Source organism: Domibacillus antri (assembly GCF_001936625.1).
Taxonomy (GTDB): Bacteria; Bacillota; Bacilli; order Bacillales; family Domibacillaceae; genus Domibacillus; species Domibacillus antri.
Genome location: NZ_MSDU01000015.1, coordinates 1 through 57,671 on the forward strand (window position 1 = coordinate 1; position 57,671 = coordinate 57,671).

A 57,671-nucleotide genomic window follows, 5' to 3' on the forward strand; every position below is an offset into this window, starting at 1 on the left:
CCCCCCACCTCCCCCCCCCCGCTTTATCTTTACTCATCTCTTCCTATCTTCACCAAACTCTTCGTTTCGTGACCAAACTCTTCGGTTCGTGACCAAACTCTTCGTTTCGTGACCAAAAAGCCCCGCAGCTGTTCTGCGGGGCCATCCGCAAGTTATCAGCGGCTGAATGTTGTGCGCATGTTCTCTACTTCATGATGTTTTTCGTCAAAAAAGCGCACGGCAGTCTGATGTTTGTCGACTTCCACAATGGCGTATGTTTTTTCACGGCGTCCGCGCGGAAGTGAGATGCTGCCCGGGTTCAAGTAAATCACGCCGTCCTGCTGTTCGACGCCCGCTGTGTGCGAGTGGCCGAAGAAAACAAAGTCGGCGCTGTGTTCTTTCGCTTTGTATGATAGATTCAAAAGGGTCATCTTCACGTCGTAACGATGTCCATGTGTCACAAATACACGGCAGTCTTCAACGCTTTCCAGCACGTCATTCGGAAATTGATCTTCCATATCACAGTTTCCGCGCACAATTGTGTAGCCTTCGACGGCAGGATTGTCTGCTTTTAGTTCCGAGTCGCCGCAGTGAATCATCGCATCTACTTTATGTTCATAACGCCGTTTTAAGTCTGTTAAAATACTGTCCCATCCATGGTTATCGCTGACAACAAGCAGTTTCATTTTGGTTCACCTGCCAGTTCGGGCAGCACCGCCCGTAATTTTTGAAGGGCAGCTGCCCGATGGCTGATGGCATTTTTTTCACCAGCGTTAAGCTGCGCCATCGTCACTTCAAAACCATCCGGAATAAATAATGGATCGTATCCGAATCCATTTGTCCCTTGCTCTTCGTGTGCAATGCGTCCTTCGCAGCTCCCTTCAACAATGACCGGTTCCTGCCTGTCCGGAAATGCAACAGCGAGAACACATGTAAAGCGGGCACTGCGTTTTTCATCAGGCAGCCCCGTCATCTCATCAAGGACTTTCCGGTTGTTTGCTTTGTCATCTTTATCCAGTCCTGCGTAACGGGCCGAATACACTCCTGGTCTTCCACCCAGTGCGTCAATGACGAGTCCAGAATCGTCGGCAATGGCCGGGCGTCCCGTTAAGCGGGCAGCCGATTCTGCTTTTAACAGTGCGTTTTCCGCAAACGTTTCGCCTGTTTCTTCGACATCGGGCAGCTCCGGGTAGTCGATTAATGTTTTGACGACAATGCCGTGCGGTTCAAACATTTGCACAAATTCTTTTGCTTTCCCTGCATTTTTTGTGGCAACAATGACTTCGTTCACAGCTCGGCCTTCCTTTCATTAATCAAATCCGCCGCAACACCGAGAACGTCTGACTGAATTTCAAACAGGTTTTTTAATCCCGATTGCGCGGCTTCGAGCAGCTGCTGCAGTTCATTCATTGAAAATGTCGCTTCCTCGCCTGTGCCCTGCACTTCGACAAATTGTCCGGACCCAGTCATCACGACATTCATATCGACTTCCGCAGCGCTGTCCTCCTCGTAATTTAAGTCTACCACGACACCGTGCTCCTTGACGATTCCGACACTTGTCGCTGCTAAAAAATCTGTAATAGGATAATCAGATAAATCTTTTTCAATGGCGAGGTTATGAAGAGCCAGCGTCATGGCAACAAACGCGCCCGTTATCGCGGCTGTTCTTGTGCCGCCATCCGCCTGTATGACATCGCAGTCCACCCAGATCGTCCGTTCACCGATGACGTCAAGATCCACCACCGCGCGCAGTGCCCGGCCAATCAGCCTCTGTATTTCCATGGTCCGTCCGGTTACTTTCCCTTTCGTCGATTCCCGCATATTACGCTGGCCTGTCGCACGCGGAATCATGGCGTATTCCGCCGTCACCCAGCCTTTCCCGCTCCCCCTCATAAATGGAGGCACACGTTCTTCAATACTCGCTGTGCAAATCACTTTCGTCTTGCCGATTGAAATTAAAACGGACCCCTCAGGATGTGTTAAAAAATCCGTTTCAATCTTGACCGGACGCATTTCTGTTTCCGTTCGTCCATCTATGCGCATTATCGTTTCCCTCCATTATTTACTGTACCCGCTGTCCATTTTGCGGAATTTGTGTACGTCTGTCAAATGTTCATTCTGCAGAAACGGCGATTTCTTCATTGACAAATAAAGGGGCCGTTATCGAAGCAGGCACCTGTTCACCCGTTTCAAGCTTTATGTTTTCATGTCCATCCACTTGAATAGAAATGCTTTCGATGCCCGCCGATTCCGCCAGAGTAAAGGCAAGCGGCTTCAATACTCGGCTTGAAATGAACGGTTCGCCGTTCTCTTCTAAAATGGCATCGTTAAAGTAGAGAACAGCCCGTCCGTTTTGAACGGATGGCGCATCAACCAATTTCGTACCAGGCATAAATTCAGACGAAAGACCGCTCCCGGCTTCCGGGCCTTTTGACATTTCGGACACCGCGGCAGAAATGAGATCGGTCGTGTCCGCTGAAATACGCCGTGTCACCGGCACATAATACGGACCATCTTCATTTTGCGCTGTAAAATACACGGTAAGCGGCTTTGTCGCTCCCAATTCCGCATAATCCGCGTCCATGTTAATACCGTCTTCCCGCTTCATGCCGGACGCTGCAATAGGCATTCCTGCTACAGGCATTGTCTCCAGCCTTTCTCCGTCCATGTCAATCAGCACGCGGTCCGCCTTTCCAAAACCGGTCACCGTCCATGTGATGGCCGCTGCGATATTCGCTTCATCTTCAGGCGCATATTTTTCAAATGAACCGGATAGGCTGACAACTGCTGTTTTATCTTGAATGGTCACATCTTCGACAACGGTCCCTTCCGGAAGCGGCGCCCGAAACCCATCTGTGAATTCACCTGCAGCCAAATATTGAAGAGCTGCCTTCTCCTCATTCTCAGTTTTTTCAACCGGCACCATCTGCGGAACAACAAGATCATTTTCATCCATTACATAAAGTTCCGCCATGATCGTTTCATCGGCCGATGCCGGGCTGTCCACTTCTTCTGTATAAACAACCCGTTTCGGCAGCGCGTCTGTTTCACTGTCGTTTCCAAATGAATAACTGCAGCCTGACATGACCATAACCGCGGCAGCAACAAATGTTTTTTTATATACACGCACACAGATCGCCCTCCTGAATATGCAATGGTACATGTATATGAACAGCTTTTTTTTACAGAACAAAAAAGCCGGCATTATGCCAGCTGAATGGTTTTGATTTGAATGGATGTATCACCGAGCCAATCGGATGCAATGCTGTAAAATGTTTTTGTGTCCCCTGTTGTGAAAAAGCGGTGTTCCGGCTTTTCATCTTCCGCCAGCATTTCATTAAACTCAAGAATCGCACTGACGCCGCGTGCCGTTTCATCACCGGAACTGATCACCGCTACATCCGGTCCCATAAATTCCGCAATCATCGGCTCAAGCAGCGGATAATGCGTGCACCCTAAAATAACGGTATCCGCTGGCGTTTCTTTAAGCGGCTTCAATGTCGCTGCGACAATATCGTTCGCACGCTCACTTTTATATTCGCCGCTTTCAACCAGCGGCACGAAATCCGGACAGGCGAGCGGATAAATTTCCGCGGTGGAATCCGTTGCTTTTATTGCTCTTTCATAAGCACCGCTTTTAATCGTGCCAACCGTGCCAAGCACTGCAATATGACGATTTTTCGTCTGCTTAATTGCTGCGCGTGCGCCGGGCTGGATGACACCGACAACCGGAACCGGCATCTCCCGTCTGATTTCCTCCAGAACTGCCGCTGTAGCGGTGTTACAAGCGATAACAAGCATTTTCATATCATACCGTTCCAAAAATCTCGTCATTTCCCACGTGAACTTCCTTACTTCTCCCGGAAGACGGGGACCATACGGACAGCGAGCGGTATCTCCCACATAATAAATCGTTTCCTTCGGGAGCTGGCGCATCATTTCTTTTGCCACTGTTAATCCGCCGACACCCGAATCAATTACACCAATTGGTCTGTTCAAAGAACCCGCCTCATTCCACTTTCATTTCAACGTACATTTTTTCGAGGAGACGATTCAATCCGTCCACTTCTTCTTCTGAAAAATTATTTAATACACTATCTACGTACTGACGGCGTCTCTGTATCACTTCTTCGATAATGCGTTCTCCCTCCGGCAGCAAATGAATGCGGACGATGCGGCGGTCTTCCGTGTCACGGATACGTTCAAGCAAATTCGCTTTCTCCATCCGGTCTACCAGGTCCGTCGTCGTGCTGCACGCAAGAAACATGCGTGAAGAAAGCTCTCCGATCGTCGTGTCCCCTTTTTCAAACAATGAGTGCAGGGCTATAAACTGGGGCGGTGTTATATGATAATCGTTTAATATTTCGCGTCCTTTTTGTTTAATAATGCCGTCAATATGACGTAAATTCCGTTCAATTTCAGCGACAGCTTCTCCCGGGTTGCTTCGTGTGAGAGACATATGCTTTACACCCTTTCATCAAAAAACAGTTTCATGTTTCTCGTATATTTTCCCTGTTTTCAGACTAAAATGCAAGAGAACGAAAAGTACTAAAAAAACAGTGCTGGTGTATCAGCACTGTTCATAAAGAGAGTTCCCCTAGGCGCAGCAGTTCAACTATTGCCTGTGCACGCCCTTTTACACCAAGCTTTTGAATACCGTTTGATATGTGATTGCGCACAGTCTTTTCGCTAATACCAAGCAATACAGCAATATCATGTGTCGATTTTCCAACAATGAGCCAGTTAAACACCTCTTTTTCCCGTTTCGTTAAAATGGATGCTGCCACACACAATGTCACCCTTTCAAAGAGCAGCCAGTATTGGATAGCCACGCTACCATATCATATGCGTGGTACATCCGATTGGTCGCGGCTATTTCCCCTCATTGTCTGTTTCATTTCCTCGCTGAATGGAACAGGACGGCCTGTTGATCTTGCTATTTGAACAATGGACCCTCGTCCTGTGAAGACTATTTCATCTTTTTCATTGTCGGCTTTATAATGAATATCACATGAAGACGTGCCATATTTCGCTATTTTCACATAAATGCGCAATGACTCCCCGTAAAATACTTGCTGCACATAATCACACTGCAAATCAGCAACAACGAAAACGTATTCATCTTTTTCCCATTCTTTACTCAAGCCGCATTCTTGTAAAAAATGAATTCGTGCTTCTTCAAAATATTTAAAGGTCACTGTGTTATTTAAATGGCCGAGCATATCAATTTCAGAAAAACGAATTGTTACAGGCCAATAATAAGAAAATTCAGCCGACCATTTCTCCATGTTCTCAATATAATGGGGCTTTCGCATCCATCACACCTCCTCCAATGAATGATTATTCATTTTTCTTTTTTAAAAAACCTTCAGCAAAAAGCTGAAGGTTTCGTCATTAATCGACTGCGTGGTCACTTCCAAAGAAATTGCGGAATGACTGCATCGTCGCTTCGCGGTTCAATGCCGCAATCGAAGTTGTCAAAGGAATTCCTTTTGGACAAGATTGCACACAATTTTGCGAGTTGCCACAGTTTGCAAGACCGCCTTCACCCATAATGGTTTCAAGACGCTCGTCCCGGTTCATGGCACCTGTTGGATGCGCGTTGAACAAACGGACTTGAGAAAGCGGCTGCGGGCCGATAAAGTTTGATTTACTGTTTACGTTCGGGCAAGCCTCCAGGCAGACACCACACGTCATACATTTCGATAGCTCATATGCCCACTGACGTTTACGTTCAGGCATACGCGGTCCAGGACCCAGGTCATACGTACCATCGATTGGCACCCATGCTTTTACACGTTTTAAAGAGTCAAACATGCGGCTGCGGTCTACTTGCAAGTCACGCGTAACCGGGAATGTGCTCATTGGCGCAAGACGGATTGGCTGTTCAAGCTGATCCACAAGAGCCGTACATGACTGGCGTGGTTTGCCGTTAATATTCATTGAGCATGCACCGCATACTTCTTCAAGGCAGTTCATGTCCCATGTAATCGGCGTTGTTTTCTCGCCTTTTGCATTCACCGGATTACGACGAATTTCCATCAATGCGGAAATCACGTTCATATTCGGGCGGTACGCAATTTCAAATTCTTCATCGTACGGAGCAGAATCAGCCGTATCCTGACGTGTAATAATGAAGCGTATTGTTTTTTGCTCGCTCATTATTTCTCCTCCTTTTTCTTCGAATAATCACGTTTACGAGGCGGAATTAACGATACGTCAATGTCTTCATAATGGAAGGCAGGTGCTGTATTTTCACCTGTAAATGCCGCCATTGTTGTTTTCATGAACTCTTCATCGTTACGATCCGGGAATTCCGGCTTATAATGGGCACCGCGGCTTTCGTTCCGGTTCAATGCACCGATTGTAATCACGCGGGCCAGGTGCAGCATGTTTTTCAGCTGACGCGTAAACATTGCTCCCTGGTTGCTCCATTTGGCCGTGTCATTAATATCGATGTTTTTGAAACGCTCTAACAGTTCGACAATTTTCTCATCTGTTTGCTTCAGTTTATCATTATAACGGACAACGGTTACGTTCGCTGTCATCCACTCGCCAAGCTCTTTATGAAGAACGTATGCATTTTCTGTTCCTTTATTGAGTGACATAATGTCGTTCCATTTTGCTTCTTCCTGTTTCACATAGTTATCAAAAACAGAAGAAGAAATGGCATCTGCACTCTTCTCAAGCCCATTAATATAACGGACCGCATTTGGACCAGCCACCATTCCGCCATAAATAGCAGAAAGAAGTGAGTTTGCACCGAGACGGTTTGCGCCATGCTGTGAATAATCACACTCACCCGCTGCAAATAGACCCGGAATGTTCGTTTGCTGCTCGTAATCTACCCATAAGCCGCCCATTGAATAGTGGACCGCAGGGAAGATCTTCATCGGCACTTTTCGTGGATCATCACCCATGAATTTTTCATAGATTTCAATAATGCCGCCGAGTTTAATATCCAGTTCATGCGGATCTTTATGGGAAAGATCCAGATAAACCATGTTTTCACCGTTAATGCCAAGTTTTTGGTTTACGCACACATCAAAGATTTCACGCGTTGCGATGTCACGCGGCACAAGGTTTCCGTATGCAGGATATTTTTCTTCAAGGAAATACCACGGTTTTCCGTCTTTGTATGTCCAGACACGTCCGCCTTCACCACGTGCCGATTCACTCATAAGACGAAGCTTGTCGTCCCCTGGAATCGCTGTCGGGTGAATTTGAATGAATTCGCCGTTTGCGTAGTGTACGCCTTGCTGATACACGATTGAAGCGGCTGAACCTGTATTGATCACCGAGTTTGTTGACTTTCCGAAAATGATACCAGGTCCGCCGGTTGCCATAATAACCGCATCGCCTGGGAACGATTTGATTTCCATTGTAGACAAATCCTGACCGACGATCCCGCGGCAAATGCCTTCATCATCCACGATTGCACCAAGGAATTCCCATCCTTCATATTTTGTAACAAGACCTTCCACTTCAAAACGGCGCACCTGCTCATCAAGCGCGTACAAAAGTTGCTGGCCCGTTGTGGCACCCGCAAAAGCTGTACGGTGATGCTGCGTACCGCCAAATCGGCGGAAGTCAAGAAGTCCTTCCGGTGTACGGTTAAACATAACGCCCATCCGGTCAAGCAAATGAATGATGCCAGGCGCTGCTTCTGTCATCGCTTTTACAGGCGGCTGATTCGCTAAGAAATCTCCTCCGTACACTGTATCATCAAAGTGTTCCCAAGGAGAGTCTCCTTCTCCTTTTGTATTAACAGCGCCGTTAATGCCGCCTTGTGCACAAACGGAATGAGAACGCTTTACCGGAACAAGCGAAAATAGTTCAACAGGCGTACCTGTTTCCGCTGTTTTAATCGTAGCCATCAGTCCGGCCAGACCGCCGCCGACTACGATAACTTTACCTTTACTCATTGTGAGGTCCACTCCCTTTTCCAGTTCCGTACTCTATCTTTTCAGCAGAAACCGATTCATTGCCGGAATTATACGAATGCGAAAATCGCACGCAAACCGACGATTGATAAAGCGACAAATACGAATAGCGTTGCATATGTAACAATTTGCTGCGAACGCGGTGATACAGCAATACCCCAGCTAACGCAGAACGACCATAGTCCATTTGCAAAATGGAAAATAGCTGAGAGTACGCCAACTATGTAAAATACGAGCATGAATGGATTATCTAAAATATTCTCCATCATTTGAAAATTCACTTCTGCACCCAATGCAGCCTGGACTCTCGTTTCCCATACGTGCCATGCGATGAATACAAGTGTAATAACCCCTGAAACACGCTGAAGCATAAACATCCAGTTCCGGAAATAGCCATAACGTCCAACGTTATTTTTTGCTGTAAAAGCAATATACAGCCCGTAAATAGCATGGAACAGAAGCGGCAGGAAGATGATAAAAATTTCCAAAACATACACGAACGGCAAACTTGCCATAAATCCTGCAGCCTGGTTAAATTCTTCTTCCCCTTTCGTCGCAAAATGATTGACGACTAAGTGCTGTACCATAAACAGCCCGACCGGAATGACACCGAGCAATGAGTGCAGCCTGCGGTAAAAAAACTCTCGATTGTCAGCCATCATTTTCCCCCCCTTAATCTTGAAGCATCCGACAAATATTTTCATTATTCGCACACTGCTTCACATGTTTAAATTACGATGTGACAAGTACATTTTACTCTCATAAAGTACTAGCGTCAAGGAGAGGTGGGCACATTTTTGTCCGGCGTATGGTGCGTAATATACTTTTTTCAAGACTGCTAATTGTATATAATAATAGAATGAAAGTGAGGAGTTTATTTTGACGAAAGAAAATGAAGAGCAGGAACGGACTGCACAGGCAAAGCCGGCCGTTTCTGTTTTCGGATACGAGCTGATTCGCGATGTGCTTCTCGGGGAGATTTTAGGAAGTGATTCCGCCGATATTTTATACTGGGGAGGCAAATCACTGGCGCGCCGTTTTCCGTGCGGCAGTCCTGAGGAACTGTCCGTTTTTTTTGAAGAAGCCGGCTGGGGGCAGATTGAACTGTTGAAAGAAAATAAAAAGGAAATGACTTACCGCTTATCGGGCGGGATGACTGAACGGCGTTTTCATGTACAGACAGAACCAGCTTTTACACTTGAGAGCGGATTTATTGCCGAGCAGATTGCCTCGATCTATGATGTGGCGGCAGAAGCGGTTTGCCGTTTGCATCCGCGAAGCAGGCAAGTAGAGATTACTGTAAAATGGGAATGAAAACAGGCTGTCATGAGGGCAGCCTGTTTTCATTTATTATAGCGTGATTATGAATATACAAATGGCAGTACCGCCGCCCTCTACGATCATTCTGCTATTATTTTTCTTTTAAAGCATTTAATATGGCTTCCGCTGTTTTTGCCGGAATACCGGCGTCGGCAATCTCTTCTTTTGTTGCTTCTTTCAGTTTTTTCAGCGAGCCAAATGTTTTTAACAGCTGCTTTTTCCGCTGCGGCCCTACGCCTTCGATACCATCGAGTATCGATTGAAACGCCCCTTTTCCCCGTATTTGCCGGTGGAATGTGATGGCGAATCGATGCACTTCGTCTTGAATGCGCTGCAGCAAATAAAATGCCTGGCTATTATGTTTTAGCGGTACAATTTGAAGCGGGCTGCCGTATAAAAGCTGCGAAGTCCGGTGCTTGTCGTCTTTTGCAAGTCCCGCCACGGGAATATCAAGCCCGAGCTCATTCAGTAAAATGTCGCGCGCCGCTTCAATCTGTCCTTTGCCGCCATCAATAATAATTAAGTCAGGAATGGGCAGCTGTTCTTTTAGCACGCGTGTGTAGCGGCGGCGGATGACTTCCCTCATCGAACCGTAGTCATCCGGTCCTGCGACTGTTTTAATTTTATACTTTCTGTACTCTTTTTTCTCGGGCTTCCCATCTATAAAGACGATCATCGCCGAAACGGGCGAAGTCCCTTGAATGTTGGAGTTGTCAAACGCTTCAATCCGGAGAGGCACATGTATGTTCATCGCTTCCCCAAGCTGTTCCGCCGCTTTGATCGTGCGTTCTTCATCCCGGTCAATTAAGGCGAATTTTTCACGAAGAGCGGCTTTTGCATTATTTTCCGCCAATTTTATGAGCTCTTTTTTCTTTCCTCTTTGCGGCTTGATGACCGGTACACCAATAAGCTGCCCGGCTAAATGTTCATCCACTGCATCAGGCAGTAAGATTTCTTTTGGCTTGAAATGTTCCGGTGCCTCATAAAAACGGCCGAGAAATGTTAAAAATTCTTCTTCCGGCTCGCTGTAAACTGGAAACGTTGACACATCCCGTTCAATCAATCGTCCCTGGCGCATAAAGAAAACCTGTACACACATCCAGCCTTTATCGACGGTGTAGCCGAATACATCCCGGTCCGTAAAATCACCCATATTGATTTTTTGCTTTTCCATGAGCGTATCAATGTGTGAAATTTGATCCCGGTACTCTTTCGCCCGTTCAAATTCAAGCTTTTCCGCCGCTTCTGTCATTTTATCGGTAAGCGCTTTTTTGACCTCATGATGGCCGCCATTTAAAAAGCGGGTAATTTCCGCCGCCATCTGTTTATATGTCTCATTGGACACGTCTTTCACACACGGTGCAAGACATTGCCCCATATGATAGTAAAGACAGACGCGGTCCGGCAATGCCGAGCATTTTCGGAGAGGGTACAGCCGGTCAAGCAGCTTTTTCGTTTCATTGGCCGCATAGGCATTCGGATAAGGGCCGAAATACTTCCCTTTATCTTTTTTCACTTTTCGCGTAATGATCAAACGCGGATGACGTTCCGCCGTCAGCTTAATAAACGGATAGCTTTTATCATCCTTCAGCATAATGTTGTATTTCGGATCGTGTTTTTTTATTAAGTTCAGTTCCAAAATAAGCGCTTCTAAATCAGATGATGTAATAATGTATTCAAAGTCGGTAATTTCACTGACAAGGCGGGTCGTTTTCGCATCATGCGACCCGGTAAAATAAGAACGCACACGATTTTTCAATACTTTTGCTTTTCCGACATAAATAATCGTACCATGCCGGTCTTTCATTAAGTAACAGCCGGGTTCATCCGGTAAAAGAGATAATTTATGCTGGATTAATTCATTCATCGATGCCACCTCTTTTGTACAAAAAAAGCATCCCGGCAATGCGGGACGCTCCACTGTTATTATGCGTTGCGGTTTACAAGTTCCGCTAAAGCTTCTTTCGGTTGGAAGCCGATCACTTTATCAACAGGCTGTCCGTCTTTGAAAAGAATCAATGTCGGAATGCTCATAACGCCGTATTCGCCTGCTGTCTGTTGATTTTCATCAACGTCAAGTTTGACGATTTTCACCTTGTCGCTCATTTCTGCATCCAGTTCCTCAAGAACAGGAGCAATCATTTTGCAAGGTCCGCACCAAGGTGCCCAAAAGTCAGCAAGAACAAGTCCACTGCCCGTTTCCGCTGCGAAATTTTCATCTGTTGCTTTTACGATTGCCATGTATCATTACCTCCTAAATTTCTAAATCATATCGAAAGTATACCACCCTTTTCGGATGCAGGCTATTTATTTGCCTGCATCCAGGAATGAACAACAAAAAATCATGGAATTTTCGCCATTTTCGGGCACCAATTGTTAAATAAATGTATCTTTCCCTAATATTTCAGGAATTTGAAGAAGTTCAAACACAAATTGAACTTCTTCTTTCACGTTAGAAATCATTACGTGAACGCCTTTTTCTTTTAACGATTGCACGACGTTCAACAGTAAACCCATTCCTGATGAATCGACAAAAGGCACTTCTTCAAAATTTAGCGTCGCAGCTTTGTAATTTTCCAAAGCCGGCAGCAGTGTTTCTTCTACTATTTCCGTCGAATCAATATCGAGATCGCCGTTGAGCCTGACAATAATGGTGCCGCCTTCCGCTTCTTTCATTGAAAACTCGATCATACGAATCCCCCTCATTATTCAAATGAAATACGGCCATGTTTATTCAAATATGCGATAACGCGGCTTCTTGTTTCACTAAATTTGTATTGAACATTTCCAATTTTGATAGAAGTCCCGTCCATGGCTTTATTTATATAAATCTTTTGATCTCCCGGGACAGCTATAATGGTAGGGGTGCGGCTTTCAGCACCCGCTTCATTGATCTCCGCGCCGAAACGTCCAAACACCTCTCCTCCCCTTAAAGCACCGTTTATCGTTAATTTGCCGCCTGCGTATATTTTTGTATTCACACTGCCTTGACCTAATATCGTCACATTGCCGCTGCAATACAGACGGCTGCTTAATACATTCGGAACGGTAATATAGGAGTTGGGTTCAACCGGCATTTGGCTCAGTTCATGAAGCTCCTTCAGTTTTTCCGATAATTCCGTCATCCAGCCGATCGAGATGGCTTCGCTGGATAATGACAAGAAAAGCTGTGACAGCGATTTTGCTGTCTCTGCCCACACCTTATCTGATAAATAGTTTTCATTTCTTTTAACGGTTTCCACGTATTCTTTCACTAAAGCAGGAAATGGCTTAAACCGCTTTTCCAGCAAAATGTTCATGAGCGGCTGCAATCCGCCTCTGGAAAAATCGCTCGCTTTAAACCCTGGGGATAACATTAATTGCTTAATTAATTGAATGATCTTGGCCAAATCTTGATTGATGGGACCCAGTAAATGACCAAGCTCCGTCACGATCATGTTATTTTTTCCTGCCGATACGTCCGATCCGATAATGCTTCCATGGGTCAATACAGCTCCCGATGCGGTCAACGTTGCCATATTGACGGATTGGTGAACGATAATATTTCCTTCAGCATCTATGACCATCCGTTCAGAAACTTCACCCAGCACTTCCACATCACCCGCAAAATGAATATTACCGGAAGAAAGGTCGACATTGCCCGGATGAGTCAGCTTCTGCATAATCGACACCTTTGCGATCGACCGTCTTTTCTCAACATGAGGCCGTCCTGATTCAATCGCTATAATCTTATTATCGATGATGGCGATCCCTCGCCCGCTCTGAACCGATATTGGAATGGTTTGAGGGGCCGGGAGCGGTTCGTTTGTAACGGTTCGGCCCGGCTGTCCCGGAATAGGAGGGTGTACAATCGCAATGACCGTTCCGCTCTCCACATTTGGAATGGTTTTCATTTCCCGGTAGTCTACACGCCCATTTTCAGTTTCTCTCGGACCGATTTGTGTTTCTGTATTAATTTGAAACTCAATCCACCCATCTGTCCCCGGTATCGGTTCTATGCCGGATGCAATGGTAAAAACGCCTGGTTCTGCCGCATCCATGGCTTTTACAATTTCATTTTGATGAAAGCCATGCTTCACTCTCAGCTCTTCCAATTTATCCATAACCTCTTGATACGAAAGGGTATTATAGGTTTCTTTTTTTTCATCTATCATTAATTCAATATGCTGAGCCGGCTCCGTGTCAAGAAGTGATCTCGTGATTTTATACCCTGGTTCAATATGCAGCTCCACACGCAGTTTATGCGGATCCATCACAACTTTCCAGACCGTTTCTTTTTCTTCCGTTTCCAATTGCACTTCATAAAAATCAATGTCGGTCATAACAAAACTTTTTTCCGTGATTAATTGTTCGTTCCGGTACACCTTCACCCCATCCGGTATGGTGACAAGCGGGTAATGAGTAGGCGAACTTTGACAAAACAATTCCCCGTTTTTGACCCATACTTTCCCCGCCAGTTCATTTGATTTCGGCGCGGGCCGGGGCTTCGGCTTCAGGTCCACCAAGCTCTCAGAACCAGGATCAGGAATATGATGAAGAAATTCATCCATTAATTTAATTGGGTCTTTTTCTTCTTTATATGGCTGTTCTTGATTCGGATTTTGCTCAAGTTTTGTGATTTTAACAATGGCCTCTTTCGATTTCAGCTTAAAAAAACTCTTTGTTTCCTGTTGAAGGATTTCTATGTTGACCTCACTTTTTTTTGCTTCCAATAAAAGCAGCCCGACATCAATCGCTTCCTTTATATTTTTCCCTTTGGAAATAATACTTTGCATAGTTTTTCCCCCTTATTTCATCAATGGAGAATTCAAACTGGTAATTTCCGCTTTTTGATCACTGATCTTCAATAAGACCATGGTAATATCATCTCTTTGAGGGGCTCCTTCCGTAAACTTCTCGATCGATTCCATTACACATTTTTCAATGTCACCGACACATTTTTGCTTGTTTTCCATCAAAGTTTGGACAAGCCGCTCCAGTTTATATTGTTCCTTATTATGATTTTGCGCTTCAATGATGCCATCCGTATAAAAGAAAACCGTATCCTTATCGTGCAGCTGGATCGAATGGTTGTTATAGACTTGATTTGGCAGCCCCCCTACCATGATTCCTTTTATTTTTGGCAGCTCCTGCACCACTTGTTCTTTTCCTTTTATATACAAAGGCAAATTATGTCCTGCATTGGCGTAAGTAAGCGTAGACGTTTCCGGATCCCAGTCTGCACACAATAACGTCACAAACGACTTAAGCGTCCTCAAATCAGCATAAAGCGCCTGATTCATCGATGTTAACGTATCCGCCGGACTTTTTGTCGTTTCCGCCGCACTGCGGAAAGCGCCCCGCGTTAAGATCATCAGCATCGCAGCAGGAATCCCTTTCCCCATTACATCACCGATGACAATCCGAATTTTCCCGTTTACGAGCGGGTAAAAATCGTAGTAATCCCCGCCAATAAGCCGGGCGGGGACAGAGGAACCGGATACTTCTCCCCCATCAAAAACCGGTGTTTTCCCATTCAGAAGCTGCGATTGGATATTTCGCGCTAAATTGATTTCTCTCTTCAATGTTTTATCCATGATCGTTAATCCGTCGGAGTTTTTCTGATGTACATACGTCATCCCATCCTTATACATCAAATAACCTCCCCGTGAAACGCCTCTAAAATTTCATATAACCCGACTGTCTCAAATACGTCATTCGTCATTTCATCTATACCTTGAAGTTTCAGGGTAAAGTTTTTTTCTCTGGACAAATAAATAGCATTCATAATAGAGCCAATCCCTGTCGAATCAATAAACTCAAGTCCCGAGAAATCCAGAATGACGGTTTCCATGCCGTCCATTTCTTCTAAGTACGGTTCAATAATATTGGTTGTTGTAATATCTATAAGCCCTTTTACTTTAAGGATTGTCGTCACGTTTTGAACTTCTTTTTCAACGGTTAATAGCATTAAAAAGCCCCCCTTAAAGTTTGAATTTGCTAATATGTTCAAGCAATATTTTAGAAATGGTAGACAGCTCACTTGATTGTTCGTGAAGAGACTGCATTAAATCTGATAATGTAATGGTCGTATTCGTTACTGCGGCAGTGCGGTTCTCTGCAACACTCCTCATTTTTTCGACATTTTTTATGATAGCCGAATTTTCCTCTGACGGTTCTAACACATTTAATATATCATTTAAAAACTCTGTAATTTCATACAATTGTTCTCTTGATTTCATTGTTGCTTCTGTTGATAATTCGTACATTTTATCAACAGACTGCGCGGCTTCTGTTTCCAAAATCATAGAAAGCCGCTGTGTATTTTTTGCCTGTTCCTGCGTATCCGTAACAAGCTGATTCAACTTTTCAACCATTCGATTTGTGGTTTTTGATAATTTGTCCAGCTCGCTTCCGTCATTCACTTTGCTTTTTGCTGTTAAATCGCCTTTTTCCAGAAGCTTAATCTGGTCTATAATTTTTTGAATGTTTTCATAGATTCGATTGAAAAACCTTACAATTAGTAAAAATAAGGATATTAATGAAATCAAGCCAGTTATGATTAATACAGTCGAATGTTTATATACTGGGGAACTCATTTCGGCATAATCTAAAGCTATATAAATCACTTGATTTTTACCTATTGGCAAAAACATTTTATATACTTTTTCCCCATTGTTCTTTTGAATATACGTTACTATCTTTTTATTCTCTTCTGATTCTATTAATGTTTCGACGTCACGTTTCGTCTCATATTCAAAACTTCCATATATCACTTTCTTTAATGGTGGATACATTTTCTCAGCTAAACTTGGATCCTTATATACTCTATTATCTAGTACAGCAATCTCTTCCACAAAAGGATTATCTTCTTTTGAAGAACTTATCCATGCATTCGGTCCTACCTTCTCTGTAAATTTATATACATCATCCGCTTCTATATAAGGATTAATGATGTAATCAGTCCCTATCACATGATAATAGGCATATTTAAAAAATACAGGTTCCCCTTCATTTGAGGCAGATTGAGAAATAGGAATCACAAACATATTATCTGTAATATATGAATAATATCCATCATTTACTGGTGATTTGTCATTTAACATATCATCCATATTACTATATCCGTCTTCACTAAATTCTTTTAAACTAAATCCTATTTCATTTTCATCACTTGATTTTGTACCAACGATATCATTTTTATCCGCTGTTCTCGCAAATAAGGTAATTCCCGCTAATCCTAAATCATCTCTTATTTTTACTAATTCCTCATTCGTGATCTCGCTTATATTCTTACCCTCTAGTAGATCAGCAATATGTCTTGAATAAGATTCCATATTTAAATCGATTTGTTTTTCTATACTTACTGCAGCTAAATTCGTTGAAATTATTCCTTGCTCCACACTATTAGCAATTAAATTTGCTTCATTCCTTACACTCTTCTGTACCTGTTCTTGAATTAAATATATCTGAAATACACCAGAAATTAACGAAATGACTAAAAGAATTATAAAAGCTCTTATAATAAATTGTGTTCTTAATGTTCCCGATTTCATCCTTCTGTTCCTCCTAAAGATCACCTTCAGCTAGCATCCTTTTTAATTCTAGTTTATCTACCTTACCTTGATTCATTGGTAAATCTTTTATTTGATGAATTTCATCAGGTACTTTATATTTTGCTATCTCACTTTTACACAAATTATATAACTCTGTTTGTGCTATCAGTTTATCCCCTACTATAAATGCTACTACTTTTTCCCCGAAAGTTGGATGTGATACTCCTACAACACTTACTTTCTTCACGTCTTTATGTTTCAATAATACCTGCTCTACTTCTCCTGGTATTACTTGCTGACCACCCTTTTTTATCATATCTTTCTTTCTTCCAATTATTTGTATCTTTTTATTTCCTAACAGCTCTCCCAAATCTCCCGTATGATACCATCCCTCAACTAATACTTCCGTTGTCAAATCAGGTCTTTTATAATATCCTTTTAATACGGCTGGAGATTTAAATACTAATTCACGATCTTTCTCTATCCTTACCTCTATACCCTTTACTAAATCCCATCCTGTCTCATATAATTCCCTCATATCTTCTTTTATTAATAAAATTCCCTGTTCAGATATTCCATAACATCCTGTCAATTTACAATGATCCATTCCTTTCAATGATTCTATAAAGCCAGGTGTTATTGGTTCTCCAGATATCATTATCCTTTCTAGTCTTTCTAAAATTGATCTATCTTCTTTTTGCAAAAACATATTCAATGAATTATAAGCAGAAGGTGTCGCTACAATTTTATTGCATTGATTATTCTTTAAATAATGGATAATCTTAAATACGTCAAAACTTTCCGGAAATACAATCTTCAATCCATTTTTTAAACTTGTTAATGCCCAGGCTATTCCATAAGGTGAATTCAATGGAAATGTAGAAAATATTAAATCATTTTTAGATACTCCAAAGGAACCCTCAATCTGACTTATCCAATTTCTCCACGATTCCATATTTATCATAATTCCTTTTGGTACGCCGGTACTTCCAGATGAACAGCCAATAACATCTATTTTCTCTTCATCTTTTTCATACGCTTCTCCCTCACTCAAATAAACTGCCCAATCCTCATTTTTATCATACGAATATACAATCGTTTGTTTTCCACTTTCATCTGCCCAATTTTTCAACAGTTCTAAATGTGAAATATGATCATGTTGATTGACTGTAAACACTATATGAGGTTGGGTTAATTGCAATACAGACGTTAAATCATGTTTTCTAAATTGATGGCTTATTGGCACGACCGTCCCACCTAATTTATTTACTGCCAAAAACAAAGATACATAGGTAAATATAGATGGTATTATTAAAGCTGTCCTAGTTCCTTTTAAATCTCCGTAATTGCTTAATATTTTTGTATATTTTTCTACTTCCTTTTTTAATTCTCCATACGTGTAGCTATTCGTTAAGGTCGATAACGCTATTTTATTTTCATTTTTTTCCTCATCAAATACCCAATTGTAAAACATACTCATTCCACATTCCCCTTTATTAATGTGTCAATGTTATTCAAAGTATATAAACCCTACTTTTTCTCTAGTTTTTAATCCAATGATTCTCTTTAAACAACTAAATCATAAATGGCTCTATATTTATTCAATCTCTTGTAAGCGAAATATACATGCTTCCCACAGTTGCCAAGTCATCATTGCTTTTGATTTTATTTAGTTCGACACCAAATTTCGTATGAATTTCGAGAATTAAATTTACCATTTGAAGTGAATCAATACCCAAATCGTCTTTAAATGAGGAATGCTCCTGGACCTCGTTCAAAGGGATATTGGCCACCTCTGAAATGACTTTTCTTAAATGATCAAGCTTCAAGAACATCAGAACCTTTCTGCAGCCAATTTGCTGTTATTTCCCTTATTTCTCGCAATTTATTATTGCAACAATGTCCTTCTTCTTCATATTCTTTCAAAAAACTACCGTCAGGAAACTGGCTGAATAAGTTGTATAAATCATCATCACATACCATGACATCTTTTTTTCCGTGTATTAAAAAAATAGGGGTTTTATAAGGTAAGCCATCATAGGAAGGAAGCATATGCTTTTCCCCTTTTTCTAAAACAAACTCTGTCCGTCCAATAAAATAATCGGGCAAACGTATTTTTTCATTCAAAAATGCAGGGGAAACAGCGACTGCTTTGGTTACTTTTGAATGATAACTTCCATAAACAGCCCATGAAGCCCCAGAGCTTGTGCCAAATAAATAAAGCGGCAAATGTGAAAATTGAGAATGTGTATAATCGATTAATGAATCGATGAACATTTGCCAGCGTTCCGTTGTTCCCCTCAGCCCTTCACCCGTGTATGTTTGGCCTTGTCCTGGACCATCAAAACTGACCGTTATAAAATGATGTTTCAAAAAGTCCATTTCATACGTAAAAAGTTCTTCTTTTGCCGAATCTAGCGGGTTAATAATGATCACCACTCCGGTCGGGCTGTCAGGGATCCGAACTCTTCCAAAACATTTCTTTTTTTCAATTTCAAATTGAACATATTCTGTTTTATACGGTGATAATTCGTCCGCCTGATGAAAGGCATGTAAACTTTCTTGGAGCCATGATCTTTTTTCTTCATTTCTTTCCGGTATCAGCCAGTACATCAGCTGATAATAAAGACCAGCCATTTGAAAACTGCATTCAGCTTCTTCTTTGGAGTCCGCCCCTTTCGCGTCTGCAAGGGATTGTTTTGCAAGCTCCTGCCAGCCCTTCATCCATCTATCTTTCGTTAAAAAAGACTCGCGAATCCTATTCAAATGAGCCTCTTTCACACCATGTGCTTTCCATCTATCCCAAAACCCTTCTATTAAAGAAGCCGTTACAAGGGTCTTGTCCATTGTAGATAAACATTTTTGATTTTCATCCTGTCGCATTCAATTCACCTTCTTTCTTCTCACTTATATCAAACGTCAAAATGATTGTGGACCCTTTGGAAGACGTATACAATAAGACTCTTTTTGACATTTTCATCATAAGTGTAAAGCCTTGTCCCAATGATTTTTTTGTGGAAAATCCCGCTAACAAAGTAGTCCGGGGCAGATCCTCTAAAGAAAATCCCGGACCATTATCCTCGATTATAAATCTGATTTCATGATTCTTTTCATCTTTGATCAGCGTCATTTTTCCTTCTTCCGCATGCTTGATGGTATTCGTAATTGCTTCTGATAAAACCAGTATCCAAGTCATGATGTTCGTGCTTCCTATTTTTTCTGCTTCAAGGCTTTCTTTGGCTAAATTGCGGCAGGCTGGAATATCAGCCCGGCTTTTAATTGTTCCTTCGCAAAAAACGTTCCCCTGCCGGCAGGCTTTTGCCTCTTCTTCAGAAATAAGCAAAAACTTCTCCTGCGTAGCTGCATATATAACATCTCTGTAGATAACCCATTTCATATCCATCTGCTGATCAGTTTTTACTTTATTTTCCTGAATAGCCGCTTCATAAGAGTCAGCGAATAAATCTGTTTTATAGATCTCGTAGGCTTTCAATAACGCATTTTGTATATCCGGATTAACATCCATTTTCTTTACTTGAAGCGCAATATTGTATTTTAACTTATTCCACTTCAACATTTGTTCACTTAAATAAAGAAGGTAATCATATTGATTTTCTTGATTATAATCGGCGAAAGAAGGTTGTGAGAAAGAATGATAGAATAGTGCCGCTCCCTCATCAGAATGTAAGCCCACATATTGGCCTAATTTTTTTGCTAGGAACCCCCTGTTTGTCATATAAACAAGGTCTGAGTAAGGTAATTGTGGAGGAAGAGACGGAGCACCAAGTTTCATTTCCTTGGAAGAATCTTTAAAAACTTTGTCAATAAACCGTCTCAAAGCATACCATCCCCTTACAAAATGCCTAACGGAGGCATAATGGTCAGTTCATCTAGATACGCCCCAGACGGCTGATGAATAATGTGCAGGAGATGCTCCGCGACTGTTTTAACCGGAATCATATTCGATAACTCCGGTTTGGGGTCAATGCCATCCCAAAAGCTGCTGCTGACCGCTCCAGGCAGTACAGATGTCACCTGCACTCCCTTTTGCCGAAGTTCGATTTGCAGCACTTTCGTCAATCCGTGTACACCAAATTTCGATGCGGAATAGGCTCCTCCTCCGGCTAAAGCGGTTGTCCCGGCAATCGAGATTAAATTGACTATGTGTCCCTGCCGCTGCTGTGCCATATGCTGACCAAAATATTTACTCGTTAAATACGTTCCCCGTAAATTGACGGCAATCATTTCATCAAAATCTTCCGTAGAGGATTCAAGCACACTTGAGAATGTACCCACTCCAGCACTATTAATTAATACATCGATCGTGCCAAATTGAGCAGCCGCCCGTTCATAAAACGATTTGACCGATGCTTCACTCTTTACATCCAATGGCATTTCCAATATCGTTTCACTGACATTCAGCTGACTGCTTCGGCTGCCAAGTACTAAATTGGCTCCATGCTCATTTAACAGAGCGGCTGTTTCTTTTCCGATTCCTTTACTTGAACCGGTAATGGCAACTGTTTTTCCTTTTAATGATATACGAGTCATCATCCGCTCCTACTCCTTATCGGGTCCGTAATATTCGAAATAGTTTTTTTCCGTTTCATACAAACCAATTTTGTAGAGATTTTTAAGCTCGGGTGATAATAAATCCCAAATCACAACTGTGACATTTTCAGATGTCGGGTTGAGATCTTTAAATTCCTCTGTATCTAAATTAAGATGCTTATGGTCAAATTTTTGCATAATCTCTTTCTCGACAAGATTGTCTATTTCGGCAATATTGGCAATCATACCTGTAATGGGATCCGGTTTTCCGCTTACTGTTACTTCCAAGTAATAATTATGGCCATGTCCATAAGGGTTGTTGCATTTCCCGAAAATTGACATATTTTCATCGTCGCTCAGCAAAGGGCTGTGCAGCCGGTGCGCCGTGCAAAAGTGATATTTTCTCGTTAATCGAACCACCTCTTCATCCTCCTTTTCTGAATACAAAAAATCATTTTCATACAGCCGGATTTTATGAAGGCTGCAATGATCAATCTTTCCGTTCAACGATTTCCAAATATAGTCCACGATCACTTCTGTTGTTGGAATGTTGTCATGAAAGTACGTATTTTCTTTATTTAAAAACTTCCCGTCTAAATTATCATGAACAAATGATTTAACCACTTTATCAATATCGGTAATGTTAACAACGATGCCTGATTTTTTGTTCAGTTTTCCTTTCACCATAACTTCGAGCCGGTAATCGTGGCCATGACCGCTTATGTTGCTGCATAAACCGAAAACGGCTCTGTTCTTTTCCTCACTCCACTCGTCAATTCGATAAGAATGAACAGCAGAAAAATACATTTTTCTAGAAAGATAAAGCATTCGGGATCTCCTCTCTATTCACCTCGTAAAAGAGCCTGTTCAAATTCGCGGACCAGCGAGATATCTTCTTTAAATACACCTTTTTTAATCGTCGTCACGGTTGAACTGCCCGGTTTTTTGACGCCCCGTGCGCACATGCAAAGATGCTGTCCCTCAACAGTGACCATAACGCCGTCCGGCTGCAGTACATTCATCACGGCATTGGCAATTTGCTGGGTCATTCGTTCTTGGACCTGAGGCCTTTTTGAAGTAAGCTCCACCAGCCGCGCAAATTTACTTAATCCAACCACCCGGCCATTCGGGATGTAGGCAATATGAGCTTTTCCAAAAAAAGGAACGAGATGATGTTCGCAAAACGTATAGTACGTAATATCCTTGACAACGACCATGCCTTCATACTGTTCTTCAAATGTTGTCGTTAATGCCTGTTCAGGCGCAATACCGACCCCGGAAAAGACCTCTTCTAACATTTTCATAACGCGTTTCGGCGTTTCTTTCAGACCTTCCCGATTCGGGTCCTCCCCGATCAGTTCCAAAATCGATCGAATATGGCCTTCCAGCAGCCCTTTTTCTAGTTCGATAGTCATTATAATTCCTCCTATTCCTATATTTCGGATAAAAAATGCCCACCAAAAAGAATGGCAGGCATACTCAAATAAGAGAGTTTATTCTAAAAAATTACAAATTATCCCTTTTTTGATATATCCAATTCTTTTCGGTAACCCGGCGATCATAGCAGTTATAGCCTTAGACCCGTAGCTTTGCGTCCTTACCTTTCGATAAGTTTGCCATTATCGTTGAATTTACTTTTTTTCTCTTATTCATGCCAATTAAAGGCAAAAAAGCCTGCCAAAAAGGCTGGCAGGCGTACACGAATAAGGGAGAGTATAGCAAAAACTGCCCCCTTTGTTCATATATCCAATCCTTTTCGGTAACCCGGCGATCATAGCGGTTTTAGCCTTAGACCCGTAGCTTTGCGTCCTTACCTTTCAATAAGTTTGCCATTATCGTAGAATCAACTGATAACAAAAATAATATCAATATAATGTATTAGTTCTTATGTCCCGATTATATTCATTTATACTATAAAAAGCAACTTATTTTTTTCAATATTTTATATAACCGTTTACATCACATTTTCTAATATAAAAAACCTGTAGACTTGTTTTTAGTCTACAGGATGATCCGTCACATTTCAGGTTACACTTGTGCAGCTTTCATTTTTTTAAATTCCTCCGTCAGCATCGGAACAATTTCAAATAAATCTCCGACGATTCCGTAATCCGCAACGTTAAAAATGTTTGCTTCCGGATCTTTGTTGATGGCGACAATCACTTTTGAATTTGACATACCAGCTAAATGCTGGATGGCACCGGAAATGCCGCATGCAATGTATAAATCAGGCGTGACAACTTTACCCGTCTGTCCAATTTGAAGTGAGTAGTCGCAGTAATCCGCATCGCATGCGCCCCGTGAAGCGCCGACTGCCCCGCCAAGAACTTCCGCCAGTTCTTTAAGCGGCTGAAAACCTTCTTCGCTTTTGACGCCGCGTCCGCCGGCAATGATCACTTTTGCTTCCGATAAATCCACACCATCCGCTGCTTTTCGGACCACATCCTGAATAACGGTGCGCAAATCGGTAATGGATACGGAAACGTTCGAGACATCTCCGGAACGTGATTCATCTTTTTCAAGCGGTTCAATGTTGTTTGGACGGACCGTCGCAAAGACGATACCTTCTTTTACCGTGATTTTTTCAAATGCTTTGCCTGAATAGATTGGACGTGTGAAGACGACTTCTCCGCCTTCTTCCTCCACAGATGTCGCATCGGAAATTAAACCGGACTCGATTTTCGCCGCGATTTTCGGCGATAAATCTTTGCCGAGTGCTGTGTGGCCGAACACAATTCCTTCCGGCTGTTCCTGCTCCACCACCGCCATAAATGCTTGAGAATAGCCGTCTGACGTGTATTGTGCCAGCTTTGCATCTTCCACGGTTAACACGCGGTCTGCGCCGTATTGAATCATTTCATTTGCCAGCGAGCCGACTGAATCCCCGATTAATACACCAATGACTTCGCCGTCACTGGCCACTTTTTTACCGGCAGCAATGGCTTCAAACGATACATTCCGCAGCTGCCCGTCACGCGCTTCAGCTAATACCAATACCTTTTTTCCCATGAAAAATCCCCCCTTTGAAAATAAAGATTAAATGACTTTTGCTTCTGAACGGAGCAGGCTGACCAGTTCCTGCACTTGATTGGATAAATCGCCTTCTAGAATGCGGCCTGCCGCTTTATCCGGCGGAAGGAAAAGGTCAAGCGTCTTCGTTTTTGCTTCAACATCATCTTCTTCCAGATCCAGATCATCCAGTTCGAGTTCATCAAGCGGTTTTTTCTTTGCTTTCATAATGCCGGGCAATGACGGATAACGCGGTTCGTTTAACCCTTGCTGGCAGGTAACAAGCAGCGGAAGAGATGTTTGAATCATTTCTGAATCTCCTTCAACATCCCGCGTAATAGAAACGGTTGAACCGTCAATCTCGATATTTGTAATCGTCGTTACATACGGGATACCGAGCATATCCGCAACACGCGGTCCAATCTGGCCGCTTCCGCCGTCGATGGCCACATTACCGGCTAAAATAAGGTCCGGTTCTTTATCTTTTAAATATTCCGATAAAATTTTCGCTGTCGTAAATTGATCGCCTTCTTCAAGGTCATCTTCCGTGTTGATTAAAACCGCTTTGTCAGCCCCCATTGCAAGAGCGGTTCGGAGCTGTTTTTCCGCTTCGTTACTGCCGACAGTCACGACAGTTACTTCTCCACCGTGATCATCGCGGATTTGAATCGCTTCCTCAACGGCATATTCGTCGTATGGGTTGATGATAAATTCAGCGCCGTCTTCTTGAATTTGACCGCCGATAATTGAAATTTTTTCTTCCGTGTCAAATGTTCTCTTCAGCAAAACATAAATGTTCATCCTATTCCCTCCAATAAATTAATGACCTTTAAAATTCGGCGGACGTTTTTCGATAAAAGCGTTAATGCCTTCTTTCGCATCTTCCGATAAGAAAACGTTTCCAAAATCAGCCGCTTCTTGTTCAATCCCTTTATAATATTCCGCATGTTTTGCGTAATTCAATAAATGAATGGCCGCTTTCACGCTGACAGGACTTTTAACAGCGATTTTTTGTGCCAACGACCGCGCGGCAGGAAGAAGTTCCTCTTCTGAAAACGCGGCGTTTGCCAGCCCCCAGTGAACCGCTTCACTTCCCGAAATCGGTTCACTCGTGAGCATCATTTCAGCCGCTTTTGCCATTCCGACATATCGGGTTAGGCGCTGTGACCCCCCAAATCCGGGTACAAGGCCTAGCTGCAGTTCCGGCAGACCAAGCTTTGCGCTTTCTGTCACATAGCGGATATGGCAGCTCATAGCGAGCTCCAGGCCGCCGCCGAGTGCCGCTCCGTGAATCGCGGCGATTACCGGCTTCGGAAATGTTTCAATCCGTTCCATAACACGCTGTCCCCTTGCGGCTAATTGTGAAAATTCTTCCCCGGACGAAACAGCCGTAAATTCTTTTATATCAGCTCCTGCCGAGAAAAAACGTCCTTCTCCATATAACACGATCACCCGCACATCATGATCGTTTTCGAGGGCGTCGAGCGCTTGCTCAATTTCCGAAATCACGGAACCGGCCAGCGCATTTGCCGGCGGCCGGTTCAACATGATTTCCGCCGTCAGCTTTTCTTTCGCGACGGATATGCACGTCATTTTATCACTCCTTTTTCATTGAAAAACCATTTAAGAGCATTTCTGCGGCTTCCTGTGCGGACGCGGCAAGATCATATTTTTGATCGTTCATCACCCAAGTAGTAATCATTTCGTCAATTGTGCCAAAAATCATTTGGCGGGCAAGCCGTATATTCAAACTGTCTCTAAATTCACCACTGTTGATTCCATGCTGTAATATTTGATCAATTAAGAGCAAATACGATTTCAGCACTTCATTTATTTTTAAACGGAGCTCTTTATTAGACTGCCGCAGTTCCAGCTGTGTCACAACAGCAAGGTGCGGGTCTTCCGTCAACAAGGTAAAATGATTTTCAACAAGCAGCCGCAATTGATCCGCCGCTTTTGATTTCGTTTGAATGTTTTCGCTCGTCTTCTCAACGAATGTCCCCATCTTTTCTTGAAAAAGAGAGATAAGGATATCTTCTTTATTTTTAAAGTATAAATAAATCGTTCCATCCGCTACACCAGCCTGCCGGGCAATTTTGGACACCTGCGCCTGATGGTAGCCGTTTTCTGCAATCGCTATAACAGCGGCATCGATGATTTGATGATATTTTGGTTTGTTTTTTTTCATATAAACAAGCCGCCTCCCTGATCGAAATAAAATGAATGACTATTCATTCATATTATTATCTTACAGCCAATTTTTCATTTCGTCAAGCCGGCGGCCTTTTAAAATCAACTTGTCTTTTCTTCTAATTTTTTCTTTTCTTCTTCTATTAACACACGGCGTAAAATTTTACCGACTGCTGTTTTCGGCAGTTCTTCGCGGAATTCATAAATACGCGGCACTTTAAAGGCGGCGAGATGCTTTCGGCAATAATCGTCGAATTCCTGCTCGGTGACCTTGTATCCTTCTTTCAGCACGATATACGCCTTCACTGTTTCACCCCGGTATGGATCAGGGACACCTGCAACCACAGCTTCCTGAATAGCTTCATGCTCATATAATACTTCTTCTACATCACGCGGATAAATATTGAACCCGCCGGCGATGATCATGTCTTTCTTCCGGTCCACAATGTAAAAATAGCCGCTTTCATCCATATAGCCAATATCCCCGGTTAAAAACCAGCCGTCTTTAAATGTCTGTTCCGTTTCCTCCGGGCGGTTCCAATAGCCTTTCATCACTTGCGGACCTTTTACCGCAATCTCTCCCAATTCACCCGGTTTCCCGGCCGGCTCATTCGTCTGCATGGAGAGAATGACGGCATCCGTGTCCGGCCAAGGAACACCGATGCTTCCTTTCACCCGGTCTCCCCAGATAAAGTTCGCATGCGTTACCGGTGACGTTTCCGTTAAGCCATACCCTTCGACGAGTTTGCCTCCCGTAACATCTTCAAATTTTTGCTGTACATCAACTGGAAGAGGGGCCGAACCGCTAATACATGCGTCAATAGACGATAAATCGTATTTTGTGATGTCCGGATCGTTTAAAAGTGCGATATAAATCGTCGGTGCGCCCGGAAAAATAGTCGGTTTTTGCTTTTGGATGGTTTTCAGAGTCGTTTTCACATCAAACTTCGGCAGCAGCACCATTTTATACCCTTGCATCACCGATAAAATCATGACGGTTGTCATCCCATATACGTGAAAAAATGGAATGATGCCGAGAATAGTTTCGCCGCCTTTTTGGAATTTGTACATCCAGACATCGCACATTGACGCATTTGCGACCAGATTTTTGTGCGTCAGCATAACCCCTTTTGGAAACCCGGTTGTGCCGCCTGTATATTGCAGAACAGCCGGGTCATTGTCAACATCAATGTTTAACGGTTCCTCTTTCGGAACAGGCTCCTCCATTATTTTTTTGAAATGGTGGTTGTTGTTCCGGTTTTCGATCTGGACGACGATACCGGTCTGCTTTTTTTGAATAAATGGATAAATCATGTTTTTTGGAAATGGCAAATAATCTTTGATAGCGGTTACAATAACATGTTCAAGTGACGTATTGCTGATGATTTTTTGAATGCGCGGATATAACAAATCGAGTGAGATGATTACTTTGGCACCGCAGTCCTTCAGCTGGTATTCCATTTCCCGCTCTGTGTACAGAGGGTTAAACTGTACGACGACTGCTCCTGCAATCATGACACCATAAAAGCTGATGACCGCCTGCGGACTATTCGGCAGCATAATCGCCACCCGGTCTCCTTTTTGGATACCGATTTTTTTCAAATAGGCGGCTGTTTTTAAAGCGGAATCATATAATTCTTTGTAGGACAATTCTTTTCCGAGGAAATGAACAGCCATTTTCCCTCCGTATTCAGCGGCTGCTTTCGTTAAAAAAAGCGGAAGCGGCTGGTCCGGATAGTCAATCGCCGCCGGTATTTCCGGCGGATAATGCGCAAGCCACGGTTTTTCAGTCATCTTCATCCACCCCTTTGTCAGAAGAATACGTACTCCACCTTAAGTATAATGAATAGCTGTTCATTTTACAAGCAAATTAAAAAGCCGTCCGAAGACCGCTTTTCAATTGATATACATGTAAATGACCCCGATCAGCAAAAACGCAGCGCAGCATCCGAGCAGTACTTTTGCCAGTGTTTCCATGTGTCCGTTCCTCTTTTCCGTTTACAGAAGCGCCGCACCAATCATATACGACAGCCCCGCTGAAATAATGAATGAAATGAAGCCTACCGCCCGGTTATCACGTTCAATTTCTTTATCAACGTTAAACCCGGGGGTCAAAAATTCAAACATAAAGTAGCCGGCAAGCAGTAAAATAAAACCGAACACACCCCAGCCGGCCATAGTCAAAACAGAGTCATTATGCAAAATCGAGTGGCGGAACACGTTGGCGATGCCAAAAATTTTTCCGCCTGTCGCCATCGCCACCGCCATGTTTCCGTTTTTGATTTCTTCCCAATTCCGGTAAGAAGTGACAAGTTCAAAAACCGCAAGACAGAGAATGATGCATATGGTCGCAACGCTGTAATAGCCGGCGAGCTGCACATATTGATTTTCCCAAAAACCGGTCATCTAGTCCGCCTCCTTATTTCAATTCAGCGACCGTTACACCGAGTCCGCCTTCTCCCGCTTCGCCGAATCGGATGCTTTTCACCATTCGGTGCTTTGTCAAATAACCCCGCACACCTTTCATTAAAGCACCCGTTCCTTTTCCATGAATGATCGACACTTGATGATAACCGGCCAAAAGAGCATCATCTAAATATTTCTCTACGCGGTTAAGCGCATCTTCATACCGTTCGCCGCGCAAATCGAGCTCCGGCGATACATGATGCCCTCTGCCGCGAATCGTCGCAATGGGTTTCGGTTCTTTCTTTTTCTCCGATTTGATAAATTGCATATCCGATTCGGCTACTTTCATTTTGATGATGCCCATTTGTACAATCCATTCATCGTCTGCCGCTTTTTCAATAATATTCCCTTTTTGACCGAAGCTGAGCACTTTCACCTCATCGCCCGGCTTCCACAAACGTTTTGCCGGTTCAACCGCCGGTGTTTTCTGCTTGGGCTCCGGAATGGCCCCTTCAAGACGTTTTCTCGCTTCAATCAGTTCATGCTCTTTCACATTCGCGCCGCCCGCTAACCGAAGCGCACGCAAATCACGCATCACTTCTTCCGCTTCTGCTCTTGCTTTTTCAATAATCTCTGCTGCTTCCGCGCGCGCTTTTTCTTCCATTTTTTCTTTTTGCTCATGGTAAGCAATGACTTCTTTTTGCAAATCACGATGCAGCTTTTCCGTATCCCGCAAATATTCGCGTGCATCCTGTGCATCTCTTTCAGCTTGACGGCGGCTTGCATCAAGGGCGGCAATCATATTATCCACTTCATGCGAATCCGCACCGATCATGCTGCGTGCCCGTTCAATGATCCCCGGATCAAGACCGATCCGCTTCGAAATTTCAAACGCGTTGCTTCGGCCGGGAATACCAATTAACAGCCGGTATGTCGGACTCAATGTTTCCACGTCAAATTCCACACTGGCGTTAATCACATTATCCCGGTTGTAGCCATAGGCTTTCAGTTCAGGATAATGCGTTGTGGCGATAATCCGTGCTCCGCGGGCGATGACATCATCCAAAATGGCAATCGCAAGCGCCGATCCTTCCTGCGGGTCAGTTCCGGAACCAAGCTCATCGAACAAAACAAGACTTTCGTGTGTCACTTCTTTTAAAATACCGGAAATATTCACCATGTGAGATGAAAATGTACTTAAATTTTGCTCAATCGACTGCTCGTCGCCAATGTCAGCGAAAACCGATTGGAAAATCGCCGTTTCCGATCCGTCTTCAGCCGGAATAAACAGGCCTGACTGCGCCATTAACACAGATAATCCGGTCGTCTTCAATGTAACGGTCTTACCACCCGTATTGGGTCCGGTAATAACGATCGCGGTATAGTCTCTGCCGATTTCGATATCACTCGGCACGGCTTCATCAGCCGGTAAAAGCGGATGGCGTGCCTGAATGTAGTGTATATAGCCATCTTCATTGATGAGAGGTTTCGTTGCGTTCATTGAACGGGCAAATTTCCCTTTTGTAAAAATGAAGTCGATTTCGGAGAGCATTTTCATCATGGTAAATAATGAAGGGGCGTGTTCTGCCGTCTCCACCGTTAGCTCTCGTAATATTTTCTCCACTTCATATTGCTCTTTCACCGTCAATTCACGCAGTTCATTATTTAAGTTTACAACCGATGCCGGTTCTACAAACAGTGTCTGACCGGATGAAGACTGATCATGAACGATCCCGCCGTAATGCGAACGGTATTCCTGCTTCACCGGAATGACGTAACGGTCGTTTCGGATCGTCACAATCGCATCTGAAAGCATTTTTTGCGCGCTTTGTCCGCGCGTTAAGCTCTCTAATTTAGAGCGGATGCGCGATTCTGCTGACCGCATGCCATGGCGGATGTGACGCAGTTCATCACTCGCTGAATCCAGTACACGCCCGTTTTCATCGACTGTCCGTTTAATTTTATGTTCAAGGTCCGTCAAGACAGGAATCACAGCCGTTTTTTCCGGTAAAATGCGGAGCGTCACCTGTCCTTCTGACCGCACGTCTTCGATAAAGCTGCGAATTTGGCGGCTTGCAAAAATCGTGCTTGCAATGCGCACGAGCTCAACACCGCTCAACGTTCCGCCAATTTGCGCCCGCTTTGCGTGGGGGCGTATATCATAAATGCCATCGAGCGGCACATTTCCTTTTATCCGGATCACAGCTGCTGCTTCTTCCGTTTCGTCCAGCAATAACTGTACTTCTTCTGCATCGAGTGACGGCTTTAAATTTTCTGCAAAGCTGCGTCCGACTTCTGATGAAGCGTGATGGGCCAGTTTTTCGATAATCTTATTATATTCAAGTGTTGCCAGCACTTTTTCATTCAAATCGTGTTCACTCCTTCAAAGGCATCAATTGCCGCGTAAAAAGGAAAGAAATTGCTTTCTCGGCCATGTGTTCACGACCGTTTCTGGCCGGAGCCATCCTTTTCGCCCTGCACTTGCGCCTGTTTCCATAAACTCAAGATGATCAATGGTATGAGCATCTGTATTAATAAAAATCTTCACTCCGGCTTCCTGCGCCATTTTTAAATGATCGGCGGACAAATCAAGACGGTGCGGATTCGCATTCAGTTCTAATGCGGTATTTGATTCTGCCGCCAGTTTTATGAGCTCCTGCATATCGACAGAATACCCGTCGCGCCGTCCGATAATACGCCCGGTTGGATGGGCGATTAATTTCACATACGGATTATTTAACGCGGTTTTCAGCCGCTCCATAATCTTTTTTTGCGGCTGCGAGAAATTGGAATGAATCGATGCGATGACAAAATCAAGCTGTTTAAGTATATCGTCTTCGTAATCAAGCGAACCGTCCGGTAAAATATCCATTTCAATGCCGGACAGCACTTCGATATCGCTGAATTTTTCATTCCACTCTTTTATTTCTTCATTTTGACGGAGAAGACGGTCCGCTGACAAGCCATTTGCCACCTTCAAATATTGTGAGTGATCCGTGATGGCCATGTATTCATATCCGCGCGCACGGCATGCTTCAATCATTTCTTCAATCGAAAAAGCACCGTCTGACCACGCCGTATGCATATGAAGATCGCCTTTTATATCGGATAATTGAATTAAGGTTCCTTCCTTATATTTATCTGTTTCGGTCCCATCTTCCCGAATTTCAGGCGGAAACCATGGAAGTCCAAGATGGTGGTATAACGCTTCTTCTGTTTCAAATGTTTTCATTGTCCCGTCCGGCTGTTCAATGCCGTACTCACTCACTTTTTCATTACGCTCTTTGGCGATCTGGCGGATTTTCACGTTATGATCTTTTGATCCGGTAAAATGATGGAGCGCACTGGCATATTGTGCCGGCTCGACAATCCGGAAATCGATGGATACGTCAAACTCACCGGCAATGATGATGGAAACTTTCGTCGGCCCTGCGGCGATAATTTCTTTTATATCCGGAATAGCAAGAAGATGTTCCTTCACTTTTTCCGGACTTTCTGTCGCAATAATAAAATCAAGATCTTTTACCGTTTCACGCAGTCGGCGCAGACTGCCCGCACGGGAAAAAAGGCTCACTTCCGGAAAATCCGCTAAATAGGCTTCGATTTTTTCCGCCGCAGGCAGCATATACATAATCGGCAGACGATCCGGCTGCGTACCGGCTTTATCAACAGCGGCGAGAATCTTCTCTTCTGTTTTCGCCCCGAATCCGGCCAGCTCCTGTACGCGGTTTTGCTCGCACGCTTCTTTTAATTCTTCCATATTTGTGATGCCAAGTTCTTTATACAGCTTAGCGATCTTTTTTCCGCCCAGCCCCGGCAGTCCAAGCAGCGCAACCAGTCCTTCAGGCACCTCGCCGGACAGCTCCGTCAGCACTGTTGACTCGCCTGTTTCGATATATTCGGCTATAACTGAAGCGGTTCCTTTCCCGATTCCGGACAGCTTTGTGACATCCTCAATTTCAGATAAACTGCGGTCATCTGCTTCAAGTGCGGCAGCTGCTTTTCGGAATGCGGCTATTTTAAATGGATTATCTCCTTTTAATTCCATATAGACAGCAATTTTTTCCAAAAGACGAATAATATCTTTTTTATTGACCAATTAAGTCACCTTCTTTTCCTTATAGTAGCAGAAAAAAACTCCTCTACCAAATTGAGAGAAGTTTTTCAGCTATTGGCGGCATTTCGATTTTTCGTGCGGCTTAATTCCATTTTCAATTCCTGCAGTTCTTCTTCTAATTTTAAGTAATCATTCACCATATTAACAGCGGTCAGCACCGCAATTTTTTGCGTATCCAGTGCGGCATTACGGGCGCCGATTTCGCGCATTTTTTCATCAACCATTTCCGTTACGCGGCGGATATGGTATTCTGATTCAGTTCCCACAATGGTATACTGATATCCGTAAATGTCAACTGTTAGGCGAGTTCTTTCTCCGTCCGACAAGTTTACGGCCCCCATTTCTCATGCAATACTGTTATATATCATACCACGACTGTTTTAGTGTGAAAAGGAAGAAAGTCTGGAGGTCTGTCAAATTGAGTCATACTTTGTTAGTTGTCAGCAGTCAAACATTGCAGAAAATGAAACAGCATTATGGTGTTTCGGCCAAACTGCCGGCCGGGGCGGTCTTCGCATCAAAAGTGGACGGCTGTTCTGTGACCGGTTACCGTTCCGGGAAAGTGCTGTTTCAAGGAAAAAATGCGGAGCTGGAATCTTCAAAATGGGCTGGAACACCTGCTGCACCGAAGAAAAAATCGGTACCGAACACCGTTTTACCGGATGGATTCGCATCCATGTCCGTCATTGGCAGCGATGAAGTCGGAACCGGTGATTATTTCGGCCCCATTACAGTCGTCGCGGCGTATGTCGAAAATAGCCGAATTTCGGCGTTAAAAGCACTCGGTGTCCGTGATTCGAAAGATATGAAAGACCCGGAAATCGTGTCTGTCGCAAAAAACCTGCTGAAAGATCTTCCTTACAGCCTGCTTATTTTGCGAAACGAAAAGTATAACGACCTGCAGGAAAGCGGCATGTCACAAGGAAAAATAAAAGCCCTTCTGCACAACCAGGCACTCGGCAAACTTCACGAAAAAATAGCCCCGAAACAGCCGGAAGCGGTGCTCATTGACCAGTTTGCAGAAAAAACAGTGTATTATCGTCACTTGAACGGACAGAAATCCATCGTGCGGGAGAATGTATTTTTCAGCACGAAAGGGGAAAGTGTTCATATTGCTGTTGCGGCGGCTTCGATTCTCGCCCGTTATGCGTTTTTAAAAGAAATGGATCAGCTGTCGGAAGAAGCAGGGTTCACCATCCCGAAAGGCGCGGGACCTGCTGTGGATCAAGCGGCGGCCCGGCTGATTAAAACGTACGATGAAAACACGCTCCGTCATTTTACCAAGCTCCATTTTGCCAATACAGAGAAAGCAAAAAAACTAGTGCGTGGTTTTTAAAGCAGCCGAATTATAAAAATTGCTTCTCCATAAGTGGCGGCTGAACGGCCGGATCCCACCTATAAAAAAGAAGGGGCTGTCTCAAAAGCCTCTTAAATGAAGAATCAGCTGTCCCATGGTATAATCAATAAAAGTAGCCTTTGTGCTGCTCATAAAAATTCGCCTCCGTAATGTTGGTTTGGTCACTTACATTATATCGGATGAGGCGATTTTTTTGTGCATAAAAACAGGGCTGCCTCAAAAGTCAGTTTCTACTGACTTTTGGGACAGCCCCTTTCTCTTTATGCGCGAAGTTCAGCGCCTGCTTGTTCTTTTAAGGCAGCAAGAACTTTTTCATGAACAGCTGTTACTTCTTCATCTGTTAATGTTTTTTCCGGATCAGCATATGTCAGCGCGAATGCGACGGATTTTTTGCCTTCTTCCATCCGTTCTCCTTCATATACATCAAACACCCGAACGCTTGTTAAGAGCGAGCCGCCTGCCTGCTTAATAACGGTTTCAAGCGATGCAGCTTCGACTGTGCTCTCCACAACGAGTGCGATATCGCGGCCAATGGACGGGAAGCGCGGGATCGGCACATAGGAGAGATCTTCACGGTCTGCATTTAAAAGCATGTCAAGTTTTAATTCAAACAAATACGCTTCTTTCAAATCCATTTCTTTCGCCAAAGAAGGGTGAAGCTGTCCAACCACACCGATGGGTTCAGCGTCAAGCAGCACTTCCGCTGTGCGGCCTGGATGGAATCCTTCCGGCGCCGATTTCTGGAATGTCAGGCGGTCCGCAAGTCCGATGCGGGCGGCCAGTCCTTCAACAATTCCTTTTACCGTAAAGAAATCAGCCGCTTTCTTTTCTCCTTGCCATAGGTGCTCATGCCACATGCCTGTGATGACACCGGCGAGACGCTCTTCTTCTTTCGGCTGCACATTCTCGCCTTCATTTAAATAAACGGAGCCTGTTTCATATAAAGCGGCAGATGCCATCTGACGGGCATTGTTATACGCAGCTGCTTCGATCAAATGCGGCAGCAGGCTTTCACGCAAGTACGCGCGTTCTTCACTCATCGGCATCGCAAGTGCCACCGGCTGACGCACTTCAAGCGCAAATTGAGCAGCGCGTTTTTCAGACGTTAATGAATACGTCACCGCCTGGTTGAAGCCTGCTCCTTCTAAATATCGTCGGACAACGCGGCGTCCGAGCTGATAAGGAGATAATCCTCCCGGCTGGGATTCTCCTTCCGGCAGTGTGAGCGGAATGTGATCATAACCGTATAGGCGCGCCACTTCTTCCGTCAAGTCTTCCGGAATCGTGATGTCACTGCGTCGTGTCGGCACGGTGACGGTGATTTCATTGCCGTTTGTTTCCGTATCAAATTGCAGACGGCGGAAAATGTCTTCTACACCGCCCATTTGAAGATCGGTTCCAAGACGTGTATTTAACCGTTCAAGTGTAATGGACACTTTTTTCGGTTCAACATTTAATTCACCTGCAACAACGCTCCCTGAAAGCACTGTTCCACCTGCGAGTTCAGCCATTAATTCAGCAGCTCGGTCACAGGCAGCCTGAACGCGTGCAGGGTCTACCCCTTTTTCGAATCTTGCACTTGCTTCAGAGCGAAGCCCGTGTGCTTTGGACGCTGTGCGGACAATTTGGCCATCAAAGTAGGCAGATTCAATTAATACATTCACTGTGCCCTCATGAACTTCCGAGTTCGCGCCGCCCATTACTCCTGCAAGGGCAACCGGCTCTTTGCCGTTTGTAATGACAAGCTGATCCGCTGACAGCGTGCGCTCCGTATCATCAAGTGTCACGAATTTTTCGTCTTCATCGGCACGGCGGACAACAATTTCATTTGAACCGAGACGGTCAAGGTCAAATGCATGAAGCGGCTGGCCGTATTCCATCAATACGTAATTTGTAATATCGACGACGTTATTGTGAGGACGTACGCCGGCATTCATTAAAAATGTCTGCATCCAAAGCGGCGACGGACCAATTTTAACATTTTTGACAACGCGTGCAATGTAAAGCGGGTTGTCTTCCGGTGCATCAATTCGAATTTGAATCGAATCCGCGGCTTTTTCAGTTGATTCAGCCGGGTTAGGCTGCGGAAGTTTCACGTCACGCCCTAAAATTGCCGCTACTTCATATGCTACACCGATCATGCTGAGTGCGTCTGATCGGTTTGGTGTAAGGGACAGTTCAAGAATGGCATCGTCACGGTTTAACGCCGCAAGCGCATCTTCTCCCGGTGTCACATCGTTCGGGAAATTGAAAATGCCTTCCGCATATTCTTTCGGTGTCAGCCGGCTTTCTATACCGAGCTCGGATAACGAGCAGATCATGCCGTTTGATTCTTCACCGCGCAGTTTCGCGCGTTTAATTTTAAAATTCCCCGGCAAAACCGCTCCCGTTTTTGCCACCGCTACATATTGCCCGGCATCGACATTTTTCGCGCCGCAAATAATTTGTACAGGCTCCTCTTCTCCCACATCCACAAGACACTTGCTTAATTTATCCGCATTCGGGTGCTGCTCGCGCGATTGGACATACCCGACCACGATATTTTTCATCTCAGAAGCGGGTGTTTCCACTCCTTCCACTTCAATGCCGGCACGGGTAATTTTTTCCGCCAGTTCCTGCGGTGTTACGCCCGACAGATCGACATACTGCTCGAGCCATTTATATGAAACAAACATGTGTATACTCCTCCTTATTCATGTACGGAAAATTGCTGTAAGAAACGAAGATCATTCGTGTAAAAATGGCGGATATCATCGATGCCGTATTTCAGCATCGCAATGCGCTCCTGCCCCATACCAAAAGCAAATCCTGAATATTTCGTTGAATCAAAGCCGGCCATTTCCAGTACGTTCGGGTGAACCATACCGGCTCCAAGCACTTCAATCCAGCCTGTTCCTTTACAGATCGAGCAGCCTTTGCCTCCGCACATGCAGCTCACATCCACTTCAACAGATGGCTCTGTAAACGGGAAGAAGCTTGGACGGAGACGAATTTCGCGGTCGGCGCCAAACATTTTTTTCGCAAACGCGTCAAGCGTTCCTTTCAAATCGCTCATGCGGATGTTTTCGCCAACGACAAGTCCTTCGATCTGGTTAAATTGATGGGAGTGCGTCGCGTCATCGCTGTCGCGGCGGTACACTTTACCCGGGCAAATGATTTTAACAGGACCTTTCCCTGCATGTTTCAGCATTGTCCGTACTTGCACTGGCGATGTATGTGTACGCATTAACAGCTCTGATGTAATGTAAAATGTATCCTGCATATCACGTGCCGGATGGCCTTTTGGCAGATTGAGTGCCTCAAAGTTATAGTAATCCTGTTCCACTTCCGGCCCTTCTGCGATCGTATAGCCCATCCCGATAAATAAGTCTTCTATTTCTTCTGTAATGCGTGTCAGCGGATGGTGTCCGCCCGCTTTCACCGGACGCCCCGGCAATGTGACATCGATCGATTCCTTCGCGAGCTGCTCTTCAATTGCCGCCACTTCAAGCGTCACCTGCTTTTCTTCAATGGCCTTCGTAATGTCTTCACGCACCACATTGACGAGCGCACCCATTTTCGGACGTTCTTCGGCAGATAATTTACCCATTCCTTTTAATACTTCAGTAACCGGTCCTTTTTTCCCTAAATACGCCACGCGCACATCGTTTAGCTCTTTCAAATTCGCTGCGGCTGCCACTTTTTCCAGCGCTTCTGCTTGCAGCTGCTTTAATTGTTCTTCCATATTGATTCCTCCTTTTTGGACAAATAAAAAAGCCCCGTTCCCGGAAAGGGACGAGGCTTCTAAATCGCGGTACCACCCTTTTTAACGCGCAAACGTGCGCATTCACTTCATTCGGATAACGGCTGTTTAAAACCGGGGTGCCTTTACGCCAAAGCGGTCCTAGCACCGGCTCGGGAGGTGAACTTCTGCCGTCTCTTTTTAAAAATGCTTGCAGTCTAAGGCATTTTCTCCCTAAAAAAAAGAGGCGCGGCGTACTTTTCTCCGTCACAGCCTTTTCATTATCAAATTCACACTCATTATTATAGACAACCCGATTTTGAAATTCAATTGTTTTCCCGAAAATGATAAAGAAGAATACCAGCTGCGACTGCCACATTGAGCGATTCGCTGCGGCCGAAAATCGGAATGTATACATTTTTTGTTGTTTCTCGAAGCAGTTCAGGGCGGACACCGCTTCCTTCGTTGCCGACAATCAAAGCAAACGGACCTGCCTGCTCATTCCGGTAATCGGATGCGCCTTCAAGCGCTGTTCCGTAAACGGGAATGCCTCTCTCTTTAACCTCCTGCACCGCTTCCGCCAAGTCCATCGCGATGACCGGCACATGAAAATGGCTTCCTTGAGCAGAACGGAGCACTTTTGGATTGTACATATCCGCACTGCCCGCTCCGAGGACAACAGCGTCCAATCCGGCCGCATCTGCCGTGCGAATCATGGTGCCGATATTGCCGGGGTCCTGCACAGCGTCAATGAATAAAAATGTCTTTCCTTCAGCCAATGCTGTTCCGCCCGATTTCCGGCACACCGCAAATACACCTTGTCCGTTTTCCGTGTCAGACAATTTTGCGGCGGCTTCCGGTGAGATCATGGTTATCTTTACATCATCTGTGTTCCAGGATGCCGGAATCACCGCTTCTTCCGAAAATAATAGTTCTTCAATGTATTCCTTGTGATGAAGTGCTTCTTCGACTAAATGAAACCCTTCCAAAAAATAGAGCCCTGTTTGATCCCGCTCTTTTTTAGTCAGTAATTTTTTTACTTGTTTTATATGTGGATTGCTGGCCGATTGGATGTAATTCACGTTGAAATCCCCTTTCACCGATTTATTATAGCATTTTTCCTGTATAACATAAGCCGCTCCGGTCAAAATAAGATAAACAAGGAGGGAAAAAAATGAATTTACGAAATGCCATTATAAACAATCTGCAAGGCCAAAGCGCGAATCAGCTGTCTGAAACGATTCAAGACGCGGTCGCAAAAGGAGAAGAAAAAACGCTGCCCGGTCTCGGGGTGATGTTTGAATTGTTCTGGAAAAACAGCCAAAATGATGAAAAGCAGGCAGTTCTTCAAAAGATGGCCGCTGCTCTTCAGTCTTGACCGTTCAGTAAAAAGAGGCCTTCCTGCGATTAGCAGCGGCCTCTTTTTTTAATCAAACGTAATCTTATTGACCGTGTCACGATCGAGGCGGAAAATGACTTCCCCGAGAAGCTTCACTGCATTTTCGTAATCATCGCGGTGAAGCATCGCCGCATGACTGTGAATGTAGCGCGTCGCAATCGTTACGGATAGGGTCGGAACACCATTTCCTGTTTTGTGAATTTCACCGGAATCCGTACCGCCGCCTGCCATCGAATCAAATTGATACGGAATATTGAGTTCGTCGGCCACATCGGTTACAAAATCACGCAGTCCTTTATGCGACACCATGGATGCATCGTATAAAATAATTTGCGGACCTTTGCCCATTTTGCCCATCGCTTCTTTTTCCGTCACGCCAGGTGTGTCGCCCGCAATGCCGACATCAACAGCAAACGCGATATCCGGTTCAATCATATGAGCCGATGTTTTCGCCCCGCGCAAGCCCACTTCTTCCTGCACCGTGCCGACACCATACACGATATTTGCATGCTTTTTATCTTTCATATATTTTAATACATCAATGGCAATGGCACAGCCGATGCGGTTATCCCATGCTTTGGCAAGCAGCATTTTTTCGTTATTCATGACCGTGAATTCGAAATACGGCACGACCATATCACCCGGACGGACACCCCATTCCGCGGCTTCTTCACGGCTGGACGCTCCGATATCGATAAACATGTCTTTTATATCAACCGGTTTTTTGCGTGCTTCCGGAGGCAGAATATGCGGCGGTTTTGAGCCGATCACACCCGTCACATCCCCTTTTTTTGTCACAATTGTAACCCGCTGTGCCAGCATGACCTGACTCCACCAGCCGCCTACTGTCTGAAAGCGGATAAATCCCTTTTCATCGATGCGCGTTACCATAAACCCGACTTCATCTAAATGGCCGGCCACCATAATTTTCGGCCCGTTTTCAGCACCGGTTTTTTTTGCCACTAAACTTCCCAAGCCATCCGTTGTGACTTCATCCGCATGCGGTTCAATATATTTCTGCATGACATGACGGACTTCACGCTCGCTGCCAGCAATGCCTTTTGCATCCGTCAAGTCTTTCAGCATCGTTAACGTTTCATCGAGTTTCTTCATTAAATATGCTCTCCTTTAATAACCTGATTTTTGCCGCTCGTAATTCACTTCATTTTTTGCCATGTATGCCGCTTCCACTTCCTCCGGTGAAAATCCGAGCATGTCTCCCAGCGTAAAATACCGGTCCATAAGCGACTGATAATAGGAAGCCGATTTTTCTTTTTTGAACGCATGAACAGCCTCCATGACAAGGAGAAACTGTTCTGTCTGTTCTTCAGCAGCTGATTCAAACGACGGTTTCGTTTGATCAAATCCCGCAATTAACCCAAGAGATAAAATGAAATGGACACCATCAACGAATTCTTCTAAAATAATGTTCCGTTCAGAAGGCCCTTTTGTGCTCCAAAATTTGAAACAGCGGGTTTCATTGGCCAGTTCGCCGATTTCAACGAGTAAAGCCAACACTTTTTGATTAAATAAATCCGCGCCGGTCAGGTTGTGTCCTTCTTCTATGTAACGATCAAGGCCGCGCTGCATCTCAAACAGTTTTTCGATCTTCATATTACTCCCCCTATCATACCCAAAATGACGAGATCCATAACCGCCAGCACAGGCATGCCGTATTTGAACGCGGCGTGTTTTGTTTTGTGGCGGCGCGTCTGCATGGCAAGCCAGCTTCCCGGCGCCCCGCCTGCCAGCGCCAGCATCCAAAGCGCAGATTCACTCGTCCGGTACTGGTGTTTTTGCGCTTTTTTCTTATCGTTTGCCATGACGATATAGGCAATGAAATTGATAAATAGAAAATAAAGAAAGATGATCGGCATCAGCGCACCTCCATGATTATTGTAGCAAACTTCCTCTTAAAACGCATGATCAGCAAATGAGGGCCGGACTAATTTTTCCCAGGCCGGATTATGCGGCGCCATGGCCGAATAAATCTTTTTCCGGCCATAGCAGCCCTTTTTCGGCCCATATACTCTTTTTTCGGCCCTGGCAGCTGGTTTTCTATCCAATAAAAAACTGCCCCGAAATGATTCGGGACAGTTTCATCAGTTATCTTAACCGAGTTGTTTTTTGGCTGCTTCAGCAAGCTGAGCAAATGCTTTTTCATCGCTAATAGCAAGGTCAGCAAGCATTTTTCGGTTTACTTCGATGCCGGCAAGTTTCAAACCGTGCATTAAACGGCTGTAAGAAAGACCGTTCATGCGGGCAGCTGCGTTAATACGTGTGATCCACAATTTGCGGAAATCACGTTTTTTCTGACGACGATCCCGGTATGCATATTGCAGGGATTTCATCACTTGCTGATTGGCAACTTTATATAAACGATGTTTCGAACCGAAATAACCTTTTGCTAACTTAAGAACCTTTTTACGACGTTTGCGTGTTACAGTACCGCCTTTTACGCGTGGCATACTATTTCCCTCCTAATGATGTTACGTTAATTTTCTTACAGATTATCGAGCATGTGGCGAATGCGTTTGAAATCGCCTTTAGAAACCATTGCGCTTTTACGCAATTTACGTTTTTGTTTCGTAGACTTGTTTGCGAACAAGTGGCTTGTGTAACCGTGTGAACGTTTCAATTTACCTGAACCTGTTTTTTTGAAACGTTTGGCAGAACCACGGTGAGTTTTCATTTTTGGCATTTCGACTTCCTCCTCAAACTGGTTTACTTTTCGTTTTTCGGCGCCATAATAAGGAACATACTACGGCCATCCATTTTCGGCTTAGACTCAATTGTCGCAACGTCCTTGCAAGCTTCTGCAAAGCGGTCAAGTACACGCTGGCCGATTTCTTTATGGGTAATCGCACGTCCTTTAAAACGGATCGACGCTTTTACCTTATCACCCTTTTCCAAAAACTTAATCGCATTGCGAAGTTTTGTATTGAAGTCATGGTCATCAATCGTCGGACTGAAACGCACTTCTTTCAATTGGATGATTTTTTGATTTTTACGGGCTTCCTTCTCTTTCTTCTGCTGTTCGAATTTGAATTTGCCGTAATCCATTATGCGGGCTACAGGCGGTTTCGCGTTCGGTGCAACAAGCACAAGATCGAGATTAACACGTCCGGCAATTTCAAGAGCTTCACGCTTTTGCTTAATGCCGAGCTGTTCGCCGTTTTGATCGATCAGGCGTACTTCGCGGGCACGGATGCCTTCATTTACATTCATATCTTTGCTAATAATAAGCCACCTCCAGGGTATTTTAGAAAACACTGTTTAAAAAGATGAGCGCGCAGCTGCATGAAAAAGGCGGAGCATCTAAAGTAGATGCCCCGCCAGTAAAAAGCTGTCCAAACAGCTTTGTCGTTTACCATGTCAACCTGCCGACTTTTTTATCAGACGAGGTGAGAAGCGGGCGCTTCTGCTTTCTTTTATCGCGTGTTCTATTCACCTAAGCAACTGTATCATATATTCTCTCAAATGTCCAGAGGCGCAATTGAAAGAACCAACGTTTTAAATAATACCATTGCTTACGAAAAAACACAACTCTTTTTTTATCTCTTTCCTTCTTTTTGAACATGATCACGGAAATCGTCAAATGACATTGTATCTGAATTTTGTTCGCCGTATTTGCGGACGTTGACGGAGCGGGACTCCAGTTCTTTATCTCCAACGACAAGCATGTACGGAATTTTCTTCATTTGTGCTTCACGGATTTTGTAGCCCAGTTTTTCCTCACGGTCATCCAGATCGACGCGAATACCGGCAAGACGCAATTTTCCCTGCAGTTCTTTCGCATAGTCAGAATGCACCTCGTTTGAAACCGGAATAATTTGAACCTGCACCGGCGCAAGCCATGTCGGGAAAGCCCCTTTGTATTCTTCAATCAAGAAAGCCACAAAGCGTTCCATTGTCGATACGACGCCACGGTGGATGACGACTGGACGATGCTGTTTGCCGTCTTCCCCGATATATGTGAGATCGAAGCGTTCCGGCAATAAGAAATCAAGCTGGACAGTAGAGAGCGTTTCTTCTTTGCCAAGTGCTGTTTTCACCTGCACATCAAGCTTCGGTCCGTAAAATGCCGCTTCTCCTTCCGCTTCCACATAATCCATATTCAGTTCATCCATCGCATCTTTCAACATGCTTTGCGCTTTTTCCCACATGTTGTCATCATCAAAATATTTCTCTGTATCTTCCGGATCACGGTAGGACAACCGGAATGAATAATCCGTTAAATCAAAGTCTTTATATACTTCAAGCACGAGCTGGACAACGCGTTTCAATTCGTCTTTAATTTGATCCGGACGAACAAAAATATGTGCATCATTCAGTGTCATGCCGCGTACACGCTGAAGGCCTGCAAGCGCGCCGGACATTTCATACCGATGCATGGTACCAAGTTCGGCAATACGGATCGGCAGTTCACGGTAGCTGTGAATATCGTTTTTGAACACCATCATGTGATGCGGGCAGTTCATCGGACGGAGTACTAAATCTTCGTTATCCATTTCCATTACAGGGAACATCCCGTCCTGATAGTGATCCCAGTGTCCGCTTGTTTTATACAGCTCCACGCTTCCTAGTACCGGTGTGTAAACGTGATTGTAGCCAAGGCTTTCTTCTTTATCCACAATATAGCGCTCAATAATACGGCGGATTGTCGCCCCTTTCGGCAGCCAGAGCGGCAAGCCCTGCCCGACTTTTTGCGAGTTCATAAACAGGTCAAGCTCTTTGCCGATTTTACGGTGGTCGCGCTCTTTCGCTTCTTCAAGCATTTTTAAATGATGGTCAAGATCTTCTTTTTTGAAAAAAGCTGTACCATAAATACGCTGAAGCATTTTATTGTCGGAATTTCCGCGCCAATATGCTCCGGCAATGTTCAGCAATTTAAATTCTTTCAGCTTGCCTGTTGAAGGCACATGCACACCGCGGCAAAGGTCTGTGAAATCGCCCTGCTCATACAGGGTAACTGTTTCGTCTTCCGGAATCGCTTCAAGAAGCTCAATTTTGTATTCATCGCCGATTTCTTCATAAAACTTTTTCGCTTCATCCCGTGTAACTTCTTTGCGGATGACCGGCACATTTTCATTGATGATTTTTTTCATTTCTTTTTCAATAACCGGCAAATCTTCCGGCGTGATCGACTCGTCTAAATCGATGTCGTAATAAAACCCGCCTTCAATGACTGGACCAACACCAAGTTTTACTTTATCTGCACCGTAAATGCGCTTGATAGCCTGCGCCATTAAGTGGGCGGTGCTGTGGCGTAAAATTTCCAGCGCGTCCGCATGTTCAGGTGTAATAATTTCAATTGCGCCATCCTGTTCAATCGGGGTACGCAAATCGATATGTGTCCCGGATACTTTTCCTGCAAGTGCTTTTTTCTTCAAGCCCGGGCTGATGGACTGTGCTACCTCTTCCATTGTTGTTCCGTTTGGAAATTCCTTGACTGCTCCATCCGGAAATGTTAATTGAATCGACATCTCTGTTTCCTCCTTTAATAAAAAACAAAAAACCCCGCTCCTCCGTAAACGAAGGGGCGAGGTTTAAATCGCGGTTCCACCCAACTTTCCGGCATACGCCGGCTCATTGCAGTCAGATAACGGTCTGGTGCCGCCGCCCCTTACTGACAAAAATCGCGTTCAAAGGCGGAGCTCGAGGGTGGTGAATGTATTTTTCACGCCGGGAAAGTTGCAGCCGAATGCTTTCCCTCTCTGAAGACGATCCAAATCAAACATGTCCCTGTCATCGCTTTTCATATGACGTTATTATAGTATCACGCCGGCTGAAAATCAAGAGCGATTTAATGGCGCCGGTTCGCGCCGGTCATTTCGACAGGCGTCGTCAAATATTTAATGCGTTCCATAATGCGGGCAGCTTTTAACGCTTCCGATTCGCCCCGCTGGGAATGGGTTAAATGATGTTCAAGCTCCTCATAATTAAAATTTGACGTAAACAACACCGGTAAACCTTCCAGCATACGGTGCTGCAAAATGGTCCCGAGAATATCATCACGAATCCAGCTTGACATCGTCTCTGCCCCGATATCGTCAATCATCAATACAGGTGCAGATTTCACGGCATCCACTTTATCGCCTGTGGATTGGTCGTTTAGTGACTGCTTCATTTCACGGACAAATTCCGGAAAATAAACAATCATGGATGCAATATGCTTTTCAGCCAGTTCATTGGCAATTGCGCCGAATAAAAAGGATTTTCCGACACCGAATTTCCCGTGTATGTAAAGTCCTTTCGATGTTTCACCCGGCTTATATCCGTCTACAAAATCTTTCGCCTTCGATACCGCGCTCAGACGGCTGCGGTTGTCCAGTTCAACCTGCGAGAAAGTGGCTTTCAACACATCACCCGGCATGTATAAACTTTTTACATGCCGGCGCAAATGCTTCATTTCATCATCGCGTACTTTGCGCGGGCAGCGTTTATATTCAAGCTCGACCGCCCCATGGCGCATGACAAGTTCCGGCTCGTAGCCCTGCATCAGGTTAATGCACTCGTCAAGCGATGGGCATTTATCGCACAAATGACTTTGCGATCTGTATTCGTCCAGCTTTATAAGTGATTTGGCTGCACTTTTTTCACTAATTTCATTCTCTTCTATAAATGCTCTGATGGCCGGATCACTCAGCACATCCCGCTTCGCCTGTTCGTAGAGCTTGTCGAACCCGGGTGACGTCTTCATGTTCCCGAGTGCTTCGTTAATCTTTTTCACCGGCAGACGCCCTCTCTGTACGTTTTCGGAGCGCTTCTTCAAGCTTCCGTTTTTCTTCTTCAAAGCTTTGGTCTATAATTTCTTTTTCTTCTTTTTCATTCGTAAACCACGCCGGCAGTTTCTCCTGACGTGTCGTTTTTCTACTTCCTGCTGTTTTTGGCTTGACTTTATTTTTTGCCCATTCATCATATTGCCGATGCTCGCTTTTTGCCAGGTTCATCGCATCCAGAACCGTAGCGACTTTTTTACGCGCCCAGTGAGAAGCAATTTTATCAACGTAGCTTTTTGAAAGTTTCATATCTGTTTTCAGCATAACATATTGAATCAGAACATTGGCAACACCCGGCTCAAGATTGTACTGCAGCATCACCTGCTCGACAATCTGCATATCCGCTTTGGACGGAACACTTCCGGAAATATCGATCAGCAGCTGGCGCGGCGATACCGTCTCCAAATAATGGACAAGCTTTTCTTCCTGTGTCTTCGGCTCAGGTGCGGAAGCAGATGGAGCGGTTTGGATACGCGGCGTCAGATCCGGAAGACGCCCGCCCGATTCAAATTGATACGTATCCCTCGCTGATTTCCGCAATTCTTCCACATCGATCTCGTCCTGTTCATTAATCGCCGACAAAACGAGATTTTTCATTTCAGACGGCTGAATGCCATACAAAAAGGACAGCTTTTTGATGGTTTCTTTTATAAACGGTGTCAATGCTGATTTAGGTATGAGCGCATCTTTCAGAGACAATTCCAGCGCTGAAAAATCAAAGGATTCGGCTAAAACGGGACCGGTGTTTCCACCATTTCCGGCAAACCGGGTGCCTGGCTGTACGGCGCTGTCCATCTCCGCATCCTGTCCTTCCGTATAATTCGTTGAAAACACATCGGGAAAATCATGTGTCACATCAACAAAATCAGCCGTTTTTACTTCTCTGTCACAAAACATGCGCTTTAACCGTAAAAAATGCGGCCGGCCGATTTTTCGATATAAAAAAACATTTAACAGTCCGTCTGAAAAAAATTGATCCGGCGCGAGCGGCGGCTGGATTTCATATAAAAATTCACGGTTTGAATCGCTTTTTTTCACATAAGTTTTTAACAGACCGATCCCTTCAAGCTTCAATCGGTCTTCGTATATTTGCTGCGGGCTGCATCCAAGTGTATTCATTAAATGATAATGGGGCGCTCCGCCGGAGGACAATTTGCCGTCCTCCACTTCCGCACACATGGTCATGTACAAACTTACCGCCTGTGCACCGATCAGCGGCTGGTACAAAAGGATAATTACTTTTTGCTCCAGACTGTCTATGCAGCCGGACATTGAAACTGTATACGCGTCTGCAGGCTGCATTTCATTCCAGTGCCTATTCATGCTGTTCACTCCCTGACAAGAAGAAAAAAGCCCGGAGCGCGTTTCTCCCGGGGGCTTATTTTTCTTTGTTAATAATTTCTTTTAACTCGTCTAAAAAGACATTAATATCTTTAAATTGCCGGTATACGGAGGCAAAACGTACGTAAGCGACTTCATCAATATCAGCGAGCCTGTCCATGACCATTTCGCCGACTTTCTCCGATTGAACTTCCGAAATGCCTTTTGCCCGTATATCCCGTTCGATGTCCGCGGTCATTTTTTCAAGTGTACCAAGCGGAACCGGGCGTTTTTCACAGGCTTTTATTAATCCGCGCAGCATTTTTTCGCGGTTGAATTCTTCGCGCATTCCTTCTTTTTTTACGACAATAAGCGGCATATGCTCGACACGCTCGAACGTCGTAAACCGATGGCCGCATTTTTCACATTCACGGCGGCGGCGGATGGAATGCCCGTCATCTGAAGGGCGCGAATCGACTACTTTCGTCCCGTTGAAACGGCAGTCAGGGCAAATCATAAAAAATCAACTCCGATTTTCTGTCTTTGCCTTTTATCATACTAAAAAAAAGACGCCATGAAAATAGAAAAGAGGCGTATGAAGATCATACACCTCGTTTTGTTTACATGACGTTTGCAGTTTCTTTAAGTTGTGATCGCACTGGACCCATACCACGCGGCATTTCAATCGTTTCGCGTGTTTCAGCTTCGAGCGCTTCTGCGATATAGTTCGCAGCAATATTAGGATCAAGATCCCCACACGTATATACGTCAATGCTTGCGTATCCATGTTCAGGAAAACTATGAATCGTTAAATGTGACTCGGAGATGATGACGACTCCACTTACTCCCTGAGGAGCAAATTTGTGGAACGCGACTTCGCGGATTTCCGCACCTGATTTAAGAGCGGCGTCGACAAAAATTCTCTCGATTACTTCCATATCGTTTAATTTGTCAAAATTGCAGCCCCATAATTCTGAAATGACGTGACGACCCATTGTTTCCATGATCGTTTCCCCCTTTTACAAAGTAAATTTTTGAATCAATTGTAAAAGTGATCACTGCCACGGGGGAAAGTTAGTCCGAAGAGGTCCTAACCCTTTAAGCAGAATTTATTTCACAAATTTGAGTATAAGACCTGCCGCAACATTTTGCAACAGGTTTCTTTTAAATTTTTATAAAAGAAAAACTCCGGCATTTGCCGGAGCCTGTCACCGCTTACGTTACGCGGAAATTTTCACTTTCTTTTTCATTTCATCCGCAACAAAATGGACAAGATCAACAACGCGGCAAGAGTAGCCCCACTCGTTGTCATACCAGGCAAGCACTTTTACTTTTGTTTCGCCCATGACAATTGTTGTCAATCCATCTACTGTAGAGGAATGAGGGTTTGTGTTAAAATCAACAGACACGAGCGGCTCCATCGTGAAATCTAAAATGCCTTTCAGGTCATTTTCCGCTGCGTCAATAAAAGCAGCGTTCACCTCTTCTGCTGTAACCGGACGCTTGACATCAACAACGAGATCAACAAGGGATACATTTGACGTCGGTACGCGAAGAGCCATGCCATGCAGTTTTCCTTGAAGCTGCGGCAGCACAAGAGATAATGCTTTGGCAGCGCCCGTAGACGTCGGAATGATTGATTGTGCACATGCACGGGCACGGCGCAGATCTTTGTGTGGATTATCAATATTTTTCTGATCATTTGTATATGCATGAACGGTTGTCATTAAGCCGTTTTCAATGCCGAAGTTGTCATCGAGTACTTTGGCGACAGGCGCGAGACAGTTTGTTGTACATGACGCATTCGAAATGACATCATGCTGTTCGATATCAAGCGCTTCTTCATTCACTCCCATGACGATCGTCACATCTTCATTTTTACCCGGCGCTGTTAACACAACTTTTTTCGCCCCTGCTTCTAAATGAAGGGCCGCTTTTTCACGCGCATTAAATTTACCTGTTGCTTCAATGACAATATCAATGCCGAGTTCACCCCACGGCAGTTCGAGCGGATCGCGGCTTGAAAGCAGCTGAACACGTTTCCCGTTAACGATGAGTGCGCCTTCCTCCGATTGTACGTCTCCCTCAAACTTCCCATGATTCGTATCGTACTTGAGCAAATGCGCAAGCGTTTCCGCCGGATAACTGGCGTTCACCGCTACAATATCAAGTTCATTGTCTAGAATTGCTTTTCGGAATACCATGCGGCCAATACGGCCAAATCCGTTAATCGCTACTTTCGCCTTTGTCATAAATGGGGGCCTCCTATACTTTAATGTTATACTTTTATTTAATTAATCTACAATTAGTATAACATATTTAATGCAGAATGGAATAACTAATTGCCCCATTTTAAAAAGTCTTGCAATTCTGATAAATCGGGACAAAAAAAGACCCGATTAAGACTCGAGTCTTAATCGGGTGATCCATTCATTTACTTGCCGCTCTGTTTCGGCGAGTGTACTGCTGTTATCAATCACGTCATCAGCAAGCTCTTTTTTTTCATCTATTGGCCATTGTGACTGAATTCTGGCCTTCGCTTCCTGCTCTGTAAAACCGTTTCGCGCCATTAAGCGATGTAACTGCGTTTTAGGATCAACATAAATAAGAAGCGTTTTGTCCACCATCCAGGTGAGATTGCTTTCAAACAAAAGAGGACTGTCAAACAGGATCGTTTTTTTTCCTGCCGCAATCGCTTCTTCTTTTTGATCCATCATCCATTTTCGAACAGCCGGATGAACGATTTCATTTAACTGTTTCCGCTTTTCTTCATCATGGAACACAATGGCCCCCAATTTCGCACGGTCAAGCGTCCCTTCTGCCGTCAAAATATCCGGTCCAAATACATTCATAATTTTTTGCAATGCCGGCTGTCCCGGTTCAACCACAACACGAGCAGCTATATCTGCATCAATAATTGTATATCCTTTTTCTTTCAGCATATTGCTCACGGTACTTTTCCCGCTCGCTATGCCGCCGGTCAATCCAATAATCAGTGCCATCGTTATGTTCCCTCCGGCAGCGGCTGACAATGAAGGCAAATGTGCGTACCCCGTCCGCCTGTTTTTGTTTTCACAATTTCCGCTCCGCACTCGACACATGCTTCGCCGGCACGGCCGTATACATTCAGCACTTCTTGAAATGTACCGATTTGTCCCTGACTGTTTACATAGGAGCGAATGGTGCTCCCCCCGCGTTCAATCGCTTCTGCCAGCACATTTTTTGTAAAGCGGTGAATGCGCTCCGCTTCTTCGATTGTAATGGAAGAAGCGATCCGGTGCGGATGAACACGAGCACGGAATAAAACTTCATCCACATAAATATTGCCGAGTCCGGTCACAATGATTTGGTCCAATAACGCTGTTTTCACCTGGCGTGATGTACGCTGCAGCCGTCCATATAAATAGTCTGCTGTAAACGTTTCGTCAAATGGCTCCGGACCGAGGCCGATTAACGGTGCCAGTCCGCTTTCCGTTCCTTTTTTAAATAAATGCATCGTGCCGAACTTACGCACGTCACGATAGCGCAGCTGTGTTCCATCCGTGAATGTGAACACAACGTGCGTATGAGGTGCTTCCGGTTCAGCCTGCTCATTCACACTGAATTTTCCTTCCATACGCAAATGAGAAACGAGCGCGTAATGATCCAAATGGAAAATTAAAAATTTACCACGCCGTGAAATTTCGCGGATCGTTTCACCTGCCAGGGCATCTTGAAACTGAGCCGGCTCTTCAGGGTGTTTAATGATTTTAGGCCAGCGGACATCGGTTTTTGCGACTGTTTTTCCGGCCGCAAGATCCATCAATGTACGCCGGACCGTTTCAACTTCCGGTAATTCCGGCATGTTTTTTCACTCCTTACTTGGCATCGTACCATGTCGGTCCGAATGAATAATCGACTTTGAGCGGAACATCCAGCTCAAACGCGTTTTCCATTACGTCAGGTACAATCCGTTCCATCGCTTCAATTTCTTCTTTTGGCACATCAAAAATCAATTCATCGTGCACCTGCAATAAAAGTTTGGATGTTAATGATTCTTTTTCAAGCCGTTCTGCGACATCAATCATCGCTTTTTTGATAATGTCTGCCGCGCTTCCCTGAATCGGTGTATTCATCGCTGTCCGTTCACCGAATGAGCGGAGATTAAAGTTGCGGCTCGTAATTTCGGGAATGTAGCGGCGTCTATTTAAAAGAGTCGTCACGTATCCTTTTTCTTTCGCTTCACGGACAATATTTTCCATATATTCTTTCACACCAGGATAGGTGTTTAAATAACGATCAATAAAATCAGCTGCGTCTTTTCTTGCAATGCCTAGGTTTTGAGATAAACCATAGTCGCTGATGCCGTATACGATTCCAAAGTTTACTGCTTTTGCCTGACGACGCATATTGGATGTGACACCATCCTGATCGACGTGAAAGACCTCCATGGCCGTAGCTGTATGGATATCCATATCTTGACGGAAGGCTTCAATTAATTTTTCATCCCCGCTAATATGGGCAAGAACGCGCAGCTCAATTTGGGAATAGTCAGCCGCAAACATAACCGAGTCAGGCTTTTCCGGTATAAAGGCCTGCCTGATTTTCCGTCCTTCTTCCAGCCGGATCGGGATATTTTGCAAATTTGGTTCCGTCGAGCTGAGACGCCCAGTTTGCGTAAGCGCCTGGTTAAAACGGGTATGAATTTTGTGCGTAGCCGGATCGGCCACTTTTAAAAGTCCTTCAATATAGGTCGACTGCAGCTTGCCGATTTGACGGTAGTCGAGAATATGCTGGACGATGTCATGAGAAGGAGCCAGCTTTTCAAGTACATCGGCTGACGTTGAATACCCTGTTTTCGTTCTTTTCAATGGAGGCAGCCCGAGCTTTTCAAACAAAATGACGCCAAGCTGTTTCGGTGAATTAATGTTAAATTCCGTACCAGCCAGACTATGAATCGTCTTTTCCATCTCGTCAAGGCGCTTTTTCAATTCAACCCCCATTTCTTCAAGACGGTTCATATCGACGCGTACACCTTGAGATTCCATATCTGCCAAAATAAGCGCGAGCGGCAGTTCCAGTTCATCAAATAATTCATTCTGACTGTTTTCAGACAGCTCTTTACGGCACGTATCGTCTAAGCGGCTAAGCGCTTCCGCCTTCGCACTGACATGCTTTGCATATACGCTTTCTGCGGGAAGTGCCCGTTTGGCGCCTTTTCCATATACCGTTTCGTCGGAGGCAATCCCTGTTTCACCATGCAGCTTAGCAACCGCCGCAAAATCTTCCGGCGATTCAGACGGATTAATTAAATACGAAGCGAGAAACACATCAAACTCAATGCCGGCAAGCTCAATGCCATGTCTGCGCATGGCAATGACCGTTCGTTTCGCATCAAAAACGGTTTTACGGATGGACTCCTGTTCTGCCCACTTTTTAAAAGCTTCGGACGAAAGGGCGGTTTCACCGGTCATAAAATAGGTCCCGTCTTGTCCCGATACGGCAACAGCGGCAACAGGCGACTTATGATAATTGACATCAATCATTTCGACATATAAGGAGTCTGCCTGTTCAAAATGAACCGGTTCCGGCGATGTGAGTATCTCGAAGGAAACATCTGCAGCTTCTTCTTCATCTTCCGTCCGATTCAGTCCGTCAAGAAGCGTTTTAAACTCAAGATCACGGAATAAGTTATATAACTGCTCTTCATTCGCGCCATGATAAATGAGCCGGTCTGTTGTCACATCAAGCGGCACTGTACGAAGAATCGTCGCCAGCTCCTTGCTTAACAGCGCCAGTTCTTTATGTTCATGCAGTTTCTCTTTCAATTTCGCCCCGCTCACATCATCAATCGATTCAAGCAGTGTTTCAACAGATTGAAATTGCTTCAGCAGTTTGACTGCGGTTTTTTCACCAACACCCGGCACGCCTGGAATATTATCGGATGAATCGCCCATAAGTCCCTTCATATCAATAATTTGGAGCGGTGTGAGGCCATATTTTTCCTGAATATGTTCCGGTGTATATTCTTCAATATCAGTAATGCCTTTTCTCGTAATGCACACTGTGGTTTTATCAGTGGCCAGCTGGGTTAAATCTTTATCACCTGAATATACTTTCACAACGAAGCCTTCTTTTTCCGCATCAAGGGAAAGGGTGCCGATGATGTCATCCGCTTCGTACTTTTCAAGCTCATAATAAGGAATCCCGTATGCTTTCAACAGTTCGCGAACGTATGAAAACTGCTCGGATAATTCCGGCGGTGTTTTTTGGCGTGTTCCTTTGTATTCTTTGTACGTTTCATGGCGGAATGTCGTTTTCCCGGCATCAAATGCAACAAGTATGTGTGATGGCTGTTCGTCTTTCACAATTTTATTTAACATCATCGCAAATCCGTACACAGCGTTTGTGTGCACTCCTTTTGAATTGCTCAAAAGCGGAAGTGCAAAAAATGCCCGGTATGCAATGCTGTTTCCGTCAATCAATACTAATTTCTTATCCATGTTGCCTCCTTTGCACTTCATGTCAGTGCGCATAAAAAAGCCGTTATTTTCTTTCCTATTCTACCATGCGCAGAACAAAAAAAGAAAACAACGGCTTATTTCGTCAGCCCCGGTTAAAAAAAGCGGCGACGGCCTTACAGAAGGCCCTCGCCAAACAAAAGCGGGATAAAGGGGGTTGATACGTATACTATAACAGTTGAATATAAACAACGTGTAAACGTTTCATTAATTTTTTGTAAAATCGTTGGAAAGATCTTTTCGGAAAGAAACGGTAAAAGCGGTTCCTCTGTTCACTTCGCTTTCCACGCTGATTTTCCCATGGTGCGCTTCCATGATATGCTTCACAATCGCTAGACCAAGTCCGGTACCCCCTGATTCACGGCTCCGTGCTTTGTCGACACGGTAAAAACGTTCAAAAATGCGAGGCAATTCCGATTTGTCGATGCCAATTCCTGTATCAGAAACAGTTACATTCACGGTTTCCCCTTCGTCGCAGCCTTCAATTGTAATGCTTCCTCCTTGAGGTGTATATAAAATAGCATTCGTTATTAAATTTAAAAACACTTGCTTTAGCCTGTATTCATCACCCGGAATATGTAATTCCTTTTTTAATTCCACCCGCAAATCAATTTGCTTAGCTTCGAGTCTGTTTTCAAGCGTGACGATGACTTCTTTAAGGAGTTTATTGAGCAATACAGGCTGAATATTTAATACGAGTCCTTTTTGCTCAATTTTTGACAAATCCAATAAATCGGCGACGAGCGTTTCCATGCGCCCGCTTTCTTTCCATATGATATCAAGGAACATCTTAGCCGCTTCAGGATCATTTAATGCACCGTCAAGCAGCGTTTCCGAAAAACCTTTAATAGACGTTATCGGTGTTTTTAACTCGTGTGACACGTTGGCGACAAAGTCTTTTCTCATCTGTTCAAGATGCTTCAATTCAGTAATATCGTGGAAAACAACTAAAATGCCTTTCCACTCATCATTCGTCCCGATGATCGGTGCGCCGGATACTTCAAATACTTTCTGCTCCAGCTGAAGCGGCAGGGTCATCTGACGGCGGACATTTTTTTCAGTCATAAACACATTTTCCACAATGTTAATCACTTCATCCTGCGTAATGGCTTCATGATACCGTTTTTTTATAATTCGTCCACTGCCGAACATTTTTTTAAAGGATCGGTTTGCCATAATAATATAGCCGCGGTCATCAATTAAAAGAAGTCCGCTTTCAATATTTTCAATTAATGTCGTCAGCCGGTTTTGATGCACTTCCTGCGCCTGCATCATTTCCTGTAGATTGCGGGCAAGAATATTAATAGATGTATTCAGCATCCCAACCTCATCCGGCGGCGTTTCATACGTACGCGCCCGGTAATTCCCTTTTGCCAGCTCGATGGCGACAGCGGTTGCGGACTCAATCGGCTTCACGTAGCGGCTCGTAATTTTTGTTCCAATTAAGACAATCAAAATAAGCGACAAGCCAAGGGAAGTCAATAAGGTAATCCAAATTTGCCCGTAAATATCGTCAAGCGCATCAACCCTCATGCTCATAACAATATAGCCTTCTTTGTCACCATCCGGATTGACAATGTCTTCCCAATGGTATTGCACATCCATTTTACGACGCAGTGCACTTTTATAGCTTTCGGGATTTACGGTGCTTGAAATGCGCTGAACGACATCACGATGAACCATTGTATACTGTTCATTACTGCCTCCGCTGTCGTATAATATGTTCCCTTTCTCATCTGCAATCGTTAAGCGATTATCCATTTTGCCGCTCCACTCATTCAGTATCGTGGGGTTCAGAAAAGCCACACCGCCTGCATTTCCGATCGAATCCGCAAGAAGCTCCGTTTCTTTTTCCAGCCGTTCATTGACTGTGGCCAAATAGTATGTTTTAAATAATTGGCCCAGCCACACGCCAAGTGCTACCAATACGATACCAATGAGCGTAACAAGTGATAAAATGAGCCTTGTACGGAAATTAATCATGCTTCTTTCGGTTCTTCCAGCTTATATCCAAGACCGCGGATCGTTTTAATATACTGCGGTTTTTTCGTATTTTCTTCAATTTTTTCACGCAAATGGCTAATGTGAACATCCACAATGCGTGTATCCCCAACGAAATCGTATTTCCACACAGCGCTTAGCAGCTGATCGCGCGTCAACACGCGTGTTTTATTTTCAGCCAGGAACAAAAGTAATTCAAACTCTTTCGGGGTTAATTCTAATAAATGATCCTTGTAAAATGCTTCATATTTTTCAGGGAATAATAGTAAGTCGGCTACTTGAATCGATTGGTCCGTTTCACTTTTCTCTTCAATCGGCTCCGTCGGTGATTGCTGAACTCGCCGTAAGATCGCTTTCACGCGGGCGGTCAATTCTCTCGGACTAAATGGCTTCGTCATATAATCATCTGCACCGAGTTCCAGCCCAAGCACTTTATCAAACTCTTCATCTTTCGCCGTCAACATTAAAATCGGTGTTGTCACACGGCGCTGCCGTAAATCTTTACATACTTCCATTCCATCAAATTTCGGAAGCATCCAATCAAGAATAATCAAATCCGGAGACACTTCTTCCGCACGGCGGAGCGCTTCTTCTCCATTACATGCCGTTTCCACAGCAAAGCCGGATTGTTCCAAATTATATTTAATTAACGTAACGATAGACGACTCATCATCTACGACTAATATTTTTTTCATTGCGCCCTCCCGTATTTAAATGTCCAATTTTCATTATAACGAATTTATGCCGCTTGAGAAAGGGCCGTTCTGCGTACCAAAACATAAAAAAGAACCCGCCGTTAGCTGGCGGGTCCCCTGTTTTCTATGATTATGCAAGAACAGACATAACGTTTCGTACTGCATCAGCAGATTTATCAAGGCTTGCTTTTTCGTCTGCCGTTAATTCAAGCTCGATAACTTTTTCAATACCGCCTGCACCTAGAATCGTCGGTACACCGAGATACAACTCGTTGTAGCCATACTCGCCTTCAAGGTATGCGATAGCCGGTAAAATGCGGCGTTGATCTTTTAGGATTGCTTCTGTCATCTCAACAAGTGACGCAGCAGGAGCATAGTAAGCAGATCCGTTGCCAAGAAGCTGAACAATTTCGCCGCCGCCTTTACGCGTACGCTCAACAATCGCATCAAGGCGATCTTTCGGAATCAATGTTTCAAGCGGAATGCCGCCAGCATAAGAGTAACGCACAAGCGGTACCATGTCGTCGCCGTGGCCGCCAAGAACGAATCCGGTAACATCTTTTACGGATACTTGAAGTTCCTGTGCAACAAATGTGCGGAAACGTGCTGTATCAAGAACACCTGATTGGCCGATTACACGGTTTTTCGGGAATCCTGATTCTTTCAAAACTGTGTACGTCATCGCATCAACCGGATTAGTCAATACAATAATTATGCAGTCTGGTGAATATTTCACAATTTCCGCTGTAACCGCCTTCATTACTTTTTGGTTCGTTTGTACAAGATCATCACGGCTCATGCCTGGCTTGCGGGCAATACCTGCTGTAATAACAACAATATCAGAAC

At 44.4% G+C, this 57,671-nt stretch carries 58 protein-coding genes, 2 riboswitches and 3 other annotated features (1 of these 63 running past the window's edge); of the genes, 3 read left to right on the plus strand and 55 right to left on the minus strand.

Annotated elements, in window-relative coordinates; genetic code table 11:
* Nucleotides 1-155: 155 nt before the first annotated feature.
* The 11 genes from BTO30_RS08130 to BTO30_RS08180 form a co-directional block, all read right to left on the minus strand.
* Nucleotides 156-665 (minus strand): metallophosphoesterase, encoded by a 510-nt coding sequence (locus BTO30_RS08130; RefSeq protein ID WP_075398232.1) that lies wholly within the window; start codon nt 663-665, stop codon nt 156-158.
* Nucleotides 662-1,270 carry an XTP/dITP diphosphatase gene (locus BTO30_RS08135; RefSeq protein WP_075398233.1) on the minus strand — a complete coding sequence of 203 codons (609 nt, stop codon included), beginning with the start codon at nt 1,268-1,270 and terminating at the stop codon, nt 662-664. The genes BTO30_RS08130 and BTO30_RS08135 overlap by 4 nt, the downstream gene beginning before the upstream one ends.
* Nucleotides 1,267-2,022 carry a ribonuclease PH gene (rph, locus tag BTO30_RS08140; protein ID WP_075398234.1) on the minus strand — a complete coding sequence of 252 codons (756 nt, stop codon included), beginning with the start codon at nt 2,020-2,022 and terminating at the stop codon, nt 1,267-1,269. Before rph ends, BTO30_RS08135 begins: the two co-directional genes overlap by 4 nt.
* A gap of 70 nt (nt 2,023-2,092) precedes the next feature.
* On the minus strand, nt 2,093-3,109 hold the full coding sequence (locus tag BTO30_RS08145) for a GerMN domain-containing protein (protein WP_158023576.1): 1,017 nt from the start codon (nt 3,107-3,109) through the stop codon (nt 2,093-2,095).
* A 74-nt stretch (nt 3,110-3,183) separates the two neighbouring features.
* A complete protein-coding gene (gene racE, locus BTO30_RS08150) occupies nt 3,184-3,978 on the minus strand; it encodes a glutamate racemase (protein ID WP_075398235.1) in 795 nt (264 codons plus the stop codon).
* A gap of 10 nt (nt 3,979-3,988) precedes the next feature.
* On the minus strand, nt 3,989-4,438 hold the full coding sequence (locus tag BTO30_RS08155) for a MarR family winged helix-turn-helix transcriptional regulator (RefSeq protein ID WP_075398236.1): 450 nt from the start codon (nt 4,436-4,438) through the stop codon (nt 3,989-3,991).
* 121 nt (nt 4,439-4,559) lie between these two features.
* Nucleotides 4,560-4,766, minus strand: a complete 207-nt coding sequence (locus BTO30_RS08160; protein WP_143331928.1) for a helix-turn-helix domain-containing protein — start codon at nt 4,764-4,766, stop codon at nt 4,560-4,562.
* Nucleotides 4,767-4,820: 54 nt separating this feature from the next.
* Nucleotides 4,821-5,294, minus strand: a complete 474-nt coding sequence (locus BTO30_RS08165) for an acyl-CoA thioesterase (protein WP_075398237.1) — start codon at nt 5,292-5,294, stop codon at nt 4,821-4,823.
* A 79-nt stretch (nt 5,295-5,373) separates the two neighbouring features.
* Nucleotides 5,374-6,141, minus strand: a complete 768-nt coding sequence (sdhB, locus tag BTO30_RS08170) for a succinate dehydrogenase iron-sulfur subunit (protein WP_075398238.1) — start codon at nt 6,139-6,141, stop codon at nt 5,374-5,376.
* Nucleotides 6,141-7,904 carry a succinate dehydrogenase flavoprotein subunit gene (gene sdhA / locus BTO30_RS08175; RefSeq protein ID WP_075398239.1) on the minus strand — a complete coding sequence of 588 codons (1,764 nt, stop codon included), beginning with the start codon at nt 7,902-7,904 and terminating at the stop codon, nt 6,141-6,143. The genes sdhB and sdhA overlap by 1 nt, the downstream gene beginning before the upstream one ends.
* A 68-nt stretch (nt 7,905-7,972) precedes the next feature.
* Nucleotides 7,973-8,581, minus strand: coding sequence for a succinate dehydrogenase cytochrome b558 subunit (locus BTO30_RS08180; protein ID WP_075398240.1), 609 nt, complete (start codon nt 8,579-8,581; stop codon nt 7,973-7,975).
* A 220-nt stretch (nt 8,582-8,801) separates the two neighbouring features.
* Between BTO30_RS08180 and BTO30_RS08185 the strand changes: the two genes are divergently transcribed.
* The gene (locus BTO30_RS08185) at nt 8,802-9,236 is read left to right on the plus strand and encodes a YslB family protein (protein ID WP_075398241.1); all 435 of its coding nucleotides are present in this window, start codon (nt 8,802-8,804) and stop codon (nt 9,234-9,236) included.
* Between the two features lie 97 nt (nt 9,237-9,333).
* On the opposite strand, the gene uvrC is transcribed toward BTO30_RS08185, so the two are convergent.
* The 23 genes from uvrC to zapA all read right to left on the minus strand — a co-directional run bounded on the left by uvrC (nt 9,334) and on the right by zapA (nt 33,376).
* Nucleotides 9,334-11,109: an excinuclease ABC subunit UvrC gene (gene uvrC, locus BTO30_RS08190; protein ID WP_075398242.1), complete on the minus strand. Its 1,776-nt coding sequence runs from the start codon at nt 11,107-11,109 to the stop codon at nt 9,334-9,336.
* Between the two features lie 59 nt (nt 11,110-11,168).
* The gene (gene trxA, locus BTO30_RS08195; RefSeq protein WP_075398243.1) at nt 11,169-11,483 is read right to left on the minus strand and encodes a thioredoxin; all 315 of its coding nucleotides are present in this window, start codon (nt 11,481-11,483) and stop codon (nt 11,169-11,171) included.
* A 135-nt stretch (nt 11,484-11,618) separates the two neighbouring features.
* Nucleotides 11,619-11,933 carry an STAS domain-containing protein gene (locus tag BTO30_RS08200; protein ID WP_075398244.1) on the minus strand — a complete coding sequence of 105 codons (315 nt, stop codon included), beginning with the start codon at nt 11,931-11,933 and terminating at the stop codon, nt 11,619-11,621.
* A 14-nt stretch (nt 11,934-11,947) separates the two neighbouring features.
* The gene (locus BTO30_RS08205) at nt 11,948-14,017 is read right to left on the minus strand and encodes a flagellar assembly protein A (protein WP_075398245.1); all 2,070 of its coding nucleotides are present in this window, start codon (nt 14,015-14,017) and stop codon (nt 11,948-11,950) included.
* Between the two features lie 12 nt (nt 14,018-14,029).
* Entirely contained in the window at nt 14,030-14,875 is an 846-nt protein-coding gene (locus tag BTO30_RS08210; RefSeq protein WP_075398246.1) for a PP2C family protein-serine/threonine phosphatase, read from the minus strand.
* Nucleotides 14,875-15,192 carry an STAS domain-containing protein gene (locus tag BTO30_RS08215; RefSeq protein ID WP_075398247.1) on the minus strand — a complete coding sequence of 106 codons (318 nt, stop codon included), beginning with the start codon at nt 15,190-15,192 and terminating at the stop codon, nt 14,875-14,877. Before BTO30_RS08215 ends, BTO30_RS08210 begins: the two co-directional genes overlap by 1 nt.
* A 13-nt stretch (nt 15,193-15,205) precedes the next feature.
* On the minus strand, nt 15,206-16,777 hold the full coding sequence (locus BTO30_RS08220; RefSeq protein WP_075398248.1) for a methyl-accepting chemotaxis protein: 1,572 nt from the start codon (nt 16,775-16,777) through the stop codon (nt 15,206-15,208).
* A gap of 13 nt (nt 16,778-16,790) precedes the next feature.
* The gene (locus BTO30_RS08225; RefSeq protein WP_075398249.1) at nt 16,791-18,257 is read right to left on the minus strand and encodes a class I adenylate-forming enzyme family protein; all 1,467 of its coding nucleotides are present in this window, start codon (nt 18,255-18,257) and stop codon (nt 16,791-16,793) included.
* A 121-nt stretch (nt 18,258-18,378) separates the two neighbouring features.
* The gene (locus BTO30_RS08230; protein WP_075398250.1) at nt 18,379-18,612 is read right to left on the minus strand and encodes an acyl carrier protein; all 234 of its coding nucleotides are present in this window, start codon (nt 18,610-18,612) and stop codon (nt 18,379-18,381) included.
* Nucleotides 18,596-19,660 carry an alpha/beta hydrolase gene (locus tag BTO30_RS08235; protein ID WP_075398251.1) on the minus strand — a complete coding sequence of 355 codons (1,065 nt, stop codon included), beginning with the start codon at nt 19,658-19,660 and terminating at the stop codon, nt 18,596-18,598. The genes BTO30_RS08230 and BTO30_RS08235 overlap by 17 nt, the downstream gene beginning before the upstream one ends.
* Nucleotides 19,647-20,615, minus strand: a complete 969-nt coding sequence (locus BTO30_RS17360) for an ATP-binding protein (RefSeq protein ID WP_169829349.1) — start codon at nt 20,613-20,615, stop codon at nt 19,647-19,649. The genes BTO30_RS08235 and BTO30_RS17360 overlap by 14 nt, the downstream gene beginning before the upstream one ends.
* Nucleotides 20,616-20,629: 14 nt before the next feature.
* Complete coding sequence (locus BTO30_RS17365; protein WP_075398252.1) at nt 20,630-21,331, minus strand: SDR family oxidoreductase; 702 nt, start codon at nt 21,329-21,331, stop codon at nt 20,630-20,632.
* Between the two features lie 6 nt (nt 21,332-21,337).
* The gene (locus tag BTO30_RS08250) at nt 21,338-22,156 is read right to left on the minus strand and encodes a 6-carboxytetrahydropterin synthase (RefSeq protein WP_075398253.1); all 819 of its coding nucleotides are present in this window, start codon (nt 22,154-22,156) and stop codon (nt 21,338-21,340) included.
* Between the two features lie 14 nt (nt 22,157-22,170).
* Complete coding sequence (gene folE, locus BTO30_RS08255; RefSeq protein ID WP_075398254.1) at nt 22,171-22,743, minus strand: GTP cyclohydrolase I FolE; 573 nt, start codon at nt 22,741-22,743, stop codon at nt 22,171-22,173.
* A 127-nt stretch (nt 22,744-22,870) separates the two neighbouring features.
* A riboswitch (cyclic di-GMP riboswitch) is annotated at nt 22,871-22,956 on the minus strand.
* A gap of 127 nt (nt 22,957-23,083) precedes the next feature.
* A riboswitch (cyclic di-GMP riboswitch) is annotated at nt 23,084-23,169 on the minus strand.
* A 187-nt stretch (nt 23,170-23,356) separates the two neighbouring features.
* Nucleotides 23,357-24,337, minus strand: coding sequence for an electron transfer flavoprotein subunit alpha/FixB family protein (locus tag BTO30_RS08260; protein ID WP_075398255.1), 981 nt, complete (start codon nt 24,335-24,337; stop codon nt 23,357-23,359).
* 27 nt (nt 24,338-24,364) lie between these two features.
* Complete coding sequence (locus BTO30_RS08265; protein WP_075398256.1) at nt 24,365-25,138, minus strand: electron transfer flavoprotein subunit beta/FixA family protein; 774 nt, start codon at nt 25,136-25,138, stop codon at nt 24,365-24,367.
* Between the two features lie 18 nt (nt 25,139-25,156).
* The gene (locus tag BTO30_RS08270; RefSeq protein ID WP_075398257.1) at nt 25,157-25,930 is read right to left on the minus strand and encodes an enoyl-CoA hydratase; all 774 of its coding nucleotides are present in this window, start codon (nt 25,928-25,930) and stop codon (nt 25,157-25,159) included.
* Nucleotides 25,931-25,934: 4 nt separating this feature from the next.
* Nucleotides 25,935-26,525 (minus strand): fatty acid metabolism transcriptional regulator FadR, encoded by a 591-nt coding sequence (locus BTO30_RS08275; protein ID WP_075398258.1) that lies wholly within the window; start codon nt 26,523-26,525, stop codon nt 25,935-25,937.
* A gap of 104 nt (nt 26,526-26,629) precedes the next feature.
* Nucleotides 26,630-28,321, minus strand: a complete 1,692-nt coding sequence (locus BTO30_RS08280; RefSeq protein WP_075398259.1) for a long-chain-fatty-acid--CoA ligase — start codon at nt 28,319-28,321, stop codon at nt 26,630-26,632.
* A gap of 204 nt (nt 28,322-28,525) precedes the next feature.
* Entirely contained in the window at nt 28,526-28,933 is a 408-nt protein-coding gene (locus BTO30_RS08285; protein ID WP_075398260.1) for a DUF350 domain-containing protein, read from the minus strand.
* 13 nt (nt 28,934-28,946) lie between these two features.
* Nucleotides 28,947-31,301, minus strand: a complete 2,355-nt coding sequence (locus tag BTO30_RS08290; RefSeq protein ID WP_075398261.1) for an endonuclease MutS2 — start codon at nt 31,299-31,301, stop codon at nt 28,947-28,949.
* 24 nt (nt 31,302-31,325) lie between these two features.
* Nucleotides 31,326-33,032 carry a DNA polymerase/3'-5' exonuclease PolX gene (gene polX / locus BTO30_RS08295; RefSeq protein WP_075398262.1) on the minus strand — a complete coding sequence of 569 codons (1,707 nt, stop codon included), beginning with the start codon at nt 33,030-33,032 and terminating at the stop codon, nt 31,326-31,328.
* Between the two features lie 65 nt (nt 33,033-33,097).
* Nucleotides 33,098-33,376 (minus strand): cell division protein ZapA, encoded by a 279-nt coding sequence (gene zapA / locus BTO30_RS08300; protein ID WP_075398263.1) that lies wholly within the window; start codon nt 33,374-33,376, stop codon nt 33,098-33,100.
* A gap of 92 nt (nt 33,377-33,468) precedes the next feature.
* On the opposite strand from zapA, the gene rnhC reads away from it, so the two are divergent.
* Entirely contained in the window at nt 33,469-34,386 is a 918-nt protein-coding gene (rnhC, locus tag BTO30_RS08305; protein WP_075398264.1) for a ribonuclease HIII, read from the plus strand.
* Nucleotides 34,387-34,667: 281 nt separating this feature from the next.
* Here rnhC and pheT read toward each other — a convergent pair whose 3' ends face one another.
* From pheT to BTO30_RS08320, 3 genes are all read right to left on the minus strand, one after another.
* Nucleotides 34,668-37,082, minus strand: a complete 2,415-nt coding sequence (pheT, locus tag BTO30_RS08310; protein WP_075398265.1) for a phenylalanine--tRNA ligase subunit beta — start codon at nt 37,080-37,082, stop codon at nt 34,668-34,670.
* A 14-nt stretch (nt 37,083-37,096) separates the two neighbouring features.
* Nucleotides 37,097-38,131 (minus strand): phenylalanine--tRNA ligase subunit alpha, encoded by a 1,035-nt coding sequence (gene pheS, locus BTO30_RS08315; RefSeq protein ID WP_075398266.1) that lies wholly within the window; start codon nt 38,129-38,131, stop codon nt 37,097-37,099.
* Between the two features lie 43 nt (nt 38,132-38,174).
* Nucleotides 38,175-38,408: a binding site (T-box leader), on the minus strand.
* Nucleotides 38,409-38,454: 46 nt separating this feature from the next.
* Nucleotides 38,455-39,210, minus strand: coding sequence for a TrmH family RNA methyltransferase (locus BTO30_RS08320; RefSeq protein ID WP_075398267.1), 756 nt, complete (start codon nt 39,208-39,210; stop codon nt 38,455-38,457).
* A 92-nt stretch (nt 39,211-39,302) separates the two neighbouring features.
* Between BTO30_RS08320 and sspI the strand changes: the two genes are divergently transcribed.
* Nucleotides 39,303-39,506, plus strand: a complete 204-nt coding sequence (sspI, locus tag BTO30_RS08325) for a small acid-soluble spore protein SspI (protein WP_075398268.1) — start codon at nt 39,303-39,305, stop codon at nt 39,504-39,506.
* Between the two features lie 48 nt (nt 39,507-39,554).
* Here the strand turns inward: sspI and BTO30_RS08330 are convergent, their stop codons facing one another.
* From BTO30_RS08330 to mdh, 18 genes are all read right to left on the minus strand, one after another.
* Nucleotides 39,555-40,640, minus strand: coding sequence for a M42 family metallopeptidase (locus BTO30_RS08330; RefSeq protein WP_075398269.1), 1,086 nt, complete (start codon nt 40,638-40,640; stop codon nt 39,555-39,557).
* A 15-nt stretch (nt 40,641-40,655) separates the two neighbouring features.
* Nucleotides 40,656-41,141 (minus strand): dUTP diphosphatase, encoded by a 486-nt coding sequence (locus tag BTO30_RS08335; protein WP_075398270.1) that lies wholly within the window; start codon nt 41,139-41,141, stop codon nt 40,656-40,658.
* The gene (locus tag BTO30_RS08340; protein ID WP_075398271.1) at nt 41,138-41,404 is read right to left on the minus strand and encodes a DUF1294 domain-containing protein; all 267 of its coding nucleotides are present in this window, start codon (nt 41,402-41,404) and stop codon (nt 41,138-41,140) included. Before BTO30_RS08340 ends, BTO30_RS08335 begins: the two co-directional genes overlap by 4 nt.
* 234 nt (nt 41,405-41,638) lie before the next feature.
* Nucleotides 41,639-41,995, minus strand: coding sequence for a 50S ribosomal protein L20 (gene rplT / locus BTO30_RS08345; RefSeq protein WP_075398272.1), 357 nt, complete (start codon nt 41,993-41,995; stop codon nt 41,639-41,641).
* 35 nt (nt 41,996-42,030) lie between these two features.
* The gene (gene rpmI / locus BTO30_RS08350) at nt 42,031-42,228 is read right to left on the minus strand and encodes a 50S ribosomal protein L35 (RefSeq protein WP_050181157.1); all 198 of its coding nucleotides are present in this window, start codon (nt 42,226-42,228) and stop codon (nt 42,031-42,033) included.
* Between the two features lie 23 nt (nt 42,229-42,251).
* Nucleotides 42,252-42,770: a translation initiation factor IF-3 gene (infC, locus tag BTO30_RS08355; RefSeq protein ID WP_245796390.1), complete on the minus strand. Its 519-nt coding sequence runs from the start codon at nt 42,768-42,770 to the stop codon at nt 42,252-42,254.
* A gap of 52 nt (nt 42,771-42,822) precedes the next feature.
* Nucleotides 42,823-42,960 (minus strand) — a sequence feature (ribosomal protein L20 leader region).
* Nucleotides 42,961-43,081: 121 nt separating this feature from the next.
* Nucleotides 43,082-45,013: a threonine--tRNA ligase gene (gene thrS, locus BTO30_RS08360; protein ID WP_075398274.1), complete on the minus strand. Its 1,932-nt coding sequence runs from the start codon at nt 45,011-45,013 to the stop codon at nt 43,082-43,084.
* A gap of 49 nt (nt 45,014-45,062) precedes the next feature.
* Nucleotides 45,063-45,288 (minus strand) — a binding site (T-box leader).
* A gap of 45 nt (nt 45,289-45,333) precedes the next feature.
* Nucleotides 45,334-46,260 carry a primosomal protein DnaI gene (gene dnaI, locus BTO30_RS08365; protein ID WP_075398275.1) on the minus strand — a complete coding sequence of 309 codons (927 nt, stop codon included), beginning with the start codon at nt 46,258-46,260 and terminating at the stop codon, nt 45,334-45,336.
* Nucleotides 46,247-47,632: a replication initiation and membrane attachment family protein gene (locus tag BTO30_RS08370; protein WP_075398276.1), complete on the minus strand. Its 1,386-nt coding sequence runs from the start codon at nt 47,630-47,632 to the stop codon at nt 46,247-46,249. The genes dnaI and BTO30_RS08370 overlap by 14 nt, the downstream gene beginning before the upstream one ends.
* Nucleotides 47,633-47,687: 55 nt before the next feature.
* The gene (gene nrdR / locus BTO30_RS08375) at nt 47,688-48,146 is read right to left on the minus strand and encodes a transcriptional regulator NrdR (RefSeq protein ID WP_075398277.1); all 459 of its coding nucleotides are present in this window, start codon (nt 48,144-48,146) and stop codon (nt 47,688-47,690) included.
* Between the two features lie 103 nt (nt 48,147-48,249).
* Complete coding sequence (gene speD, locus BTO30_RS08380) at nt 48,250-48,633, minus strand: adenosylmethionine decarboxylase (protein ID WP_075398278.1); 384 nt, start codon at nt 48,631-48,633, stop codon at nt 48,250-48,252.
* Between the two features lie 216 nt (nt 48,634-48,849).
* Nucleotides 48,850-49,881: a glyceraldehyde-3-phosphate dehydrogenase gene (locus BTO30_RS08385; protein ID WP_075398279.1), complete on the minus strand. Its 1,032-nt coding sequence runs from the start codon at nt 49,879-49,881 to the stop codon at nt 48,850-48,852.
* Nucleotides 49,882-50,028: 147 nt separating this feature from the next.
* The gene (gene coaE / locus BTO30_RS08390) at nt 50,029-50,631 is read right to left on the minus strand and encodes a dephospho-CoA kinase (RefSeq protein WP_075398280.1); all 603 of its coding nucleotides are present in this window, start codon (nt 50,629-50,631) and stop codon (nt 50,029-50,031) included.
* 2 nt (nt 50,632-50,633) lie between these two features.
* Complete coding sequence (gene mutM / locus BTO30_RS08395; RefSeq protein WP_075398281.1) at nt 50,634-51,473, minus strand: DNA-formamidopyrimidine glycosylase; 840 nt, start codon at nt 51,471-51,473, stop codon at nt 50,634-50,636.
* 13 nt (nt 51,474-51,486) lie between these two features.
* Nucleotides 51,487-54,111 carry a DNA polymerase I gene (gene polA / locus BTO30_RS08400; RefSeq protein ID WP_075398282.1) on the minus strand — a complete coding sequence of 875 codons (2,625 nt, stop codon included), beginning with the start codon at nt 54,109-54,111 and terminating at the stop codon, nt 51,487-51,489.
* 225 nt (nt 54,112-54,336) lie between these two features.
* Nucleotides 54,337-56,112, minus strand: coding sequence for a two-component system histidine kinase PnpS (pnpS, locus tag BTO30_RS08405; protein ID WP_075398283.1), 1,776 nt, complete (start codon nt 56,110-56,112; stop codon nt 54,337-54,339).
* Complete coding sequence (locus BTO30_RS08410; RefSeq protein WP_075398284.1) at nt 56,109-56,825, minus strand: response regulator transcription factor; 717 nt, start codon at nt 56,823-56,825, stop codon at nt 56,109-56,111. The genes pnpS and BTO30_RS08410 overlap by 4 nt, the downstream gene beginning before the upstream one ends.
* A 130-nt stretch (nt 56,826-56,955) precedes the next feature.
* On the minus strand, nt 56,956-57,671 hold the 3' portion of the coding sequence (gene mdh / locus BTO30_RS08415) for a malate dehydrogenase (RefSeq protein ID WP_075398285.1). Its footprint extends 226 nt past the window's final position; only the last 716 of its 942 coding nucleotides appear in the window; the start codon falls outside the window, past its right edge; it ends in the stop codon at nt 56,956-56,958.

What these genes read in the sequence shown, in the direction of transcription:
- BTO30_RS08130 (WP_075398232.1), bottom strand. Translation starts at nt 665, where the DNA reads ATGAAACTGCTTGTTGTCAGCGATAACCATGGATGGGACAGTATTTTA.
- rph (WP_075398234.1), bottom strand. Translation starts at nt 2,022, where the DNA reads ATGCGCATAGATGGACGAACGGAAACAGAAATGCGTCCGGTCAAGATT.
- BTO30_RS08155 (WP_075398236.1), bottom strand. Translation starts at nt 4,438, where the DNA reads ATGTCTCTCACACGAAGCAACCCGGGAGAAGCTGTCGCTGAAATTGAA.
- BTO30_RS08165 (WP_075398237.1), bottom strand. Translation starts at nt 5,294, where the DNA reads ATGCGAAAGCCCCATTATATTGAGAACATGGAGAAATGGTCGGCTGAA.
- sdhB (WP_075398238.1), bottom strand. Translation starts at nt 6,141, where the DNA reads ATGAGCGAGCAAAAAACAATACGCTTCATTATTACACGTCAGGATACG.
- sdhA (WP_075398239.1), bottom strand. Translation starts at nt 7,904, where the DNA reads ATGAGTAAAGGTAAAGTTATCGTAGTCGGCGGCGGTCTGGCCGGACTG.
- BTO30_RS08180 (WP_075398240.1), bottom strand. Translation starts at nt 8,581, where the DNA reads ATGGCTGACAATCGAGAGTTTTTTTACCGCAGGCTGCACTCATTGCTC.
- uvrC (WP_075398242.1), bottom strand. Translation starts at nt 11,109, where the DNA reads ATGAATGAATTAATCCAGCATAAATTATCTCTTTTACCGGATGAACCC.
- trxA (WP_075398243.1), bottom strand. Translation starts at nt 11,483, where the DNA reads ATGGCAATCGTAAAAGCAACAGATGAAAATTTCGCAGCGGAAACGGGC.
- BTO30_RS08200 (WP_075398244.1), bottom strand. Translation starts at nt 11,933, where the DNA reads ATGATCGAGTTTTCAATGAAAGAAGCGGAAGGCGGCACCATTATTGTC.
- BTO30_RS08205 (WP_075398245.1), bottom strand. Translation starts at nt 14,017, where the DNA reads ATGCAAAGTATTATTTCCAAAGGGAAAAATATAAAGGAAGCGATTGAT.
- BTO30_RS08210 (WP_075398246.1), bottom strand. Translation starts at nt 14,875, where the DNA reads ATGTATAAGGATGGGATGACGTATGTACATCAGAAAAACTCCGACGGA.
- BTO30_RS08215 (WP_075398247.1), bottom strand. Translation starts at nt 15,192, where the DNA reads ATGCTATTAACCGTTGAAAAAGAAGTTCAAAACGTGACGACAATCCTT.
- BTO30_RS08220 (WP_075398248.1), bottom strand. Translation starts at nt 16,777, where the DNA reads ATGAAATCGGGAACATTAAGAACACAATTTATTATAAGAGCTTTTATA.
- BTO30_RS08225 (WP_075398249.1), bottom strand. Translation starts at nt 18,257, where the DNA reads ATGAGTATGTTTTACAATTGGGTATTTGATGAGGAAAAAAATGAAAAT.
- BTO30_RS08230 (WP_075398250.1), bottom strand. Translation starts at nt 18,612, where the DNA reads ATGTTCTTGAAGCTTGATCATTTAAGAAAAGTCATTTCAGAGGTGGCC.
- BTO30_RS08235 (WP_075398251.1), bottom strand. Translation starts at nt 19,660, where the DNA reads ATGCGACAGGATGAAAATCAAAAATGTTTATCTACAATGGACAAGACC.
- BTO30_RS17365 (WP_075398252.1), bottom strand. Translation starts at nt 21,331, where the DNA reads ATGATGACTCGTATATCATTAAAAGGAAAAACAGTTGCCATTACCGGT.
- BTO30_RS08250 (WP_075398253.1), bottom strand. Translation starts at nt 22,156, where the DNA reads ATGCTTTATCTTTCTAGAAAAATGTATTTTTCTGCTGTTCATTCTTAT.
- folE (WP_075398254.1), bottom strand. Translation starts at nt 22,743, where the DNA reads ATGACTATCGAACTAGAAAAAGGGCTGCTGGAAGGCCATATTCGATCG.
- BTO30_RS08260 (WP_075398255.1), bottom strand. Translation starts at nt 24,337, where the DNA reads ATGGGAAAAAAGGTATTGGTATTAGCTGAAGCGCGTGACGGGCAGCTG.
- BTO30_RS08265 (WP_075398256.1), bottom strand. Translation starts at nt 25,138, where the DNA reads ATGAACATTTATGTTTTGCTGAAGAGAACATTTGACACGGAAGAAAAA.
- BTO30_RS08270 (WP_075398257.1), bottom strand. Translation starts at nt 25,930, where the DNA reads ATGACGTGCATATCCGTCGCGAAAGAAAAGCTGACGGCGGAAATCATG.
- BTO30_RS08275 (WP_075398258.1), bottom strand. Translation starts at nt 26,525, where the DNA reads ATGAAAAAAAACAAACCAAAATATCATCAAATCATCGATGCCGCTGTT.
- BTO30_RS08280 (WP_075398259.1), bottom strand. Translation starts at nt 28,321, where the DNA reads ATGACTGAAAAACCGTGGCTTGCGCATTATCCGCCGGAAATACCGGCG.
- BTO30_RS08285 (WP_075398260.1), bottom strand. Translation starts at nt 28,933, where the DNA reads ATGACCGGTTTTTGGGAAAATCAATATGTGCAGCTCGCCGGCTATTAC.
- pheT (WP_075398265.1), bottom strand. Translation starts at nt 37,082, where the DNA reads ATGTTTGTTTCATATAAATGGCTCGAGCAGTATGTCGATCTGTCGGGC.
- pheS (WP_075398266.1), bottom strand. Translation starts at nt 38,131, where the DNA reads ATGGAAGAACAATTAAAGCAGCTGCAAGCAGAAGCGCTGGAAAAAGTG.
- sspI (WP_075398268.1), top strand. Translation starts at nt 39,303, where the DNA reads ATGAATTTACGAAATGCCATTATAAACAATCTGCAAGGCCAAAGCGCG.
- BTO30_RS08330 (WP_075398269.1), bottom strand. Translation starts at nt 40,640, where the DNA reads ATGAAGAAACTCGATGAAACGTTAACGATGCTGAAAGACTTGACGGAT.
- BTO30_RS08335 (WP_075398270.1), bottom strand. Translation starts at nt 41,141, where the DNA reads ATGAAGATCGAAAAACTGTTTGAGATGCAGCGCGGCCTTGATCGTTAC.
- BTO30_RS08340 (WP_075398271.1), bottom strand. Translation starts at nt 41,404, where the DNA reads ATGCCGATCATCTTTCTTTATTTTCTATTTATCAATTTCATTGCCTAT.
- rplT (WP_075398272.1), bottom strand. Translation starts at nt 41,995, where the DNA reads ATGCCACGCGTAAAAGGCGGTACTGTAACACGCAAACGTCGTAAAAAG.
- rpmI (WP_050181157.1), bottom strand. Translation starts at nt 42,228, where the DNA reads ATGCCAAAAATGAAAACTCACCGTGGTTCTGCCAAACGTTTCAAAAAA.
- thrS (WP_075398274.1), bottom strand. Translation starts at nt 45,013, where the DNA reads ATGTCGATTCAATTAACATTTCCGGATGGAGCAGTCAAGGAATTTCCA.
- BTO30_RS08370 (WP_075398276.1), bottom strand. Translation starts at nt 47,632, where the DNA reads ATGAATAGGCACTGGAATGAAATGCAGCCTGCAGACGCGTATACAGTT.
- nrdR (WP_075398277.1), bottom strand. Translation starts at nt 48,146, where the DNA reads ATGATTTGCCCTGACTGCCGTTTCAACGGGACGAAAGTAGTCGATTCG.
- speD (WP_075398278.1), bottom strand. Translation starts at nt 48,633, where the DNA reads ATGGAAACAATGGGTCGTCACGTCATTTCAGAATTATGGGGCTGCAAT.
- BTO30_RS08385 (WP_075398279.1), bottom strand. Translation starts at nt 49,881, where the DNA reads ATGACAAAGGCGAAAGTAGCGATTAACGGATTTGGCCGTATTGGCCGC.
- coaE (WP_075398280.1), bottom strand. Translation starts at nt 50,631, where the DNA reads ATGGCACTGATTATTGGATTGACCGGCGGCATAGCGAGCGGGAAAAGT.
- mutM (WP_075398281.1), bottom strand. Translation starts at nt 51,473, where the DNA reads ATGCCGGAATTACCGGAAGTTGAAACGGTCCGGCGTACATTGATGGAT.
- polA (WP_075398282.1), bottom strand. Translation starts at nt 54,111, where the DNA reads ATGGATAAGAAATTAGTATTGATTGACGGAAACAGCATTGCATACCGG.
- pnpS (WP_075398283.1), bottom strand. Translation starts at nt 56,112, where the DNA reads ATGATTAATTTCCGTACAAGGCTCATTTTATCACTTGTTACGCTCATT.
- BTO30_RS08410 (WP_075398284.1), bottom strand. Translation starts at nt 56,825, where the DNA reads ATGAAAAAAATATTAGTCGTAGATGATGAGTCGTCTATCGTTACGTTA.